Genomic DNA, 47,624 nt, shown 5'->3' on the forward strand with positions numbered 1-47,624 from the left:
CCCGCGACCCGACGGGGGCCGAGCACCTCCGCACCCGCGACCCGACGGGGGCCGAGCACCTCCGCACCCGCGACCCGACGGGGGCCGAGCACCTCCGCACCCGCGACCCGACGGGGGCCGAGCACCTCCTCATCCGCGACCCGACGGGGGCCGAGCGCGCCGTTCCCCGCGCCCCTGACGGGCGCGATCCTGCCGGCGCCGGCGAGCGAAACCCCCCGCCCGGCAGGGCTAGCACCTCCTCACCCGCGGCCCGCGGAGGGCCGAGCGCGCAGATACTCACCCAGCTGCGGGCAGTCGTGCCGCTGGGGCGGCACGGGTGGGCGCAGCGGCACCCGGCCAACACCGGCAAGAGAAACCCCGGCCCGACGGGACCGCGAGAAACCTCGACTGCCGCCCGGCGGGGGCCGAAGGCGCCGTTCCCCGCGCCCCTGACGGGCGCGATCCTGCCGGCGCCGGTGAGCGAAACCCCCGGCCGGTGGGGTTCAGTCCGCTGTCAGGACGAAGGAGGCCTGGGACTTCGGGAAGCCGGGGGCCGCGGCTTCCAGGAGGTACGTGCCGGACCCCGCCGAGCCCGCGGCGGGCGTCGCGCACTGGGGAGCGCTCGGCTTGCGGTCCCACTTCAGGGTGTAGGTGATGCCGCTGCCCGCAGGGACCCGGTACCACCGCGTGGCCGTCGTCCTCGGACAGTCCGCCGACGACCAGTAACTGTCGTCCGCACTCGCCGGCGTGATCGTCAACACCGCCTTCTTCGGCCCGAGATCGATCTTGCAGTCGCTGGACGACTTGTTCTTCGCGGTGAGTTCGAAGGTCGGCGTCTGCTCGGGCGAGTAGGAGTTGTGCAGGCTCTTCAGCCCCAACGACACGGCGGAGGCGGTGCAGTTGGGCAGCGTGGAGGTGCCGGGCAGCGAGGCGACCGTACCGCCGGAGCCCGAGGTGACGTCCCCCGAACCCGACGAGGACCCCGAGGACCCGCCGGAACCGGCCGCGGCTCCGCCCCCCGACCCGTCCGAACTCCCGCCGCCGGAACCGGAACTGGAACCGGCACTCGAACCGCCGCCCGAGCCGGACGACGCGCCGCCGCCCCCGCTGGACTCGTCCCGCCCGCCGGGCGCCTGGCTGATCGCAGGCCCGCTGCCGGACGGCCCCGGAGTGATCGTGGACGCGGGATTCTTGCCGTCCGCCCCGTCGGAGCCCTTCTTGCCGCCGCCGCCACCGGACGTCACGATCCAGGTGATCAGCAGCGCCAGCACGGCGACCACGGACACCATGACGACCCTCCGTCGCCAGTAGATGGAGGAGGGAAGCGGCCCGACCGGATTGCGCAGAGATCCCACGGCGCAAACTGTACGAGAGATCGATGCACTTCCTCGCCCCACCCGCCGCTCAAACGTCAACTTTTCCGGATCATCATTCCGGCAACTCCCTTCGGCACACCGCTTCTTCGTGAAACGGGCGCGCGGGACGGCCCCGAAGAGCCGTCGGGCCTCGCCGGGAAGCACGTCCACCCCAGCCGTGGCCGGACGTGGCAGGATCGGAAGGGACATGACTGAGAAGCTCCACGCCCCCGTGATCGCCTGGTTCGACGCCCATGCCCGTGACCTCCCCTGGCGCCGCCCGGAGGCGGGCCCGTGGGGGGTGATGGTCAGCGAGTTCATGCTGCAGCAGACCCCGGTCAGCCGGGTGCTGCCCGTCTACGAGCAGTGGCTGGCCCGTTGGCCGCGCCCCGCCGACCTCGCCGCCGAGGCGCCCGGCGAGGCGGTGCGCGCCTGGGGCCGGCTCGGCTACCCGCGCCGCGCCCTGCGCCTGCACGGCGCCGCCGTCGCCATAACGGAACGGCACGGCGGCGACGTACCGACCGACCACGCGCAGCTGCTCGCCCTGCCGGGCATCGGCGAGTACACCGCCGCGGCCGTGGCGTCCTTCGCGTACGGGCAGCGGCATGCCGTGCTCGACACCAACGTGCGCCGGGTCTTCGCGCGGGCGGTGACCGGTGTGCAGTACCCGCCGAACGCCACCACCGCCGCCGAGCGCAGGCTCGCCCGCGAACTGCTGCCCGAGGACGAGCCGACCGCCGCCCGCTGGGCCGCCGCCTCCATGGAACTGGGCGCGCTGGTGTGCACGGCGAAGAACGAGACGTGTGGGCGGTGCCCGATCGCCGGGGAGTGCGCCTGGCGGCTGGCCGGCAAGCCGGCGCACGAGGGACCGCCCCGGCGCGGTCAGACGTACGCCGGTACCGACCGGCAGGTGCGCGGCAAGCTGCTGGCGGTGCTGCGCGACGCGCACGCGCCCGTGACGCAGACGGTGCTCGACCGGGTGTGGCACGAGCCGGTGCAGCGGGCCCGCGCGCTGGACGGGCTGGTCTCGGACGGGCTGGTGGAGCCGCTCGCGGGCGGTCTGTACCGGCTTCCGCTGGGCTGACGTACAGCCACATCACAGCAGAGGGGCCGTGTTACGGCCCCGCCTGCCCGGCACATACCCCCATAGTCGTACATAACCCTGCGCCCGCTTACCCCGAACCTACTTCCGTTACACAACCGACGGACAGCCGAGTGCTAGCCGAAGGCTGCTCCGCACAGCCCCGTGACAACAGGTCCGTAGCTTCGTTTCTGTGCCCGCCACGACCGCGGGACGGCAGGAACTCAGGCACAGGGCCGGGGAAAACGGGGAACGGGAGGCGGTTGATCATGGCGCAGGGCGAGGTGCTCGAATTCGAGGAGTACGTCCGCACGCGGCAGGACGCGCTGCTGCGCAGCGCCCGCCGGCTCGTCCCCGACCCCACCGACGCCCAGGACCTGCTCCAGACCGCGCTCGTGCGGACGTACGGCCGCTGGGAGACCATCGAGGACAAGCGGCTCGCGGACGCCTACCTGCGCCGAGTCATGATCAACACGCGGACCGAGTGGTGGCGGGCCCGGAAGCTGGAGGAGGTCCCCACCGAGCAGCTTCCCGACGCGTGCGTGGAGGACTCCACCGAGCAGCACGCGGACCGCGCGCTCCTCATGGACATCATGAAGGTGCTGGCACCGAAGCAGCGCAGTGTCGTGGTGCTGCGACACTGGGAGCAGATGTCCACGGAGGAGACGGCCGCCGCCCTCGGCATGTCGGCCGGAACGGTCAAGAGCACGCTGCACCGGGCGCTCGCCCGGCTCCGCGAGGAGCTGGAGTCACGCGACCTCGACGCACGCGCGCTGGAGCGTGAGGAGCGGGAGCGTTGCGCGGCCTGACCGGCACAGGGCCCAGCAGGGGCCCGGCGAGTGCACAGGCGGTGAGCACGGCGGCGGCCGTGCTCACCGCCCTCGCCCTTTTCGCCGCCGCCTGCGGTACCGGCGGCACCGGCGCCCGTGACGAGGGCCCGGCGCACGCCGACTCGGCGCGGAAGGCCCCGGCCGCCGCCGTCCCCTCGCCCAACCCGTCGCAGACCTACGCGAAGGTCGACGCGGTGGCCCTGGTGAAGGCCGACCCGGCGGTCTCGGCCACCGTGAAACGGGACCTCAAGCCGTGCGCGGGCGACCAGTACCCGGTCGACGTCACCTACGGCGATCTGACCGGCGGCCCGACCGAGGACATCGTCGTGAACGTGCTGACCTGCGGAGACGCGGTCGGGGTGGGGGCGTACGTGTACCGCGGGGAGGGCGGCGGGTACAAGAATGTGTTCAAGGCCGAGGAGTCCCCGGTCTACGCGGAGATCGACCGCGGCGACCTGAGCGTCACCAAACAGGTGTACGAGAAGGGCGACCCGGTGTCGAGCCCGTCCGGTGAGAACGTGATCACCTACGGCTGGACCGGGGGCCGCTTCGTCCAACAGGACTTCCACCACACCGACTACGGCAACGCGACCGGCAGCGGCGGTGCCACACCGGGCCCCTCGACCGCCGGCTGACCCCCACCCCCACCACACGAGAGAGCAGGGATGGCAGACCAGACCCACGTCCTGTTCGTCGAGGACGACGACGTCATCCGCGAGGCCACCCAGCTCGCCCTGGAGCGGGACGGCTTCGCGGTCACCGCCATGCCCGACGGGCTGTCCGGCCTGGAGGCGTTCCGCGCCGACCGGCCCGACATCGCCCTGCTTGACGTGATGGTGCCGGGCCTGGACGGGGTGAGTCTGTGCCGGCGCATCCGTGACGAGTCCACGGTGCCGGTGATCATGCTGTCGGCGCGCGCCGACTCCATCGACGTGGTGCTGGGTCTGGAGGCGGGCGCCGACGACTACGTCACCAAGCCGTTCGACGGCGCGGTCCTGGTGGCCCGGATCCGTGCCGTGCTGCGGCGCTTCGGGCACGCGAACGGCGGCGACCGGCCGCACGGGGACGCGGCCGAGGCGGCCGGCGGCCCGCTGACCTTCGGCGAGCTGGAGATCGACACCGAGGGCATGGAGGTGCGCCGGGCCGGACAGCCGGTGGCGCTCACCCCGACCGAGATGCGGCTGCTCCTGGAGTTCTCCTCGGCGCCGGGGACCGTGCTCTCGCGGGACAAGCTGCTGGAACGCGTCTGGGACTACGGCTGGGGCGGGGACACCCGCGTCGTCGACGTCCATGTGCAGCGGCTGCGTACGAAGATCGGCCAGGACCGGATCGAGACGGTCCGCGGTTTCGGTTACAAGCTGAAGGCCTGAGCGGGGCGGTCATGCGGGGGCTCATCAGATCCATCAGGAGATCCGTCCAGCGGTCCGTCGGGCACCGGGGACCGGGGCTGCGCACCGGGCTGCGGTGGAAGCTGAGCGCGGCGATCGCGCTGGTCGGCGCGCTCGTCGCGGTCGCGCTGAGCCTGGTGGTGCACAACGCGGCCCGGGTCTCGATGCTGGACAACGCGCGCGACCTGGCCAACGAACGGCTGCAGATCGCCCAGCGCAACTACGAGCTGTACGGACGGGCGAACTTCCCGGACGTGAAGGTCAACGACCCCGAGCTGCCGCCGGCCCTGCGGGAGCGGGTCGACGCGGGCCGCCGGGCGACCGACGTCATCGACCCGGGCGGCGGCGCGCCGGACATCTGGGCGGCGGTGCAGGCCAAGGACGGGCGGGTGCTGTCCCTGCACGGCACCTTCCCGAACCGGAGCAGCGATGTGCTCAAGGACCTCGACCAGGCCCTCGTCATCGGCTCCATCGCGGTCGTCCTCGGCGGCAGCGCGCTCGGCGTGCTGATCGGCGGGCAGCTCTCGCGGCGGCTGCGCAAGGCGGCGGCTGCGGCCAACCAGGTCGCCCAGGGCGAGCCGGACGTACGGGTACGGGAGGCGATCGGCGGCGTCGTGCGCGACGAGACCGACGACCTGGCCCGTGCGGTGGACGCCATGGCGGACGCGTTGCAGCAGCGCCTGGAGGCCGAGCGGCGGGTCACGGCCGACATCGCCCACGAACTGCGCACGCCGGTGACGGGCCTGCTCACGGCCGCCGAACTGCTGCCGCCGGGCCGGCCGACCGAGCTGGTCCTGGACCGGGCCAAGGCCATGCGCACCCTGGTCGAGGACGTCCTGGAGGTGGCCCGGCTCGACAGCGCCTCCGAACGCGCCGAGCTGCAGGACATCATGCTGGGCGAGTTCGTCGCCCGCCGGGTGGCCGCGAAGGACCCGGCGATCGAGGTGCGGGTGGTCCACGAGTCGGAGGTCACCACCGATCCGCGCCGCCTGGAGCGGGTGCTGTTCAACCTGCTCGCCAACGCGGCCCGGCACGGCAGGCCGCCCATCGAGGTGACCGTCGAGGGCCGGGTGATCCGGGTCCGCGACCACGGCCCCGGCTTCCCCGAGAAACTCCTCGCGGAGGGCCCGAGCCGCTTCCGCACCGGCAGCGAGGACCGCGCGGGCCAGGGACACGGCCTGGGCCTGACCATCGCGGCCGGCCAGGCGCGCGTCCTGGGCGCCCGGCTGACGTTCCGCAACATCCGTCCGGCCGGCTCGCCCGCGCACCTCCCGGCGGAGGGCGCGGTGGCCGTGCTCTGGCTGCCCGAGCACGCCCCGACGGCCACCGGCAGCTACCCGATGCTGCCGGGCCCGGCCCAGTCGGCCCGCTGACCCGCCGGGGTCCTGCCGCGGTACCGGCCCGGCACCGACAAAGCCGGGTGGCCCCGGGGACATCCGTCCCCGGGGCCACCCGTACGCGTCGCGAGGACGCCGCTCGCCTCGCTCAGACCGCTTCGACGACCGGAAGCGGTGCCGCCTCGCCGGAGCCCGCCTTCTGGGGGCCGCCGCGCAGCGGCACCTCCTTGACGAACACCGCCGCCGCCACGACCGCCACCGCGATCACCGCGCCGAGCAGGAACGCCGAGTGCGTGCCCGCCGACACCGCGTGCTGGTACGCCTCGCGCACCGCGGCCGGCAGCTTCGCCAGGCTCGCCGCGTCCAGCGAGGCCGACTGCTCGGTGACCTTGGAGCCCAGTCCGCCGGCCCGTGCGGCCATCTCGTCCTTGACCCGGTCGTTGAAGATCGCGCCCATGATGGCGACACCGAAGGAGGAGCCGAGGGTACGGAACAGGGTGGTGGACGAGGACGCGACGCCCATGTCCTTCATCTCCACGCTGTTCTGCGCGACCAGCATGGTGATCTGCATCAGGCAGCCCATGCCGAGGCCGACGACGGCCATGTACACGCCCGAGACGAACCGGGTGGTGTCGGTGTCCATGGTGGACAGCAGGTACAGCCCGATGGCCAGCAGCACACCGCCCAGCAGGGGGAAGATCTTGTAGCGGCCGGTGCTGGTGGTGACCCGGCCAGCGACCAGCGAGGTCACCAGCATCGCGCCGAGCATCGGAAGCAGCAGCAGACCGGAGTTGGTCGCGGAGGCGCCCTGCACGGCCTGCTGGTACAGCGGCAGGAAGAGCGTGGCGCCGAACATCACGAAGCCCACGATGAAGCCGATGACCGACATCAGGGTGAAGTTGAGGCTGCGGAAGATGTGCAGCGGCAGGACGGGCTCGGCGGCCCTGGTCTGCCAGAAGACGAACCCGATGAGTGCGACGACACCGATGGCGATCAGTTCCATGATCCGCGCGGACGTCCAGGCGTACTCGGAGCCGCCCCAGGTGGTGACCAGCACGATCGCGGTGATGCCGAGGGTGAGCAGGCCGGCGCCGAGGTAGTCGATGCGCGCCGTGCCGCGCTTCTTCGGCAGGTGCAGGACGGCGGTGACGGCGGCCAGCGCGACCACGCCGAGCGGCAGGTTGATGTAGAAGGCCCAGCGCCAGCCCCAGTTGTCGGTGATGGTGCCGCCGACCAGCGGGCCGCCGATCATCGCGAGCGCCATGACACCGGCCATCATGCCCTGGTACTTGCCTCGCTCACGGGGCGGCACGAGGTCGCCGATGATGGCCATGACGCCGACCATGAGGCCACCGGCCCCGAGCCCCTGAACGGCCCGGAACCCGATCAGCTCGCCCATGTTCTGGGCCATGCCGCTGAGCGCGGAGCCGACCAGGAAGATGACTATGGAGGTCAGGAAGGCGCCCTTGCGCCCGTACATGTCGCCGAGCTTGCCCCAGATGGGGGTGGCCGCCGCGGTGGCGAGGGTGTACGCGGTGACGACCCACGAGAGGTGTTCGAGGCCCCCGAGGTCTCCCACGATCGTCGGCATCGCCGTACCGACGATCATGTTGTCGAGCATCGCGAGCATCATCGCGATCATCAGCGCGAGGATCACGACCCGCACGCTCTTGGGCTGTTTCGCCGACGCATCCGCCGCGACCGGTGCCCCTGGTGACTCCTGGCCGGTCCCGGCCGCCTGGATGTCCGCCATCTCTCCCACTCCCCCTGACGGCAGCTACTTACTTGCCGCCCGGCTAGTTCAGTACACTGTGAAAGGTAGACCTGTCACTAGCCGGTCGTCAAGTAAGTTACCGGACCGGGCGTCGGCAACCGGCAGGGCGAGTTTTCGCGGGAGTGCGAGGAGTAAGAGGATGGGCGTCACCATGGACGGCACCAAGCAGCAGCGGCGGGGCAACACCCGTCAGCGCATCCAGGACGTGGCGCTGGAACTCTTCGCCGAGCAGGGGTACGAGAAGACCTCCCTGCGCGAGATCGCCGAGCGCCTCGACGTCACCAAGGCGGCTCTGTACTACCACTTCAAGACCAAGGAAGAGATCCTCGTCAGCGTCTTCGAGGACCTGACACGGCCGATCCAGGACCTGATCGAGTGGGGCGAGGGCCAGCCGCACACGCTGGAGATCAAGCTGGAGATCGTACGGCGGTACAGCCGGGCGCTCGCCGAGGCCGGACCGCTGTTCCGCTTCATGCAGGAGAACCAGGCGACCGTCCGCGAGCTGCGGATCGGCGACACCTTCAAGGACCGGATGCGCGACCTGCGGGGCATCTTCGTCGACCCGGACGCGCCCCTGACCGACCAGGTCCGCTGCATCAGCGCGATGTTCACGCTGCACGCGGGCATGTTCGTCATGCAGGACCTGGAGGGCGACCCCGAGAAGAAGCAGGACGCCGTCCTGGAGGTCGCCCTGGACCTGGTGACCCAGGCCCATCAGGGCTCCGGCCCCGCCGTCTAGGCGATCACGCCGTTCGGACGGTCACGCCGCTCAGACGGTCACGCCCTTGGCGCGCAGGAAGACGACCGGGTTGATCGCGGAGCCGTAGTTCGGGGTCGTACGGATCTCGAAGTGCAGGTGCGGCCCGGTGGAGTTGCCGGTGTTGCCGGAGAGCGCGATGTGCTGGCCGGTCCTGACGACCTGCCCGACCCGGACGTCGACCCGGGACAGGTGGGCGTACTGCGAGTACTGGCCGTTGGCGTGCTTGACGACGACGGCGTTGCCGTACGCGGGGCCGTCACCGGCGCCGTTGCCGCCGGCCTTGACGACGGTGCCGCCGTGCGCGGCGACGACCTGGGTGCCGACCGGCACCGCGAAGTCCTGGCCGCTGTGCTTGGCGGCCCACATGCCGCCGGCCTGGTCGAAGCTCGCGGAGAGGGTGTACTTCCGCACCGGGTCGATCCAGGCGGCGGCATTCGGGGCGGCGGCCGACGCGACACCCGAGCCCACCACGGCCGTGACTCCGATGCCGGCGGCCAGAACGGCGGCCCGCTTGCGGAGGGAGGACGTACGGGGGGCACGGAGAGCGACGCGCAGGGACATCGGAACCTCGTGGGGTAGGCAACAGGGAGCCCCTTCCGGCACCGGCCGAGACCGGGAGCCGCCGAACGGGGCATCTCTTGGTAACCCGAAAGCCGCACCGCACTCAAACGTCACCGTCTACGACGTCGGCTAGTACGCGGTGACGGAGTTGACCCTTTCTTGACAGAGGGGTTCCCGTTGCGCAACCCGGGCTCGCCACTCGTTCACACCTGGGTGACATGGGAAGAAATATCCCTTTTGCGGCTGCTTTCGGGCCCACTATCCCGGCTAGTAACGGGCATTTCGCCCGTGCGCTATGTCACCGGCGGCGGCCTCTCGCGGACGCCCGGATGTGACCCGCACCTCGCACCGCCTACCCGCAAGTAACCCGGGGGCTTCCTTCGCGCCACCTCGTCGGTTCATCATGCCCCTGACACAGCCGTGGACGTGAGAGGACACCCCCACCGATGACCACAGGCACCTGGACCCGCCGCATGTCCGTCACCGCCGTCTCCGTGGCCGCCCTCGCCGGGATGGCCGCGCCGGCGCGGGCCGCGACGGCGAGCAGCTCCACCGCGGTCGACTACGCCACCTGGCAGCGGGACTGCCAGTCCGTGATGGACCAGGCCCTGCCCTACCTGAAGCAGCGCGTCGCCGCGGCCACGCCGGGCGAGCGGCAGGCGATCGTCTTCGACGTCGACAACACCACCCTGGAGACCGACTTCGGCTTCAGCTTCCCGCAGCCGGCCAACAAGCCGGTCCTGAACGTCGCCCGCTACGCCCAGGAGCACGGCGTCGCCCTGTTCTTCGTCACGGCCCGTCCCGGCATCATCGCCCTGCCGACCGAGTACAACCTCGAACACGACGGCTACGCCGTCTCCGGCCTCTACGTCCGCGGCTTCTTCGACCTCTTCAAGGACGTCGCCGCCTACAAGACCGCCCAGCGCGTCGACATCGAGAACAACGGCTACACGATCATCGCGAACATCGGCAACAGCGCCACCGACCTCTCCGGCGGCCACGCGGAGAAGACGTACAAGCTGCCCGACTACGACGGCCAGCTCTCCTAGCGGGCGGGCACGCGCGAGGGGCCGGTGCTTGGGAAAGCACCGGCCCCTCGCGTTCGGCGAACCCTGGAGGGTTACGCCTCCTTGCTCAGGTTCGGACCGGCTCCGCCGGCCGCCTGCTCGATCGGCGGGACGTCGGGCAGCGCCGACTTCTCCTCACCGCGGAAGGTGAAGGTCTTGGTCTCGCCCTCGCCCTCCGTGTCGACGACCACGATGTGACCGGGACGCAGCTCGCCGAAGAGGATCTTCTCCGAGAGGGTGTCCTCGATCTCGCGCTGGATCGTGCGACGCAGCGGACGCGCGCCCAGCACCGGGTCGTAGCCCTTCTTGGACAGCAGCTCCTTGGCGGACTGGGAGAGCTCGATGCCCATGTCCCGGTCCTTCAGGCGCTCGTCCACCTTGCCGACCATCAGGTCGACGATCCGCAGGATGTCCTCCTGCGTCAGCTGCGGGAAGACGACCACGTCGTCGACGCGGTTGAGGAACTCGGGCCGGAAGTGCTGCTTGAGCTCGTCCTGGACCTTGTTCTTCATGCGCTCGTAGTTGGTCTTCGTGTCACCCGAGGCCGCGAAGCCCAGGTTGAAGCCCTTGGAGATGTCCCGGGTGCCGAGGTTGGTCGTCATGATGATGACCGTGTTCTTGAAGTCCACGACCCGGCCCTGGGAGTCGGTCAGGCGACCGTCCTCAAGGATCTGCAGCAGGCTGTTGAAGATGTCCGGGTGGGCCTTCTCGACCTCGTCGAAGAGGACGACGGAGAACGGCTTGCGGCGGACCTTCTCGGTCAGCTGGCCGCCCTCCTCGTAGCCCACGTAGCCGGGGGGCGAACCGAAGAGACGCGACACCGTGTGCTTCTCGCTGAACTCCGACATGTCGAGGGAGATCAGCGCGTCCTCGTCACCGAAGAGGAACTCGGCGAGGGCCTTGGACAGCTCGGTCTTACCGACACCGGACGGGCCGGCGAAGATGAACGAGCCACCGGGGCGCTTCGGGTCCTTCAGACCGGCACGCGTACGGCGGATCGCCTTCGACAGCGCCTTGACGGCGTCGACCTGGCCGATGACCCGCTTGTGGAGCTCGTCCTCCATGCGCAGCAGACGCGAGGACTCCTCCTCGGTGAGCTTGAAGACCGGGATGCCCGTGGCGGTGGCCAGCACCTCGGCGATCAGCTCGCCGTCGACCTCGGCGACGACGTCCATGTCGCCGGCCTTCCACTCCTTCTCCCGCTTGGCCTTGGCGGCCAGGAGCTGCTTCTCCTTGTCGCGGAGGGAGGCGGCCTTCTCGAAGTCCTGCGAGTCGATCGCGGACTCCTTGTCCCGGCGGACGGCGGCGATCTTCTCGTCGAACTCGCGCAGGTCCGGCGGAGCGGTCATCCGGCGGATGCGCATCCGGGAGCCGGCCTCGTCGATGAGGTCGATCGCCTTGTCGGGCAGGAAGCGGTCCGAGATGTAGCGGTCGGCCAGGGTGGCCGCCTGGACCAGCGCCTCGTCCGTGATGGAGACCCGGTGGTGGGCCTCGTACCGGTCACGCAGACCCTTGAGGATCTCGATCGTGTGCGGCAGGGACGGCTCGGCGACCTGGATGGGCTGGAAGCGGCGCTCGAGGGCCGCGTCCTTCTCCAGGTGCTTGCGGTACTCGTCCAGGGTGGTGGCACCGATGGTCTGCAGCTCACCGCGGGCCAGCATCGGCTTCAGGATCGAAGCGGCGTCGATGGCGCCCTCGGCGGCACCCGCACCGACCAGCGTGTGCAGCTCGTCGATGAACAGGATGATGTCGCCGCGGGTGCGGATCTCCTTGAGCACCTTCTTCAGGCGCTCCTCGAAGTCACCGCGGTAGCGGGAGCCGGCGACCAGGGCGCCGAGGTCCAGGGTGTAGAGGTGCTTGTCCTTGAGGGTCTCGGGCACCTCGCCCTTGACGATGGCCTGGGCCAGGCCCTCGACGACGGCGGTCTTGCCGACGCCGGGCTCACCGATCAGGACCGGGTTGTTCTTGGTACGGCGGGACAGCACCTGCATGACCCGCTCGATCTCCTTCTCGCGCCCGATGACCGGGTCGAGCTTGGACTCACGAGCGGCCTGGGTGAGGTTCCGGCCGAACTGGTCGAGGACCAGGGACGTCGAGGGGGTGCCCTCGGCAGGGCCGCCGGCGGTGGCGGTCTCCTTGCCCTGGTATCCGGAGAGCAGCTGGATGACCTGCTGCCGCACCCGGTTGAGATCTGCGCCCAGCTTGACCAGGACCTGGGCGGCGACGCCCTCGCCCTCACGGATCAGGCCGAGCAGGATGTGCTCCGTGCCGATGTAGTTGTGGCCCAGCTGAAGGGCCTCCCGCAGCGACAGCTCCAGGACCTTCTTGGCACGGGGGGTGAAGGGGATGTGCCCGGACGGGGCCTGCTGGCCCTGGCCGATGATCTCCTCCACCTGCTGGCGGACCGCCTCGAGCGAAATCCCGAGGCTCTCAAGGGCCTTGGCGGCGACACCCTCACCCTCGTGGATCAGGCCCAGGAGGATGTGCTCGGTGCCGATGTAGTTGTGGTTGAGCATCCGGGCTTCTTCCTGAGCCAGGACGACAACCCGCCGCGCGCGGTCGGTGAACCTCTCGAACATCGTTAATCGCTCCTCAGAGCGGTCAGGCAGTGGGGGGAACTTCCCCTCTCTGTCCTTCCGCAGCTTAGTCCCGCAAGCGGGGACCGCTCATTCCAACTGCCGACACCGTCGATGGCCTCCTGACCCCGAACGCCGACATATGCTCCAACCCGATGGTGCGAGACGATGTTCCCGCAGGCCAGGCAGTTACCCCTTCCGCCAGTACGCCGATGGCGAACGCGAGGCGGCCCCGCCAGCGTGTCGCCCCCCTCCCACTAGGGATGTCTTACCCGCCCGGACCGACAGTCCATGCCGTATGCCCCTGGTCCCTCCGCTACGGGCGAACAGCCTTGCGTCCCTCCGGACCCCCGCGGCCCCTCGATTCCGGAACTCTGCGCATCCGTGGGCGCACACAGCGTAACTCGGACGGGTCCGCGGCGGTTGCGCCGGGCATGGCTGGCACGGTTCCCCTGGCCGCTTCCACGGTCCCTCACCCCTGTCGTCCGCTCGGTTCCGGTGCCGGTGGCACCGCAGGACCGGACGGGCCCGCGGCCCGGCTCCGGCACTGGTACGAGAACGATCTGGGCTGGGCGACCGTGCCCGGGGCGCCCGGAGAACCGTTGCGTCTGGTCACGGGCGTGCGTTTCGACGTGCTCGACGTGCCGGCGGCGGCGGGCGCGAAGGCGCTCAGGCATCTGGTGCCGGGCTCTCCGGTGGCGCTCCGGGGCGACCGGATGCGGCTGCTGGTGGCCGCGGGAAGCGCGCAGGAGCTGCCGGGACTGCTGGACTGGCTGGAGTGGGGCGCACTGGACCTGGACCTGCGGGCGCTGGGGGCGCAGGGCCGGATGACCGCTCCGGCACGGCCCGAGCCGGTCCCCGCCGGGGTCCGCGCCGTGGCCGAGGCCGCCGAGGCCGTCACCGAGGGCCAGGCCGGTTCATGGGAAGCCGTGCAGGGGGCCGCCGTGTGGCTGCGGCCCCCCGAGCCCGGGCGCGAGGTCGAGGCCTCGCTTCCGAGCATGCCGACGCTGTCGGCGAGGTCGGCCATGGGGGACGCGCATCGCGTCCCCGATCTCGTACGACTGGTGGACACGATGGCCACCGAGTGCCACCGGGTCCGGTTGCTGCGCGCGAGCCACGGACCTGCCGACGATCAGGCGTTGGCGTCCTCGTAGGCCTGGCGGATCGTCGCGGGGACACGGCCGCGGTCGTTGACCTCGTAGCCGTTCTCCTTGGCCCACGCGCGGATCTGCGCGGTGTCCTGGCTGCCGCCGGTCGCCGCGCGGGCCTTTCCACGTCCGCCCGACGCACGGCCACCGGTACGACGACCGCCCTTGACGTAGGGGTCGAGAAGGCCGCGCAGCTTGTCCGCATTGGCAGTCGTGAGATCGATCTCGTACGTCTTGCCGTCCAGCGCGAACGTCACGGTCTCGTCCGCCTCGCCGCCGTCGAGGTCGTCGACAAGAAGGACCTGAACCTTCTGTGCCACCGGATTTCCTTTCATCGATAACTTCAGGGCCGCGGGTGTGCGGCGCCCGCCGTTTCGCCGCCCCCTGTTATATGCAGTACTGCACTACGTCCGAAAGCAAACCGCTTTTGCGGGAAAAACACAAACCCCTGGGAGAGACCGAGGGGCCCGCTCCCACGCGGAAACATGCGCGTTTCGGACATAGGGCACCGGGGCACGGCGATGCATCCGGAATAGGGGCCGATCTCCCGGCCAACTCGGCGGCGAAGCCTCTTGTCCGCCGCGATCCCTCCGGGCGATCACAGATGCAGAAGCATCCGGCTGTTGCCCAAGGTGTTCGGTTTCACCCGTTCGAGTCCGAGGAACTCCGCGACGCCCTCGTCATAGGAGCGCAACAGCTCCGCGTAGACATCGGTGTCCACGGGCGTCTCGCCGATCTCCACGAAGCCGTGCTTGCCGAAGAACTCGACTTCGAAGGTCAGACAGAAAACGCGGCGAACACCGAGCCAACGCGCGGTCTCCAGCAACTTCTCCAGCAACTGATGACCGACGCCGGCGCCCTTGAGGCCCGGCTTCACCGCGAGAGTGCGCACTTCGGCGAGGTCTTCCCACATGACGTGCAGCGCGCCGCAGCCGACCACCTCGGCGTTGTCGTCGCGTTCGGCGACCCAGAACTCCTGGATGTCCTCGTAAAGCATCACCGTGGCTTTGTCGAGGAGGATGCGGCCGCGGACGTAGGCGTCAAGGAGTCGGCGCACCGCCGGGACATCGGCGGTGCGGGCCCGCCTGACGGTGATGGCTTTTGCGGTGACTTCGGGGCGCATCGCTGACATGAGCGGACGCTATCGCCCGCCGTGGTCCGCCATGGAGCCGGGGTTCTCCTCCTGCGGGGCTTCCCGGGCTTCGCGTTCTTCCTGCGGTTGCGGTCTATCGGGGCCCTGCACGATCCGTACGGCGTCCCGCAGGGACTGGCGCTGTTCCTCGCTCATCATCCCGAAGAAGGCGACGAGAGCGGCGGCCGGGTTGTCACTGTGGGACCACGCGTCGTTCATGAGGGCGGCGGCGTAGGCGGCCCGTGTGGAGACGGCCTCATATCGATAGGCGCGGCCTTCGGCCTCCCGCCGCACCCAGCCCTTCTGATGGAGATTGTCCAAAACGGTCATCACCGTGGTGTACGCGATGGACCGTTCCTGCTGGAGGTCTTCCAGGACTTCTCGAACGGTCACCGGGCGGTTCCACTTCCACACCCGCGTCATGACCGTGTCTTCGAGTTCTCCCAATGGGCGAGGCACAACTCAGAACAATAGTGGGAGATGCGGCCAATGGCGTACCGGACGGGCACTTTTGGTGACAAAGCCGATCAAAAAGGGCGTACGGCGCGGGGTGCGGCCGTGGTCGCGGGGCGCGTCGTCCGCCGGACAGGTGCGGTGTGCGGTCAGGCCTCGCGGCCCGGAGCGGGGACCGCCGGGCCGCTCTCTCCGCGCGCCGCGCGCGCGAGGGCGGCGTCCACGGCGGCGTCCTCCTTGGCCTTGGCGGCGCCGCCCTGCGTCTTCACGATCACCCGGACCAGGCCGGCGAAGAAGACGGCCATGACGACCGGGGGCAGGAGCGCGGAGACGTATTCCATGCGTCCAGGGTAGCCACGACGGACCGGGCGAAAGGTGCGGGGTGGGCCGGGCGCGCCGCGCGCGGCGCGAACTGCTGTTTCTCCCGCCGCCGCACCGCCGCCCCACCGGTGGCCGCGCCGGGCGTCCGCCCGGGTCAGCCGACGGCGAGCTGCTGCGCGGGCGGGGTGGGCCTGCGGCGGGGGAAGACCTCGCCCGGGGTCGGGATGGGCCGCTTCGGCGCCGCGGGCCCGGGGCCGGCGGGCTGCGGGGCGGGCCGGTCGGCGGGCCGGTCGGCGGGCTTCTTCTCCGGCTCCTCGGACGCACCGCCCGGCAGGGCCGTCAGGCGGGTCCTGCACGCCGGAACGGCCGGTGCGGGCACCGTGCGGGCTCCCTGCGCGAGCCGGGCCCGCACGTCACGCTCGGCGAGGTCCTGGCAGCGCTCCAGCAGCGCGGCGGCTCCGGGGTTCCCGCGCAGCGCCCGCAGTGCGGCGAGGTCGTCCGGCGTGGGCCGGTGACCGGCCGCCAGCGCCTCCTCCAGGAGGGTGAGATATCCGGCGACGGCCCCGGGCAGCGCCGCTCGGTAGCGGACCAGGTCGGCCACCAGGAAGGCCCGCAGCCGGGCCCCCTCACGCATCGCCTCGTCGAAGGACTCGGCGAGCCGATGACAGTCCTTGATGTCGTCGGCGGAGGCGGGACCGGGGTGAAGGGCGAGGGCGAGGGCACGGCGGAGCACACGCAGCTCCTCCGCACCGAACGCCATGCCGCCGCGGGATCCGTAGGGCGTGGGCATGGACCGAAGATACGCGTAAATCAGACAAACTCGACATAGGGGGCATGGTGTGGCGCAGCGGGGCCACTCGCCTGGCCGCCGCGTGCCACGCGCACCCCCGCCGCCTCACATCCGCGACATGTTCCGCTCGTACACCAGCCGCAGCCCCACCAGCGTCAGCCACGGCTCGTGCTCGTCGATCACCGAGGACTCCCCCAGCACCATCGGCGCCAGGCCGCCCGTGGCGATCACCGTCACGTCGTCCGGGTCCTCCGCCAGCTCCCGCGCCATCCGGCCGACCACTCCGTCGACCTGGCCGGCGAAGCCGTACACGATGCCCGCCTGCATGGCCTCCACCGTGTTCTTGCCGATCACGCTGCGCGGCCGGGCCACCTCGATCTTCCGCAGCTGGGCGCCCTTGACCCCGAGCGCCTCCACGGAGATCTCGATACCGGGGGCGATCACCCCGCCGACGTACTCCCCGCGCGCGGACACCGCGTCGAAGGTGGTGGCCGTACCGAAGTCGACGACGATCGCGGGACCGCCGTACAGCTCGACGGCGGCGACCGCGTTGATGATCCGGTCCGCGCCGACCTCCTTGGGGTTGTCGGTGAGGATCGGCACCCCGGTCTTCACCCCCGGCTCCACCAGCACCGCCGGCACGTCGCCGTAGTAGCGGCGGGTGACCTCGCGCAGCTCGTGCAGCACGGACGGCACAGTCGCGCAGATGGCGATGCCGTCGATGCCGTCGCCCAGCTCGTCGCCGAGCAGCGGGTGCATGCCCATCAGGCCCTGGAGCAGCACCGCCAGCTCGTCGGCGGTACGCCGCGCGTCCGTGGAGATGCGCCAGTGCTCGACGATGTCCTCGCCGTCGAAGAGCCCGAGGACGGTGTGCGTGTTGCCGACGTCGATCGTGAGGAGCATGAGGTCACTCCGCCGCGCGCAGATCCAGGCCGATGTCCAGGACCGGCGAGGAGTGGGTGAGGGCGCCGACGGCCAGGAAGTCCACGCCGGTGTCGGCGTACGCCCGCGCGTTGTCCAGGGTGAGCCGCCCGGACGCCTCCAGGAGCGCGCGCCCGCCGACGATCGCGACGGCCTCCTCGCACTCGCCCGGCGTGAAGTTGTCCAGCAGGATCAGGTCGGCGCCCGCGTCGACGACCTCACGGAGCTGGTGGAGGGTGTCGACCTCGACCTCGATCGCCAGCTCCGGGAATGCCTCCCGGACGGCCTTGAAGGCCGGTCCGACGCCGCCGGCGGCGACCACGTGGTTGTCCTTGACCAGGGCCGCGTCGGACAGCGACATCCGGTGGTTGACGCCACCGCCGGAGCGCACCGCGAACTTCTCCAGGGAGCGCAGCCCCGGGGTGGTCTTGCGGGTGTCGCGCACGCGCGTCCCGGTGCCCTCCAGCGCGTCCGCCCACGCGCGCGTGGCGGTCGCGATGCCGGAGAGGCGGCACAGCACGTTCAGGGCGCTGCGCTCGGCGGTGAGCAGGTCGCGGGTGCGGGTGGTGATCGACAGCAGCGGCTGCCCGGCCTCGACCCGGTCGCCGTCCTCGACGTGCCGCTCGACCTCGAACTCGTCCGTGCAGACCACGGAGACCACGGCCTCGGCGACCCGGAGGCCCGCGACGACGCCCGCCTCGCGCGCGACGAAGTCGCCGGTCGCCACGGCCTCCTCGGGGATGGTCGCGACGGTCGTCACGTCCACGCCGTTGTCCAGGTCCTCCTGGATGGCCACGTTGGCGATGTCCTCGACCTCGACGGGGTCGAGTCCGGCGGCGGCGAGCAGTTCGGCGAGCGCGGGGTCGAGGCCGCACTCCAGGTACTCCTCGTCGCCCCCGGCGCCACAGGCACAGCCGTCGCCGCAGCCGCCGCCGTCGGCGAGGGGAAGGTCGTTGGTGCTCACGTCTGTCACTGCTCCTGGGATGGCTGGTGCGGCCGGGTAGGGGGGAAGTCTGCGGTCTCGGTGGTCTGGACGGCCAGCGAGCGGTCGGGATTCAGCCGGACGACGATGTGGCGGCGCCACACGCTGTCGTCACGGTCGGCGTGGTCCAGGCGCCAGTGGCAGCCGCGGGTCTCCTGGCGGCGCAGGGCCGCCTCGACGAGCGCCCGCGCGACGCACAGGAGGTTGGTGGCCTCCCAGGTGTCGACGCCGGGTTCGGCGGTCTTGCCATTCTCGTCCAGGGCGTCGCGGGCGTCCCGGTGCAGGCGCTGGAGCTGCTCGGCGGCCCTGGTCAGGGACTCGTCGGAGCGCAGCACGCCGGCGCCCTCGGTCATGATCCGCTGGATCGCGAACCGCGCCTCGGCGGCCTGCAGCGGGTGCGCGGGCCTGCCGGGGTGCGGGACCTGGACGGGCACGCGCGCGTGCAGACGGTACTCCGCGTGCCGGGTGGTGACATCGGCGGCGATGCGCTCGGCGTAGACCAGGCCTTCGAGGAGGGAGTTGGAGGCGAGCCGGTTCGCGCCGTGCACGCCGGTGCAGGCGACCTCGCCGCACGCGTAGAGCCCGGGCACCGTCGTGCGCCCCTGCGCGTCGGTGCGCACGCCCCCGGAGGCGTAGTGCGCGGCCGGCGCGATCGGGATGGGCTCGGTGACCGGGTCGATGCCGTGCGCCCGGCAGGCGGCCAGGATCGTGGGGAAGCGGTGCTCCCACATGGCGGCGCCGAAGTGCCGGGCGTCCAGGAACATGTGCTCGGCGTCCTGCTCCTGCATGCGCCGCATGATGCCCTTGGCGACGATGTCCCGCGGGGCCAGCTCGGCCAGCTCGTGCTGCCCCACCATGAAGCGCACGCCGTCCGCGTCGACCAGGTGCGCGCCCTCCCCGCGCACCGCCTCGGAGACCAGCGGCTGCTGGCCCTCCGCGTCGGCGCCGAGGAACAGCACGGTCGGGTGGAACTGGACGAATTCGAGGTCGGAGACCTCCGCGCCGGCCCGCAGAGCGAGCGCCACGCCGTCCCCGGTGGACACCGACGGGTTGGTGGTCGCGGAGAAGACCTGGCCCATGCCGCCGGTGGCGAGGACGACCGCGGGGGCGTGCACGGCGCCCACCCCGTCGTGCTGGCCCTCGCCCATCACGTGCAGGGTCACGCCCGCCGTGCGGCCTTCGGCGTCGGTCAGCAGGTCCAGGACCAGCGCGTTCTCGATCATCCGGACGCCGCGCGCGAGGGCGGCCTCCACCAGGGCACGGGAGATCTCCGCTCCGGTGGCGTCCCCGCCCGCGTGCGCGATCCGGCGCCGGTGGTGGCCGCCCTCGCGGGTGAGGTCGATGTCGCCGTCCGGCCCGGTGTCGAAGTGCGCCCCGGTCGAGATCAGCCGCCGTACCGCGCCGGGGCCCTCGGTGACGAGGATCCGTACGGCCTCCTCGTCGCACATGCCCGCGCCCGCGACCAGGGTGTCGTCCAGGTGCTGTTCGGGGGTGTCGCCGTCGCCGAGGGCGGCCGCGACGCCGCCCTGGGCCCAGCGGGTGGAGCCGTCGTCCAGGTGCGCCTTGGTGACGACGACGGTGGTCAGTCCGGCGGCCTCGCAGCGCAGGGCGGCGGTCAGGCCGGCGACGCCGGACCCGACGACCACCACGTCCGCGTCGATGGACCATCCGGGGGCGGGTGCGTGCAGTCGTATGCCTGTGCTGGTCACGAGGCGGCTCCGGGAGCGGCGAAGGTGAGCGGGATGTTGTCGATCAGCCGGGTCGTGCCGACCCGGGCGGCGACGGCGAGGACGGCCTCTCCGGTGAAGTCGTCGTCGATCTCGGTGAAGTCGGAGGGGTCGACCAGGGCGAGGTAGTCGAGCTTGAGCGGCGGGTCGAAGTGCACGCCCTCGTCCAGGACGGCCCGTGCGGCGGCGCGGACGGCCGCGGCGGCGTTCGGCACGGCCTTGGCGACGGCGTGCGCGTCGGCGGCCGCGCGGGACTCCCCTATGGCGCTGAGCGCCTCGGCACGCGCCCGCGTGGACGGCACCTCGCGCGCCCGCGCCCGCAGCGCCTCCTGCGCCGCGTGCCGGTCACGCCCCGCGAACAGCGCGCGCGACAGCGTGAGCGCCGTGCGCCGCTCGTCGGCCGACAGGTAGCGGTTGCGGCTGGACAGCGCGAGTCCGTCGGCCTCGCGCACCGTCGGTACGCCGACGATCTCGATGCCGAAGTTCAGGTCCCGCACCATGCGCCGGATCACGGCCAGCTGCTGGGCGTCCTTCTGGCCGAAGAGGGCGGCGTCGGGCCGGGTGAGGTGGAGCAGCTTGGCGACGACGGTGAGGACGCCGTCGAAGTGCCCGGGCCGCGAGGCACCCTCCAGGAGAGTGCCCATCGGACCCGCGGTGACCCGGACCTGGGGCTGCCCGCCCGGGTAGACCTCCTCGGCCGACGGCGCGAACACGGCGTCCGCGCCCGCCTGCTCGGCGATCTTCAGGTCGGCTTCCAGGGTGCGCGGGTACCGGTCGAGGTCCTCGCCCGCCCCGAACTGCAGCGGGTTCACGAAGACCGTGACGACGACCTCGCCGTCCGGGCCCGCGATCTCGCGGGCGCCGCGGATCAGCGTGGCGTGGCCCTCGTGCAGGGCGCCCATGGTCATCACGACGGCGCGGCGGCCGTGCCGCACGCGCGCGTGCAGTTCGGCGGCGGTGCGCAGCAGTGCGGTGCTCATCGGGTGGTCCCCTCGGTGCCGTGGGTGCCGTTCGTGCCGCGGGCCAGGACACCGAGGAGGTCCTCGGCGAGTTCCGGCTTCAGCAGCCCCTGGGCGAGCGCCCGGTCGGCGGTGGCGCGGGCCATCGCCAGGTAGCCGTCGACCGCCTGCGGTGCGTGCCGGCGCAGCTCCGTGACGTGTGCGGCGACGGTGCCCGCGTCCCCGCGCGCGACCGGGCCGGTCAGCGCCGCGTCGCCGGAGCGCAGGGCGTTGTCCAGGGCGGCGCCGAGCAGCGGGCCGAGCATCCGGTCCGGGGCCTCGACACCGGCCGTGCGCAGCAGCTCCATGGACTGGGCGACCAGGGTGACCAGGTGGTTGGCGCCCAGGGCGAGGGCCGCGTGGTAGAGCGGGCGGTTCTCCTCCAGGATCCACTCCGGCTCGCCGCCCATCTCGATGACGAGCGCCTCGGCGGCCAGCCGCAGTTCCTCGGGCGCGGTCACGCCGAACGAGCAGCCCGCGAGCCGCTGCACGTCCACCGGCGTCCCGGTGAAGGTCATCGCCGGGTGCAGGGCCAGCGGCAGCGCGCCCGCGCGCAGGGCCGGGTCCAGGACCTGGGTGCCGTACCGGCCGGAGGTGTGCACGAGCAGCTGGCCCGGCCGTACCGCGCCGGTCTCGGCGAGGCCGGCCACCAGACCGGGCAGGGCGTCGTCGGGAACGGTCAGGAGCACCAGGTCGGCGCGCTGGAGGACGTCGGCGGGGGCCGTCAGCGGAACGTCGGGCAGCATCGCCTCGGCGCGCCGCCGAGAGGCGTCGGACACCCCGGAAACGGCCACCGGGCGGTGCCCGGCGAGCTGCAGGGAGGCCGCGAGCGCGGGGCCCACCCGGCCGGCGCCGACGACGCCGACGGTGAGCCGCGCGGGGCGGTCACTGAGGTCTGGCTGTTGGACTGTACTCACGCGACGGTGGCCTTCCCGTTCCAGTCCGCTCTGGGTACCGGACGATTTCTCGTCATGTTAACGCTATCGGGTTCGGGCCCAGTTGGCTGTCCACAGGCTGTGGGTGACCGGTCACACGGCCCGTCACACGGCCCGGTGCGGAAAATGCCGGTGCCGCGCGCCCCTGCCGCACGGCATCATCCACGGCATGAGCGATACGGCGACGACGCCACAGGACGAGCGACCGGACGGATCCCGGTCGGCGGAGCAGCGGATGCGGGAGCGGCGCGCGGCCGCCTACCGGAAGGCGGACCGCGTCCTCGCGCGCGAGGGCCCGCGCGCCTCCCTGCGCGAACGTCTCGCGCTGCTCGAAGCGGCACCCGACGTGTACGACCTGGACGAACCGGCCGACGTCTACGGCAACGGAGTCGTCGCGGCGCTGGAGGAACGGGTCGCGGCCCTGCTGGGCACCGAGGCCGCCGCGTTCTTCCCGACCGGGACGATGGCCCAGCAGGTGGCGCTGCGCTGCTGGGCGGCCCGTACCGGCGACCGGACGGTGGCCCTGCACGCCCTCGCCCATCCCGAGGTCCACGAACGCAACGCGTTCCGCGAGGTGGCCGGCCTGCGCACGGTCCGCGTCACGGGCGAGCCCCGGCTGCCCACCGCCCAGGAGATACGCGACTTCGAGGAACCCTTCGGGGCGCTCATGCTGGAGCTGCCGCTCCGCGAAGCCGGGTTCGTGCTGCCCACCTGGGAGGAGCTCACGGAGGTCGTGGCGGCCGCCCGGGAGCGCGACGCGGTGGTGCACTTCGACGGAGCCCGCCTGTGGGAGTGCACCGACCGCCTCGGACGGCCCCTGCACGAGATCGCGGACCTCGCGGACAGCGTCTACGTGTCGTTCTACAAGTCCCTCGGCGGCATCGGCGGCGCCGCGCTGGCCGGCCCGAAGTCGCTGGTTCAGGAGGCGAAGACCTGGCGTCACCGCTACGGCGGCATGATCTTCCAGCAGTTCCCGACGGCGCTCGCGGCGCTGATCGGCCTGGAGCGCGAACTGCCCCGCCTGCCGGAGTACGTCCGGCACGCGCGCGTGGTCGCCGAGGCCCTGCGCGAGGGGTTCGCCGAGGCGGGACTCGCCTGGACGCGCGTCCACCCCGAGGAGCCGCACACCCACCAGTTCCAGGTCTGGCTGCCCTACGAGGCCGACGTGCTGATGGAGGCGGCGCTACGGCAGGCCGAGGAGACCGGCACCTATCTGCTGGCCGGCTTCTGGGAGCCGAAGGGCCCGGCCCTGTCCATGACCGAGGTGACGGTCGCCGAGGCCGGTCTCGCCTGGACGGCGGAGGAGGTACGGGCGGCGGTCGCCGACTTCGCGGCCCGGCTGCCGTCGGCGGCCCGCTGAAAGAACCGGTCGGGGGCGCGGGGCCGGGGCTCACGCGAGCGGCCTCGCGCACCCGGCACCTCGCCTCCTCGCCTCACCCCCGGCACCTCCCCTAGCCCCGGCACACCTCGCCTCGCCCCGGCGGCTCCGTGCCGCCCCCTGGGAGGCGCGCGTCCGGCGCAGCACGGCGGCGCGCAGGCGCCCGCGCGTCGGGCGCCCCGCGAGAACCGCACGGAACCTCCGGTGGTCGCGCACCGCGCGGGCCACGCGCACGTCATGGGTGCCGGGCGCGGGCGGCGCGGGCTCTCCGTGCCGCCGGGCCCGGCAGGTGTCGAGGAAGTGCTGCTGGACGATGCTCATGCGCCCCAGCCTGCGCTCCCGCGGCACCGCCGCCGCCCCGATTGACGGCGCCCGTCAATCGGGAGAGGCGTTGTCGGTGGCGGGGTGCACGATGGGCACATGAGCGTGCGGATCGACATCGCGGGGCTCCGGCCGGAGCGGGTCGCCGTCGTGCCCTCGCCCCTGGCCGAGCTCGGCATGGCGCTGCACGCGCTGTCGGAGCCGGGGCATCACCCGGGCCTGCAGGCCTGGGTCACCGGGGTGACCGCGCGGATGGAGCCGCACCTGGCCGACCGCATGTGCGAGGCCGACTTCCTGTGGCGGACGACGTTCTCCGACCTGTTCCTGCCGTACGCGGCCGTGCCCGGCGCCGTCCCGGACGGCACGCTGGCCGGGGAGCTGGGCCAGCTCGACAAGCTGACGGACGAGCAGTTCGTCGACGCGGCCCTGGAGTTCACCTGTGTGCTCTCCTACGACACGCGGGCACCGGCGCTGCTGTCGGACCCGCTGGCGCGCCGCCGGGCGCTGGAGGTGGCCGCCTCGCGCGGGCCGCAGCAGGTCCGGTTCGCCCAGCGCCTGCTCGACGATCCGCCGAGCGTGCGGGCGTGGCTGCGCCGCTTCCTGGAGGACTGCGCCGAGGCGTTCTACGACGAGGCCTGGTCGCGGCTGCGCCACCAGCTGGCGGCCGACGCCCGGCACAAGACGGAGCTGCTGCGCCGCAAGGGGCTCGCCGGGGCGCTGGCCGCGGTCTCGCCGGTCGTGACGCTCGACGAGGCCGGTGAGCGGATCACCGTGGACAAGCTCACCGACGGCCACGCCGTGGTCGACGCGGACGGCCTGCTGCTGGTGCCCACCAGCCTGGGCCGGCCGCACCTGATGGTCCTGCACCGCCACGGCTGGCGGCCGGTGCTGCACTACCCGGTCGGCTCGCCGGAGCTGGCCGCCCCGGCGTCGGTGGAGGCGCTGACGCTGCGGATGGCGGCGCTGTCCCATCCCGTGCGGATGCGGCTGTGCCGGTACCTGGCGCGCAGCGCGTACACCACCAGCGAGCTGGCCCAGGTGCACGGTCTGTCGGCGCCCGAGGTCTCCCGGCACCTGGGCGTCCTGAAGAAGGCGGGCCTGGTCACCACGCGCCGCCGCGGCCGGTACGTCCTGCAGCAGCTGGACGTCACGGTCGTGGCCCGCCTCGGCAGCGACTTCCTGGAGGGGATACTGCGCTGACCGCGCGGGCCGGACGCCCGGCGCGCGAGCGCGAGCGCGGGGTCAGCCGTGGCCGCCGCCCGCGCGGACCAGGCCGGTCTCATAGGCGAGCACCACCACCTGGACGCGGTCGCGCAGGCCGAGCTTGGTCAGGATGCGGCCGACGTGGGTCTTCACGGTCGCCTCGGAGAGCACCAGGCGGGCGGCGATCTCACCGTTCGACAGGCCCTGCGCCACGAGCACCATGACCTCGCGCTCGCGGTCGGTGAGCCGGCTCAGCTCCTGGTGCCGGGGCTCCTTGCCGGCCGAGGGCAGCATCGGCGCGAAGCGGTCGAGCAGCCGCCGGGTGGTGGAGGGCGCGACGACGGCGTCGCCGCTGTGCACGGAGCGGATCGCGGCCAGCAGCTCGCCGGGCGGGACGTCCTTGAGCATGAAGCCGGAGGCGCCCGCCTTCAGTCCCGAGAAGGCGTATTCGTCGAGGTCGAAGGTGGTCAGGATGAGCACCTTGGGCGGGTCGGGCTCCGAGCAGATGCGGCGGGTGGTCTCCACCCCGTCCAGCTTGGGCATGCGCACGTCCATCAGGACGACGTCCACCTCGCTGGACCTCAGCACCTGGAGGGCCTCGACGCCGTCGCCCGCCTCCGCGACGACCTCCATGTCCGGCTGGGCCGCGAGCACCATCCGGAACCCGGTGCGCAGCAGCACCTGGTCGTCGACGAGCATCACGCGGATCGTCATCGGGTCCTCTTCCGTTTCCGTTCGGCGGCTTGCCGCCGGGGTTGCCCCGGGGCGTGACAGGTGTCAACCGGGGGCGTGCGTCTGTGTCAATGCGCCGGTTTGAGCGGCAGCAGAGCACTGATGCGGAATCCTCCGCCGGGACGGGGCCCCGCGTCGAGCGTGCCGCCGACCATACCGACCCGCTCGCGCATGCCGATCAGGCCGTGCCCCTGCCCGTCGGCGCCGCCCTCCTCGTACATCTCGTGCGGGGCGCCCTTGCCGTCGTCCTCCACCAGCAGGCCGAGTCCGTCGTCGAAGTAGACCAGCCGCACGCTGGCGCCCGTGTTGGGCCCGCCGTGCTTGCGGGTGTTGGTGAGCGCCTCCTGCACGATCCGGTACGCCGTCAGCTCGACGCCGCTGGGCAGCGGGCGCGGGGTGCCCTCGACCTTGAAGTCGACGGGCAGGCCGGAGCTGCGGCACTGCTCGATGAGCTCGTCGATCTGCTCGACGTCGGGCTGCGGAACGTACTCGCCGACCTCCTTGTGCTCGCCCGTGCGCAGCACGCCCAGCAGGCGGCGCATCTCGGCGAGGGCCTGGCGGCCGGTGGAGGAGATCGTCTCCAGGGCCTTCTTGGCCTGGTCGGGGGCGGCGTCGAGGACGTAGGCGGCGCCGTCGGCCTGGACCACCATCACCGACACGTTGTGCGCGACCACGTCGTGCAGCTCGCGCGCGATGCGGGCCCGCTCGGCGGCCACCGCGACCTTGGACTGCGCCTCGCGCTCCCTCTCCAGCCGGGCCGCGCGCTCCTCCAGCTGTGCGAAGTAGGCGCGGCGGGTGCGCATGGAGTCGCCGAGCACCCAGGCGAGCACGAACGGCACCGCCTGGAACACCACGATGGCCAGGTGGCCGACGAGACTCGTCCGCTCCTGCGGCCACCGGATCTGCGCCAGCGGGGCCGCGCACAGCCCCGCGTACAGGGCGAACCGGGACGACCAGCGCCGGCCGATCGCGGCGACCGTGCAGACGATCACCAGCATGGCGAAGTTGGCGACCGTCGTCTCCACGTCCAGGACCAGCTGGGCCAGGCCGGTCGCGGCGGCCAGCAGCAGCATCCGCTCGGGGAACCGGCGGCGCAGTGCGACCACGACGGCCATGACGGCGGACACGGCCAGCATGGCGGCGGTCGAACCGTGGTGCTGGAGCGCCCCGCGGAGGTTCACCACGCTCACGCAGGAAACCGCGAGCAGGACGACGGCCGAGAAGCTGTCGACCCATGTCGGGTTCCTGCGGAGGAAGTCATAGAGGCGCTGCACGTAACCCAGAGTAGGGAAGTGTGTTAGCTGCAGGGGTCAACCGGAGGGCCGATCCCTGTTCCGCACACGTACTCCGCAAGGTGGAGAAGGTGATCACCTGTGCGCCTAGTCTGGCCCGGTGACGGATGAGGCGACGCGAGAGACGGCGGACGACGCCCGGAGCTGGCGTGCGGCCACCGAGGCGGCCCTGTACGGCCCCGGCGGCTTCTACCGGCGCCCGGAGGGACCGGCCGCCCACTTCCGTACGTCGGTGCACGCGTCGCGGCTGTTCGCCGAGGCCGTGGCCCGGCTGCTGTGCCGGGTCGACGAGGCCCTGGGGCACCCCGGATCGCTGGACTTCGTGGACATGGGCGCCGGCCGCGGCGAACTGGTCGCAGGCGTGCTCGCCGCGCTGCCCGCCGACGTGGCCGCACGCACGCGTGCCTGTGCCGTCGAGGTCGCCGCCCGCCCGCCGGGCCTGCCCGACCGGATCACCTGGCTGAGCGAGCTGCCTCGCACCGTGACCGGCCTGCTCTTCGCCAACGAATGGCTGGACAACGTCCCGGTCGACGTCGCCGAGGTGGACCCGGCCGGTGCGGCCCGCCTCGTGCACGTCCGGCGCGACGGCCTCGAACTGCTCGGCGAGCGCGTCTTCGGCGCGGACGCGGACTGGCTCGCGCGGTGGTGGCCGCTGGGCGCCGAGCCGGGACTGCGCGCGGAGATCGGGCTGCCCCGGGACCGGGCGTGGGCGGAGGCCGTCGCCCGGGTGCGGGAGGGGCTCGCGGTGGCCGTGGACTACGCGCACACCGCGGCCGCGCGCCCGCCGTTCGGCACGCTCACCGGCTTTCGCGCGGGGCGCGCCACGCTGCCCGTCCCGGACGGGTCGTGCGACATCACGGCGCACGTCGCACTGGACGCCTGCGCGGCGCTCGACCCGGCGCACGACCTTCCACCAGCGCTCGTCTGCACACAGCGCGACGCCCTGCGCGCCCTGGGCCTCACCGGCGCGCGCCCCTCGCTCGCGCTCGCCTCGACCCATCCCGCCGCCTACGTGCGCGCCCTGGCGAGCGCCGGTGAGGCCGCCGAGCTGACCGCCGCCGGCGGTCTCGGCGACTTCGGCTGGCTGCTGCAGCCGGTGGGCATCGCCAACCCGCTGACCTGACACCGGCCCGGCGGGCACGCCCGGGCGCCCTACTTGTCGATGTCTCCCACCACGAAGAACATCGACCCGAGGATCGCGACCATGTCCGCCACCAGGGTCCCCGGCAGCAGTTCCGTGAGCGCCTGGATGTTGTTGAACGACGCCGAGCGCAGCTTCAGCCGGTACGGGGTCTTCTCGCCCCTGCTGACGAGGTAGTAGCCGTTGATGCCGAGCGGGTTCTCGGTCCAGGCGTAGGTGTGGCCCTCGGGCGCCTTGAGGACCTTCGGGAGCCGCTGGTTGATCGGTCCCGGCGGCAGCTCGGCGACCCGGTCCAGGCAGGCGTCGGCCAGGTCCAGGGCGACGTGGGTCTGCTCCAGGAGGCATTCGAAACGGGCCAGGCAGTCACCCTCGGACCGGGTGACCACCCGGAGGGTGTCCTGGAGCTCGCCGTAGGCCAGGTAGGGCTCGTCACGGCGCAGGTCGAAGTCGACGTCCGAGGCGCGCGCGATGGGCCCGCTCACGCCGTACGCGTGCACGGCCTCCGGCGCGAGGACGCCGACGCCCCGGGTGCGGCCGCGGAAGATCTCGTTGCCGAGCACCAGGCCGTCGAAGACGTCCATGCGGGAGCGGACGGCACAGACGGCGGCACGCGCGCGTGCGGTCCAGCCGGCCGGCAGGTCCTCCTTGAGGCCGCCGACGCGGTTGAACATGTAGTGCATGCGCCCGCCGGAGACCTCCTCCATGACGTTCTGGAGCACCTCGCGCTCGCGGAACGCGTGGAAGACCGGGGTGATCCCGCCCAGCTCCAGCGGGTAGGAGCCGAGGAACATCAGGTGGTTGAGCACCCGGTTCAGCTCGGCGAGCAGCGTGCGCGTCCACACCGCGCGGACCGGCACCTCCATGCCGAGCATCCGCTCGACGGCGAGGACCACGCCCAGCTCGTTGGAGAAGGCCGACAGCCAGTCGTGGCGGTTGGCGAGCATGATGATCTGCCGGTAGTCGCGCGCCTCGAAGAGCTTCTCCGCACCCCGGTGCATGTAGCCGATCACCGGCTCCGCGGAGACGATCCGCTCGCCGTCCAGCACGAGCTTCAGCCGCAGCACACCGTGCGTGGAGGGGTGCTGCGGGCCGATGTTGAGCACCATGTCGGTGCTCTCCGCGGCGCCGCCGATGCCGACCGTGGTCTCCGTCGTGGGAGTCATGGACCCAGTCTCTCGTACGTACGCTGACCTCATGGAGACGGGGAGCCCGGCCGGTGCCGGGGCGACGGAGACCGAGCCGGTGTGGACGGGGCTGCCGCCCGGCCTGCTGCGGATGCGACGGCTGCTGCTGGTGGTGTGGCTGGGCCTGATCAGCCTCGCGGCGGGCCTGCTGCCGGGCCTGCTCGCGGGCCCGGTGTGGGCGGCCTTCGCGCTGCTGCCGCTGGCCGTGCTGGCCTGGGGCTGGGTGATGGTCGGCCGCAACTGGCGCTCCTGGCGGTACGCCGAGCGCGCCGACGACCTGCTGATCAGCCGCGGTGTGCTGTGGCGCGAGGAGACCGTGGTGCCGTACGGGCGGATGCAGCTGGTGGAGGTGACCTCGGGGCCCGTCGAGCGGTACTTCGGCCTGGCGAGCGTGCAGCTGCACACGGCGGCAGCCGCCACCGACGCGGCGATCCCCGGCCTGGCGCCGGCCGAGGCGGAGCGGCTGCGCGACCGGCTCACCGAACTCGGCGAAGCCCGATCGGCGGGCCTGTGACCGCGCCCGGCGCCGACGGCGCCATACGCCCCGGCAAGGCGGCGGGCGAGCGGAGGCTGCACCCGGTGACGCCGTTCCGGCGGGCCTGGGCGCCGGTCGCGGTGCTCACCGGCTGGGCGGTGCACGACCCGAACCAGGCCCAGGAACAGCTGACGAAGCTGACCACGACCATGCTCCTGGCCGGACTCGCCGTCCTGGTCACCGCGGGCGCCCTGTACGGCTTCCTGTCCTGGTGGTTCACCTACTTCGCGGTCACCGACAGCGAACTGCGCATACGCACCGGCCTGTTCTTCCGGCGCACCGCGCACATCCGGCTGGAGCGGATCCAGGCCGTCGACGTGACCCAGCCGCTGCTCGCGCGCGTGGCGGGGGTCGCCAAGCTGCGCATCGACGTCGTCGGCACCGACAAGAAGGACGAGCTGGCCTTCCTGGGGCAGGGCGAGGCGCGAGCGCTGCGCGCGGAACTGCTGGCCCGCGCCGCCGGCTTCGCACCGGAGACGGCACGGGAGGTCGGCGAGGCTCCGGCCCAGGAGCTGATGCGCGTGCCCGCGGGCAAGCTCGCGCTCTCCCTCGTGCTGACGGGCGCCACCTGGGGCTCCCTGGCCGCGGCCCTGGTCGTACCGCCGGTGCTGTGGCTGGCCACCCACAGCGTGTGGACGGTCCTCGCCACCGCCCTGCCGCTGCTCGGCGCGGCGGCCACGACCAGCGTGGGCCGGTTCGTCGGGGAGTACGACTGGACGGTCGGGGAGTCGCCGGACGGGCTGCGCATCGACCACGGGCTGCTCGACCGCACCCACGAGACGGTGCCGCCCGGGCGGGTGCAGACCGTGCGGATCGTGGAGCCGCTGCTGTGGCGGCCGCTGCGCTGGGTGCGGGTGGAACTGGACGTGGCCGGGTCCTCGAACTCGGTGCTGGTGCCGGTCGCGCCGCGCGCGGTCGCCGAGTCCGTCCTCACGCGCGTGCTGCCCGGTGTGACGGTGCCGGGCGAGCTGCCGCGGCCGCCGCGGCGGGGCCGCTGGTGCGTGCCGCTGTGGTGGCGCGGATACGGGCTCGCGGTCACGGAGACGGTGTTCGCGGCCCGGCACGGGCTGCTGCGCCGGCGTCTGGCGCTGGTCCCGCACGCCAAGGTCCAGAGCGTACGGCTGACGCAGGGGCCCTGGAAGCGGCTGTGGCGGCTCGCGGACGTCCATGTGGACACGGGGGCCGACAAGACCGTGACGGCCCGTCTGCGGGACGCGGAGGCGGCCGCGGCGCTGCTGCGGGAGCAGGCCGAACGGTCCCGGACGGGCCGCGGGTCGGCGCGCCCGGACCGCTGGATGGCCTGAGCGCCGTGGTGCTCGCGGGGCGCGGGCGGCCCGGGGAACGCCTGAGCCGGGGCACCCGGCGGATGCCCCGGCTCAGGACCGGTGTTCAGGAGGCGGCGCTGCGCAGGCCGCCGATGTTGATCTGCTCGGTCTCGTCGTGCGCGGTCAGGTCGATGACCTGGCCGACGCCCCGGGTCTCCGGGTCGGCGGGCTTGAACTCGGCCTCGGACTCGGCCTTGTGGAGCGCCAGCGCCTCCTGGCCGACGACGTCCGCGAGGTCCTCGTTGTGCACGGCCTCCAGCCCCTCGCCACCGTCGCCCTTCTGCGTGCCGAAGAAGTCGAACCCGCCGGTGACCAGGGGACGCGGGATGGGCGCCGCGGGCAGCACGGCGACCGCGGTGGGCACGGTGAAGTGCCCGGAGGGCTTCACGGAGTTGACGGAGGGCGCCGGCACGCCGGGGGCGTCCTGCTCCGCCGGGGCCGGAGCGGGCTCCGCCGGCTCGTCGGTGGTGAAGGCGGCCGCGCGCGCGTGCCCGTCGACCGCCTCGGGCTGCCCCTGTTCCTCGTCCTCCGGTGCCGGCTCGCCCTTGGGCGGCTCGGGCACATCGGCCGTCCGCGCCGCACTCACGGTGCCGGCGTCGGCGTCGGTCGGGGCCGACGGGCCGTCGCCGTCGTCGAAGCGGGCCAGTGCCACCTTGGCCCGCAGGAACAGCTTGGAGCCCTCGGGCGAGAAGACCGCCGGGACCGTCTCCTCGACCTCGGTCGGCTCGACGGCCTGTGCGGCTTCCGTGGACTCCGCGGGCTCTTCGGCCTCCTCGGGGTTCCGGGGTGCCGGCAGCGCGTTCGAGGGCGCGACGGCCTCGATCTCCAGCAGGCGGCGGCCCTCCAGGGCGCTCGCGCGCTCCGTCTCGGCCGTGGCGTAGCGGCGCAGCAGGGACGCGTGCTCGTTGCGCAGGCCGGCCAGCTCGGTCCGCTTCGCGCGCAGCCGCTGCTCCAGCTTGGCGCGCAGCTCCCGCGACTCCTCGAGGTCGGTCTCCAGCTCGGCGATCCGCTCCTCGTGGCGCCACTCGTCACTCGCACGCGCGCGTGACAGGTCGGCCACCTGCTTGCCCGCCTCGCTGTCCCAGCGGCGCATGACGGCGGCACCGACGGCCGTGGTCGCCGCGGCTATCGCGGCCAGCGTGCGCAGCGCCGTCGGCTGGGAGAACAACCAGGGCCCCAGAGCGCAGACGAGCGAGACACCGGCGATCACCGAGGGAGGCAACAGCCTGTGCAGAGGCGGGGAATGACGGTGGCGTCCACGTGGCATGGCCAGAAACTTACCGCGCGTAGGCGAATCGTGGTGCCCCGGACCGTAAAAACACAGCGACAACGAAGTCTCCGTCCGGCATCGCCCCGAGCCGCGCTCAGCGGTCGCTCAGCCGTCCGCTGAGCCACTGGAGCGTCGCCGGGATCTCGCGGCGCCAGGTGTTGAAGTTGTGGCCGCCGCTGCCGAGGATGATCGACGAGATCCGGGTCATGTTCGTGGCCTGCACACTTTTGATGAATTTCAAGGTGGCCCGGTAATTGGTCTCTCCGACTTTGCTGCTGGTGACCAGCAGCGAGGTGTCCGGGGCGGGCCGGTGCCCCAGGTACCACCACAGGTCTGAACGGTTCCTGAGATCGCGGTCGCCCTGGAAGAGGTCGCCGGTCGTGGCGTCGATGGGCGCCTTGTACGACGGCGAGAGCCCGGCGCCGGCCGCGTACACGCCGGGATGGTGCATCGCGAGCTTGAGGGCGCAGTACCCGCCCGTCGAGTCGCCGACGATCCCCCAGCCGCCCGGCTTCCCCGCGGCCCGGTAGTGCGCGCGCACCGCGGCGGGCAGGTCCTCGGCGAAGAAGGTCTCGGTCTGCGGGCCGCGCGGGACGTCCACGCACTCGGTGTCCCGGGGCGGCGCGACCGTCGGCCGCAGCATCACCAGGATCGTGGGCCGCATCTTCCCCTCCCGCACCAGGTGCTGTGCCGTGCGCGGGTAGTGCAGCTTGTCGACCAGCGCCCGCGCGGTGCCGGGATAGCCGCTGAGCACCACCACCACCGGGAACGTCCGGGTGCGGTACCGCGGCTGGAAGTACTCGGGCGGCAGGTACACGTACGCGGGCGTGGCGATGCGGCTCGTACGGCCGACGATGCCGACCTGCTGGATCTGACCGGCCGTCCGGGGCAGCGAGCCGCCCATGCCGTGCACCTCGGAGGTGGAGATCAGCTGGACCGGTCCGGCGCCCGTGTGGTCGACGACGACCCCTTGGTCGGTCTCCGTGCCGAACAGGTCCGCCCAGCTCGCGTAGAAGCCGAAAGCCTGGTTGACGGCTATCCCGACGCACGCGAAGAGCGCCAGCTGGGTGGCCAGCAGCAGGCCGACACGGCCGCCGACGGCCCGCCAGCTCCGGCGTCCCAGCCGGGGCCACAGCCACACCGTGCCGACGAACAGCACCGCGGCGAACAGCACCGCCGATGCGAGGATCTTGTCACTCGTGAGTCCCATGAGGTGCTTCCTGCCTGCGCTTTCCCCCGTGGCGACCACCGCTTTGAGCGAGGCTTGCCCCGGACTTTCCTCGGCCTTTGACCCGGCTTTCCGGTGGGGAGTGAACCTCTCCCCCCGTGACACCGTCCTAGAGGGCGCAATGTCGCCGGATGCCCGAATCGGCACCGGATTCAAGGTCTCTCGCAGAACTACGGGATGCGATGTCTGTCAGGATAGATGGGGAAATGTCGGGTGGGGTTCCGGGCCGATCGAACCGGGCGCGGCGCATAGTCCGTGGTCCGCGTCCCGAGGCGGTGCCCGCTCTGGTCGGCAGGGCCTGCGCGGTCGTGGGCGTCCTGGACATCGCCGCGGGCGTCTTCCCGCGCTTCCGGCACAGCCGTATGCACGCCATGGCCGAGGTACTGCCGGGATCGCTCGGGCCGTTCGCCGCCGCGCTGTCGCTCAGTGCCGGCGTGCTGCTGCTGCTCCTCGCGCACGGCCTCAAGCGGCGCAAGCGCCGGGCGTGGCGGGCCGCGGTCGCGCTCCTGCCGGCCGGTGCGGTGTCGCAGTTCGTGTACCGGCACTCGGTCATCGGCGCGCTGATCTCGCTGGCGCTGTTCGTGCCCCTGGTGATCCACCGGGACGAGTTCCGGGCGCTGCCCGACCCGCGCAGCCGGTGGCGCGCGCTCGCCAACTTCGTCCTCATGAGCGCCGGTTCGCTCGCGCTCGGTCTGGTCGTCGTCAGCGCCCATCCCAAGCGCACCATCGGCGACCCGAGCCTGGCGGACCGCATCACCCACGTCCTGTACGGCCTGTTCGGCTTCGAGGGGCCCGTCGACTACGAGGGCTCCACCTCCTGGACGGTCGCCTTCTCGCTCGGCGCCCTCGGCCTGATCACCGCGGTCACCACCGTCTACCTCGCCTTCCGTCCCGAGCACCCCGCCGCGCGCCTCACCGAGGAGGACGAGGTCAGTCTGCGCGCCCTGCTGGAGAAGCACGGCGCCCGCGACTCCCTCGGCCACTTCGCGCTCCGCCGCGACAAGGCGGTCGTCTTCTCGCCCAGCGGCAAGGCGGCGGTCACCTACCGCGTGGTCTCCGGCGTGATGCTCGCCAGCGGCGACCCGATCGGCGACGTAGAGGCCTGGCCCGGCGCCATCGAACGCTTCATGGACGAGGCCAAGGCCCACTCCTGGACCCCCGCCGTGATGGGCTGCTCGGAGACGGGCGGCGAGGTGTGGACCCGCGAGACCGGCCTGGACGCCCTCGAACTGGGCGACGAGGCGGTGGTGGACGTGGCGGATTTCTCGCTCGCCGGACGCGCGATGCGCAACGTGCGCCAGATGGTCAAGCGCATCGAGCGGGCCGGCTACGAAACCCGGGTGCGGCGCATCCGTGACCTCGGCGAGGCCGAACTGGACCGCATCCGCCGGGCCGCGGAGGACTGGCGCGGCACCGACACCGAGCGCGGCTTCTCGATGGCGCTCGGCCGCATCGGCGACCCCACCGACGGCGACTGCCTGATCGCCACCGCCCACAGGATCGAAGGGGCGGCGGGAGAAGGCCGGGCCGACGAGGCGCCCGGCCCGTACGGCGACCTCAAGGCGATCCTGCACTTCGTGCCCTGGGGCAGCGACGGCGTCTCCCTGGACCTGATGCGCCGCGACCGGACGGCCGACCCCGGCATGAACGAGCTGCTCATCGTGGCCGCCCTCCAGGCCGCCCCGAAGCTCGGCATCACCCGGATCTCGCTCAACTTCGCGATGTTCCGCGCGGCGCTCGCGCGGGGCGAGAAGATCGGCGCGGGCCCGGTGCTGCGCGCCTGGCGCGGGCTGCTGGTGTTCCTGTCGCGCTGGTTCCAGATCGAGTCGCTGTACAAGTTCAACGCCAAGTTCCAGCCGCGCTGGGAGCCGCGCTTCGTGGTCTACCGGGCCTCCGGCGACCTTCCGCGCATCGGCCTGGCCGCCATGCAGGCCGAGGGCTTCGTCGATCTCGCCCTCCCGCTGCCCCGCTTCCTGCGCCGCGGCGCACCGGCCGCCCGCCCCTGCGCCCACGGGGCCGCCGAACAGGGCGTGCGAGCGGCCTGACCCCGTGACCGGCCCGAGCGGACGCCCCTCCCCCTCCTACCCGGGGGCGCCGCCGGGCCCGCCCCGCGGCGGTCCGGGAGGCCCGCCCGGGCCCTGGGCCTACGCTGAACGTATGAGCAACCACAGCGGACGTGGCCAGGTGACAGGGCTTCCGGCATGGGACCGGTGCGCGGTCATGGGGGTCGTGAACGTCACCCCCGACTCCTTCTCCGACGGCGGCCGCTGGTTCGACACGGCGATCGCCGTCAAGCACGGCCTCGACCTCGTGGCCGAGGGCGCGGACCTCGTCGACGTCGGCGGGGAGTCCACCCGCCCCGGCGCCACCCGTGTCGACGAGGAGGAGGAACTGCGCCGGGTCGTCCCCGTGGTGCGCGGTCTCGCCTCCGAGGGCGTCGTCGTCTCCGTGGACACCATGCGCGCCTCCGTCGCCCGGCAGGCCCTCGCCGCCGGCGCCGCCCTGGTCAACGACGTCAGCGGCGGCCTCGCCGACCCCGGCATGATCCCCGCCGTGGCCGAGTCCGGCGCCCCCTTCGTCGTCATGCACTGGCGCGGCTTCCTGGAGGGCGGCAACGTCAGGGGCGTGTACGACGACGTCGTCGCCGAGGTCGTCGACGAACTGCGGGCGCGGGTGGACGCGGTCCTGGCCGGGGGCATCTCCCCCGACCGTGTCGTCGTCGACCCCGGCCTCGGCTTCTCCAAGGACTCCGGGCACGACCTGAGCCTGCTCGCCCACCTCGGCCGGCTGCACGCGCTGGGTCACCCGGTGCTCGTCGCCGCCTCCCGCAAGCGGTTCCTCGGCCGGGTCCTGGCCGGGCCCGAGGGAGCGCCGCCGCCGGCCAGGGAGCGCGACGCGGCGACGGCCGCCGTGTCCGCGCTCGCGGCGCACGCGGGCGCGTGGGCGGTGCGTGTGCACGAGGTGCGCGCCACCGCGGACGCGGTACGGGTCGCCCGCGCGATAGAGGGGGCGCGCACCGAGGCGGTCCCGCCGGTCGCGCCCGCCTCGCAGGCCCCGGCGGCGGCCGCCCCTCAGCACCTTTCCCAGCGCGCAGAAGGAACCCGGTGAGCGCCCCCCACACCGACGTCGAGCAGGTCGAGGCGGCCAACACCGCTTTCTACGAGGCGGTGGAGCGCGCCGATTTCGAGGCCGTGTCCGGCTTCTGGCTCACCCCCGCCGACCTGGGCGTCGACGAGGAGTACCACGATCCCGCGGACACCGGCGTGGTCTCCTGCGTACACCCGGGCTGGCCGGTGCTGACCGGCCGCGGCGAGGTCCTGCGGTCGTACGCGCTGATCATGGCGAACACCGACTACATCCAGTTCTTCCTGACCGACGTGCATGTCTCCGTCACCGGCGACACCGCTCTGGTGAGCTGCACGGAGAACATCCTCAGCGGCGGCCCGGCCCCCACCGGGAGCGAGGAGCTGGGCCCGCTGGTGGGGCAGCTCGTCGTCGCCACGAACGTGTTCCGCCGCACGCCGGACGGCTGGAAGCTCTGGTCCCACCACGCCTCGCCGGTGCTGTCCGAGACCGGCGAGGAGGACGAGGACGGCGACACGCCGACCTGAGTCTTCCGGTCCCTCGCCGCGGCCCGCCTGGCGCAAGGAGTGGCTGGAATCACGAACCCGCCGGTAGCCGCGGCCACCGGCCCGTGAGCCGCCGGGTTCTCCAGGGGAAACACACGAGGAACCCTGACGACCCCGCTACCGGCCCCGCCCCGTGCGCCGGTGCTGTCGGTGCCCGCAGGTAGATTCGTCTGAGGCCGGTCGCCCGCCCGCACGCGACGCGACCTCGCCGATACCGACGATTGCAGGAGTGATTCGCGTGGATCGTGTCGCGCTGCGCGGCCTCAAGGCCCGCGGGCACCACGGTGTCTTCCCCAAGGAGCGCGAGGAGGGCCAGACCTTCCTCGTGGACCTCGTCCTGGGCCTGGACACCCGGCCTGCGGCGGCCGACGACGACCTGACGAAGACCGTGCACTACGGCGTGGTGGCCGAAGAGGTCGTCGCCGTGGTCGAGGGGGAGCCGGTGAACCTGATCGAGACGCTCGCCGAGCGGATCGCCCAGGTCTGCCTCAAGCACGAAGGGGTAAAAGAGGTCGAGGTCCAGGTCCACAAACCGGACGCGCCCATCACCGTCCCCTTCGACGACGTCACCGTCACCATCACCCGGAGCCGAGTATGACCGCATCCTCTTTGCGGGGTCCGAGCGACCCGACCGTCCAGCCGGTGCCCGCCTCCGTCGTCGAACAGGTCGACGCCGCCGACACCACCCTCTCCAACCCCAGACGGGCCGTGGTCGCCCTCGGCTCCAACCTCGGCAACCGCCTGGAGACCCTGCAGGGCGCCGTCGACGCCCTGGAGGACACCCCGGGCGTCCGCATCAAGGCCGTGTCGCCGGTGTACGAGACGGAGCCGTGGGGCGTCGATCCCGGCAGCCAGCCGACGTACTACAACGCGATCGTGGTGCTCAAGACCACCCTCCCGCCGTCCTCGCTGCTGGAGCGGGCGCACGCGGTGGAGGAGGCGTTCAACCGGGTGCGGGACGAGCACTGGGGCCCGCGCACCCTGGACGTCGACATCGTCGCCTACGCGGACGTCGTCTCCGACGATCCCCGGCTCACCCTCCCGCACCCGCGCGCCCACGAACGGGCCTTCGTCCTCGCGCCCTGGTACGACGTCGACCCCGAGGCCCGGGTACCCGGCCGCGGCACGGTCGCCGACCTGCTGGCGGCCGTCACCCGGCACGGCGTGGAAGCACGTGCCGACCTGGAACTCCGACTGCCCGAGTAGTCGTTAAGGTCGACACGACCACATCGCTGCGGGGGAGCTGAAGGAAGACAGTGAAAGAGCTGCGGATCAGGGTGCTGGCCGGCGTGTTCGTCGTGGCCGCGGTGCTGTCCTGGGCGGGGGCCCGTCTGTGGAACGGGGTGGGGACCCTGCCCAGCGTGCCGGTGGCGGCCCCGATCGTCCTCGCCCTGATCGCCGTGGTGCTGCTCGCCACGGCACTCTCCCTGCGCGGCCGCCTCCGGGCCCAGCGCGAGCGCCGCCCCGGCGCCAAGGGCGTCGACCCCCTGATGGCCGCCCGTGCGGTCGTCTTCGGCCAGGCCAGCGCCCTGGTCGCGGCCCTCGTCGCCGGCATGTACGGCGGCACGGGCCTGTTCCTGCTGGAACTCCTCGACCTCCCCGCCCGCCGCGACCAGGCCCTCTACGCGGCCTTCTCGGTGGTCGCGGGCATCGGCGTCATAGCGGCGGCGATGTTCCTGGAGCGGGTCTGCCGGCTCCCTGAGGACGACGACAACCACCCCGGCGGGGCCGAGCCGGTCGCCTGACCCCCGCCGTCCGGCCCGTCAGCGCGCCAGTATCAGGCTCATCGCCTCGGCGCGCGTGGTCGCGTCCCGGAGCTGGCCGCGGACCGCGGACGTCGTCGTCTTGGCACCCGGCTTGCGGATCCCCCGCACCGACATGCACATGTGCTCCGCCTCCACGACGACGATCACACCGCGGGCCTCCAGGATCCTCATCAGGGAGTCGGCGATCTGCGTGGTGAGCCGCTCCTGCACCTGGAGGCGGCGGGCGAACACCTCGACCAGGCGCGCCAGCTTCGACAGCCCCGTGATCTTGCCGGTCTCCGCCGGGATGTAGCCGACGTGGGCCACACCGTGGAACGGCAGCATGTGGTGCTCGCACAGGCTGACGATCTCGATGTCCTTCACCAGGACCATCTCGTCGTGGCCGAGGTCGAACGTCGTCGTCAGGACCTCCTCGGGCTGCTGGTGGTTGCCCGCCAGCAGCTCGCGGTACGCCCGCGCCACCCGCGCCGGAGTCTCCCGCAGCCCTTCCCGGTCGGGGTCCTCGCCCACCGCGATCAGGAGTTCGCGTACGGCGTTCTCGGCGCGCTTCTCGTCGAATTCGCCGATGGTGCCCTCGCCGTCCAGGGTCACGGGGTCGGTCATCTGGGGTGCCTCGTTCCTTGAGGTGGCGCCTGTGGGTCACGCGCCGCATATGCGCGCCATGCGGGCATACCGAAAAGCCGCGCCCCCCAGGCTAGATCCTGGGGGGCGCGGCATCCATTCCGAGCCGGGGAAGACCGGTGTGAGTCAGCTCTCGGGACGGTCCTCCGGGGCCTTCTCGACCGCCGGGGCGGACTCGGCCGCCGTGGACTTCGCGGTGCTGATCGCCGGCGTCGAGCCGTTCGCCCCGTTGGTCAGTGCGAGCTCCTTGGGGGAGAGCACCGGCGGGCGGGTGGACGGCGTACGGCGGGAGGAACCGGTCCACGCGGGACGCGCGGGCCGCTTGTGGATCGCCGTGAAGATCTCGGCGATCTCCTCCTTGCCCAGGGTCTCCTTCTCCAGGAGCTGGAGCACCAGGTTGTCGAGGACGTCGCGGTTCTCGACCAGGATCTCCCAGGCCTCGTTGTGCGCGTTCTCGATGAGCTTCTTGACTTCCTCGTCCACCAGGGCGGCGACCTCTTCCGAGTAGTCGCGCTGGTGGGACATCTCACGGCCGAGGAAGGGCTCGGTGTTGTCGCCGCCGAACTTGATCGCGCCGAGACGCTCGGTCATGCCGTACTGCGTGACCATCGCGCGGGCGGTGGCCGTGGCCTTCTCGATGTCGTTGGCGGCGCCGGTGGTCGGGTCGTGGAAGACCAGTTCCTCGGCCGCACGGCCGCCCAGCATGTACGCGAGCTGGTCGAGCATCTCGTTGCGCGTGGTCGAGTACTTGTCCTCGTCCGGCAGGACCATCGTGTAGCCGAGGGCACGGCCGCGGGACAAGATCGTGATCTTGTGGACCGGGTCGGAGTTCGGGGAGGCCGCCGCGACCAGGGCGTGTCCGCCCTCGTGGTACGCGGTGATCTTCTTCTCCTTGTCCGACATGATCCGGGTCCGCTTCTGCGGGCCCGCGACCACCCGGTCGATCGCCTCGTCGAGCATCTGGTTGTCGATGAGCTTGCGATCGCTGCGGGCCGTGAGCAGCGCCGCCTCGTTCAGCACGTTCGACAGGTCCGCGCCGGTGAAGCCCGGCGTACGGCGGGCGACCGCCGCGAGGTCGACGTCGGGCGCGACCGGCTTGCCCTTCTGGTGGACCTTGAGGATCTCCAGACGGCCCTGCAGGTCCGGCGGGTCGACCGCGATCTGGCGGTCGAAGCGGCCGGGGCGCAGCAGCGCCGGGTCGAGGATGTCGGGCCGGTTCGTCGCGGCGATGAGGATCACGCCGCCCTTGACGTCAAAGCCGTCCATCTCGACGAGCAGCTGGTTCAGGGTCTGCTCGCGCTCGTCGTGACCGCCGCCGAGGCCTGCGCCACGGTGCCGGCCGACCGCGTCGATCTCGTCGACGAAGACGATCGCCGGGGCGTTCGCCTTGGCCTGCTCGAAGAGGTCGCGGACCCGGGAGGCACCGACACCGACGAACATCTCGACGAAGTCGGAACCGGAGATCGAGTAGAAGGGCACCCCGGCCTCGCCGGCGACGGCACGCGCGAGCAGCGTCTTGCCGGTACCGGGACGGCCGTAGAGGAGCACGCCCTTGGGGATCTTGGCGCCGACCGCCTGGAACTTGGCCGGCTCCTGGAGGAATTCCTTGATCTCGTGGAGCTCCTCGACGGCCTCGTCACAGCCCGCGACGTCCGAGAACGTCGTCTTCGGGGTGTCCTTGGTGATGAGCTTCGCCTTGGACTTGCCGAAGTTCATGACCCGGGAGCCGCCGCCCTGCATCTGATTCATCAGGAACAGGAAGACGACCACGATGAGAACGAAGGGGAGCAGGGAGAGCAGGACACCGACAAAAGCGTTCTGCTTGGTCGGCGAGACGGTGTAACCGTCGGGGATCTGCTTGTCCTGGTACTTGGTCTGCAGCGTGTTGGCGATGGTCACGCCCTGGTCGCCGATGTAGCTCGCCTGGATCTTCGAGCTGCCGGAGACCTTCTGACCGTCCTTGAGCGTGACCTTGATGGTCTGCTCGTCACCGGTGGTCAGCTTGGCCGATTCCACCTTGTTGTCGTTGATCGCCGCCACGACCTGGCCGGTGTCCACCGTCTTGTAGCCGCCGGACGAGCCGACGACCTGCATCAACACGACCACGGCAAGGACGGCCAGCACGATCCACATGACCGGCCCACGGAAGTATCGCTTCACGTCCATCCATACGGAGCGAGACGCCCCGTCCCTCCTGCCATAGTGAGTTTGATAAGACAGTTCTTCTGACGGTACCCCAGCTTTGTCACCCAAAGCCGCACGGAGCGGCTCGGACGGCTGTCAAGCCCGTCTCTGCATGCTCCAACGCCGCGAAACCCGCTGGGGTTCCCGATCGTCCGACGCAAGTGGCCCCTCCGGCGTATCGGCCGGGGATTCAGCCGCCGTAGACGTGGGGCGCGAGCGTACCGACGAACGGGAGATTGCGGTACTTCTCGGCATAGTCGAGGCCGTATCCCACGACGAACTCGTTGGGGATGTCGAACCCGACCCACTCGACGTCGATGGCGACCTTGGCCGCGTCCGGCTTGCGCAGCAGGGTGCAGATCTTCAGGGTCTCGGGCTCGCGGGAGCCGAGATTGTTGATCAGCCAGGACAGGGTCAGCCCGGAGTCGATGATGTCCTCGACGATCAGGACGTGCCTGCCCTTGATGTCGGTGTCGAGGTCCTTGAGGATCCGCACCACACCGGAGGACTGGGTGCCCGCGCCGTAGGAGGACACGGCCATCCAGTCCATCGTGACGGGGGTGGACAGCGCCCGGGCGAGGTCCGCCATGACCATCACGGCGCCCTTGAGCACACCGACGATCAGCAGGTCCTTGCCCGCGTACTCCGCGTCGATCTTCGCGGCCAGCTCCGCCAGCTTCGCGTCGATCTCTTCCTTGGTGATGAGTACCCGTTGAAGGTCGGCACCCATGTCTTTCGCGTCCACCCGCATCACTTTCGGTCGTCCCACCGGCGGAGCCCGGACCCCGGAGGGTGCGGATTCAGCCTTGCCGGATAACCAGTCTGCCACCCTGCCGCTGGGCCACGACCTTGCCCGGGAGATTGATCACTCCCTGCCCGCGCCAGCCGGTGATCAGCCGGTCCACTTCCTCGATGTGCCGGGCGAAGAGCGAACCGGCGGGCGCGCCCGCCGCGATGGCCGCGCGGCGCAGGATCCGGCGGCGGACGGCGGGCGGCAGGGCGTAGAGCTTGGCGCACTCCAGCAGACCCGCCGCGTCCCGTACGGAGGCCTCGGCCTGGCTGGCCCAGGTGTCGAGGGCGTCGGCGTCGTCGCGGGAGAGCTGGGCGGTGCGCGCGAGGGCCTCGACGACACCCTTGCCCAGCGCCTTCTCCAGGGCGGGCAGGCCCTCGTGGCGGAGCCGGGAGCGGGTGTAGGCGGGATCCGTGTTGTGCGGGTCGTCCCAGACCTGGAGGGACTGCACCATGCAGGCCTTGCGGGCGGTCTGCCGGTCGAGCTGGAGGAACGGGCGCCGGTAACGGCCGCCGGCCCCCGAGACCGCGGCCATTCCGGACAGGGAGCGGATGCCCGAACCGCGGGCGAGGCCGAGCAGGACGGTTTCCGCCTGGTCGTCCCTGGTGTGGCCGAGCAGGACCGCGGTGGCGCCGTGGCGTTCGGCGGCGGCGTCCAGGGCCGCGTAGCGGGCGTCGCGGGCGGCGGCTTCGGGCCCGCCGTCGCGGCCGACGGTCACCGTGATCGACTCGACCGGATCGAGTCCGAGTCCGCGGAGCCGGACCACGACTTCTTCGGCCCGCAGGTCGGAGCCGGGCTGCAGGCCGTGGTCGACGGTGATACCGCCCGCGCGGACGCCGAGTTTGGGGGCCTCGAAGGCGAGGGCGGAGGCGAGCGCCATCGAGTCGGCGCCGCCGGAGCAGGCCACGAGGACGAGCGGGGAGGGGGGCCGCTCGTTCGGCGACTGTTCCGGGATGTCTCCGACGGGGCGCGTGCGGCGCGCGACGATGCGCCCACCGGCGTGTTCGCTGGTGCGGCCGTGGCAGCTGGTGTCGTTGAGGATGTCGTGGAGGACGCGGCGGACCGCCAGGCGTATCGCCGCGACCGCAGGATGGGGACCCATGTCCGGTTCCCTTCATGAAGTTTTCGGGGGGTGAACCCGAGATCGGTCACTCAGAGTGTGTCGATGGTGACAGAAACGGGCCGTTCCCCGAGCATCGCACGCCTACCCATCGCTCACGGTCCCTCGGACGGGTGATTGAAGGGGCGTTCTCCTGCCGCGGGCGGGACCGGATTCACCACGCCCGCGTCGGTTCACGACTCGGCCTTGCGATGCACCCGCGCGACCCAGTCCGTCGGTTTGGCGATCTCGGACTTGGTCGGCAGGGTGTTCGGGGAGGTCCACACCCGGTTGAAGCCGTCCATGCCGACCTGTTCGACGACGGCCCGCACGAACCGCTCGCCGTCCCGGTACTGCCGGAGCTTGGCGTCCAGGCCGAGCAGTTTGCGCAGGGTCATGTCCAGCCGGGAGGCGCCCTTGGCCCGCCGCTGCTGGAACTTCTCGCGGATCTCGGCGACGGTCGGCACGACCGACGGCCCGACCCCGTCCATGACGAAGTCGGCGTGGCCCTCCAGGAGCGACATGACGGCGGTGAGGCGGCCGAGGATCTCGCGCTGGGCGGGGGTCTGCACCAGTTCGACGAACGACCGTCCGCCGTCGTCCTCCTCGGTCTCGGGCCGGCCCCCGGCGAGCGACTGGGCGGCGTCCCGGACGCGTTCGAGGACGGTCATCGGGTCGACGTCGGTCTCCGAGAGGAACGCCTGGATCTCGCCCTCCAGATGGGCGCGCAGCCAGGGCACCGCGGAGAACTGGGTGCGGTGCGTCTCCTCGTGCAGGCACACCCACAGCCGGAAGTCGTGCGGGGCCACGTCGAGTTCGCGCTCCACGTGGACGATGTTCGGGGCGACCAGCAGCAGCCGTCCGCCGCCGTGCTCGCCAGCGGGCAGGTCGCGGGAGGCAGGGGCGAAGGTCTCGTACTGGCCGAGCACCCGGGACGACAGGAACGACAGCAGCATGCCGAGTTCCACGCCGGTGACCTTGCCGCCGACCGCGCCGAGGACGGCGCCGCCGGGACCGGCGGTCCGCCGCTCCTGCATCTTGTCCAGCAGCGGCTTGAGGAGTTCACGGAAACCGGCGACGTTGGCCTTCACCCAGCCCGGGCGGTCCACCACCAGGACGGGGGTGTCGTGGATGTCGTCGTTCCCCATACGAGTGAAGCCCCGGACGTGTTCCTCCGAGGCTTTCGCGTGCCGCCGCAGCTCCGCGACGATGGCCCGGGCCTCGTCGCGGCTCACCTCGGGGCCCGGCCGCACGAGCCGGGTCGCGGTCGCCACCGCGAGATTCCAGTCGACCATCCCAGATGAGGCAGCGCCACCGATGCTCGTCATGCGTCAACCGTACGTTAGGGCTCCCACTTGGGGCAGGCCGTGGAGGCTGGCGAGGTCGGCGTGACTCGTGTGCCCCGGTACGGTTCGGGACGCGCGCGGGCGGGTCGCGGGCGCCCCGCGCGCGTGTGACCCCGGTGTCCCACGCGCGCGGGGGACACCGGGGTCACAGCCCTGCCAGCGCCGACGCCGTCCGGTCCAGTGCCTCCTGGGCGTCCAGCGGGCTCGTGGTGTCCGCGGCGAGGAATGCGAACGCCAGCAGCCGCCCGTCCTTGTCGACGACCGTGCCCGCCAGGGTGTTGACCCCCGTCAGGGTGCCGGTCTTCGCGCGTACGACGCCGGCCGCGCCGTCCGTGTAGCGGGTGCTCAGGGTCCCCGTGAACCCGGCCACCGGCAGGCCGGTGAGGACCGGGCGCAGACCGGGCCGGCCGGCGTCGGCGGCCTTGACGAGCAGGGCGGTGAGCAGGTTCGCCGTCAGCCGGTCGTCGCGGTCGAGGCCGCTGCCGTCGTGGAAGGAGGCGCCGGTCATCGGCAGGCCGAGTCCGGCCAGCCGGGCGCGGATCGCGTCCGCTCCCCCGGCGAAGCTCGCCGGTCCGCCGCCCGCCAGGGCCGTCTGACGGGCCAGGGCCTCGGCGATGTCGTTGTCGCTGTTGGTCAGCATGCGCTCGACGATCGCGGACAGCGGGGGCGAGGCGACGGTGGCGAGGGTCTCGGCGCGACTGCTCGCCTTGGAGGTGCCGGGCGACGAGGTCTTGATGCCGGCGTCCGTCAGGAAACCGGCGAACTTGCGTGCCGCGTCGGCCGCCGGGTCGCTCACCCGGGCCACCGGTCCGCTGAAGGAGCCGTCGGTGCGGCCCTCGTCGGCCATCAGCGGGCTCACGCGCGCGAGGTTGTCGTTGACCCCGATGGGGTGGAGGTCGGGGCCGCTGTAGAGGGTGGTGTCGTACGAGAGCGTGATCTGCCGGATGCCCCGCGCGGTCAGTGACGTCGCCGTCCGGGCGGCGAGCGTGCGCAGGCTCGCCCAGCCGTCCGCGTGCGCGCGGGCGGTCAGGGTCGGGTCGCCGCCGCCGATCAGGACGGCCTCCCTGGTGCCGGGTTCGAGGGCCACGCGCGTGGTGATGCGATGGTCGGGACCGAGGGCGGACAGGGCCGAGACCGCGGTGGCGATCTTGGTGGTGGAGGCGGGGGTGAGGGCCGTGTCGGCGCCAGCGCCGTACAGGCGCCGGCCGGTGGCCACGTCCACGACCACGGCGGTGCGGGTGCCACCGAGCGCCGGGGCGTCCAGGAGGGGCCCCAGGAGGTCCGTGACGGCCGTTCCGGAGATTCCCGCGGGCTCTCCGCTCGGTGCCGACTTCACGACGTTCGTGGCCGCGCCCAGGCCCGTCAGGACGGCTCCGGCGCTGGGCGCGGGGGCGGGCTCGCCCACGGCGGTGGCGGAATCGTGATCTGCGCCACCCGTCCGTTCCCCGGCGGCGGCGCGGTCGCGCTCGGCCGTACGCTGACCGTTGGCGTCCCAGGGGCCCGCCACGGTCACCGCGCCGGCGGCCAGCGCGAGTCCCGCCGTGGCGGCGCCCGCGGTGTACTGCCAGGTCCGCAGAGTGCGGGGCCGAGGGGCGCGGGCCGGGTCGCCGGGCCGGGTCCCGCTCGCCCGCCGGATGCGCGCCAGCCGCGGTCCGACCGCCTGCGTCAACCGCTCGACCTGCGGTTTCGTGACGGTCACGACACGTGCCAGACCAGGTCGCACGGCATTCGCGATCTTCCGCAGACGCGGTTTCGCGGACTGCCAAGGCCTCAGCTCTGGCACGACCACCAACCCCTTTCGCGATCACACACCAGCGTGAGGGACACTTAACCACCAGAACTATGTGTTGATCATGGAGGAGCCACCGGTGGAGTTCGACGTCACGATCGAGATCCCGAAGGGTTCGCGGAACAAGTACGAGGTGGACCACGAGACCGGTCGGATCCGCCTGGACCGTCGTCTCTTCACCTCGACCGCCTACCCGACCGACTACGGCTTCGTCGAGAACACTCTCGGCGAGGACGGCGACCCGCTGGACGCGCTGGTCATTCTTGACGAGCCGACCTTCCCGGGCTGCCTCATCAAGTGCCGCGCGATCGGCATGTTCCGGATGACGGACGAGGCCGGCGGCGACGACAAGCTGCTCTGCGTCCCCGCGACCGACCCGCGCGTGGAGCACCTGCGCGACATCCACCACGTGTCGGAGTTCGACCGCCTGGAGATCCAGCACTTCTTCGAGGTCTACAAGGACCTGGAGCCCGGCAAGTCCGTCGAGGGCGCCAACTGGGTGGGCCGCACCGACGCCGAGATCGAGATCGAGCGGTCGTACAAGCGCTTCAAGGAGCAGGGCGGTCACTGACCGTTCCGCGGCCGGAGAACGGGCCGCCCCCGGGCGTGGGGGCCCGTCTCCGTGGGCGCATGCCCCGCCGCCCGGCGGCCGCCCCCCCGCGGCGCGGGGGTTTGT

The 47,624-nt window shown here is 72.1% G+C and carries 45 protein-coding genes; 20 read left to right on the forward strand and 25 right to left on the reverse strand.

Annotated features, from left to right (window positions below; genetic code table 11):
- Positions 1 to 482: 482 nt before the first annotated feature.
- Positions 483 to 1,334 carry a hypothetical protein gene (locus ACIRQ9_RS36635; RefSeq protein WP_404183869.1) on the reverse strand — a complete coding sequence of 284 codons (852 nt, stop codon included), beginning with the start codon at positions 1,332 to 1,334 and terminating at the stop codon, positions 483 to 485.
- Positions 1,335 to 1,542: 208 nt separating this feature from the next.
- Between ACIRQ9_RS36635 and ACIRQ9_RS36640 the strand changes: the two genes are divergently transcribed.
- The 5 genes from ACIRQ9_RS36640 to cseC all read left to right on the forward strand — a co-directional run bounded on the left by ACIRQ9_RS36640 (position 1,543) and on the right by cseC (position 6,006).
- Positions 1,543 to 2,418 carry an A/G-specific adenine glycosylase gene (locus tag ACIRQ9_RS36640; protein ID WP_404183871.1) on the forward strand — a complete coding sequence of 292 codons (876 nt, stop codon included), beginning with the start codon at positions 1,543 to 1,545 and terminating at the stop codon, positions 2,416 to 2,418.
- A gap of 266 nt (positions 2,419 to 2,684) precedes the next feature.
- Positions 2,685 to 3,224 carry a SigE family RNA polymerase sigma factor gene (locus ACIRQ9_RS36645; RefSeq protein ID WP_093499987.1) on the forward strand — a complete coding sequence of 180 codons (540 nt, stop codon included), beginning with the start codon at positions 2,685 to 2,687 and terminating at the stop codon, positions 3,222 to 3,224.
- Complete coding sequence (locus ACIRQ9_RS36650; protein ID WP_404183874.1) at positions 3,212 to 3,880, forward strand: hypothetical protein; 669 nt, start codon at positions 3,212 to 3,214, stop codon at positions 3,878 to 3,880. Before ACIRQ9_RS36645 ends, ACIRQ9_RS36650 begins: the two co-directional genes overlap by 13 nt.
- A gap of 30 nt (positions 3,881 to 3,910) precedes the next feature.
- A complete protein-coding gene (gene cseB / locus ACIRQ9_RS36655) occupies positions 3,911 to 4,615 on the forward strand; it encodes a two-component system response regulator CseB (protein ID WP_404183877.1) in 705 nt (234 codons plus the stop codon).
- Positions 4,616 to 4,626: 11 nt separating this feature from the next.
- Positions 4,627 to 6,006 carry a two-component system sensor histidine kinase CseC gene (gene cseC, locus ACIRQ9_RS36660; RefSeq protein ID WP_404183879.1) on the forward strand — a complete coding sequence of 460 codons (1,380 nt, stop codon included), beginning with the start codon at positions 4,627 to 4,629 and terminating at the stop codon, positions 6,004 to 6,006.
- A 112-nt stretch (positions 6,007 to 6,118) separates the two neighbouring features.
- Here cseC and ACIRQ9_RS36665 read toward each other — a convergent pair whose 3' ends face one another.
- Positions 6,119 to 7,723, reverse strand: coding sequence for an MDR family MFS transporter (locus ACIRQ9_RS36665; protein ID WP_404183882.1), 1,605 nt, complete (start codon positions 7,721 to 7,723; stop codon positions 6,119 to 6,121).
- Between the two features lie 160 nt (positions 7,724 to 7,883).
- Between ACIRQ9_RS36665 and ACIRQ9_RS36670 the strand changes: the two genes are divergently transcribed.
- Complete coding sequence (locus ACIRQ9_RS36670; RefSeq protein ID WP_351317768.1) at positions 7,884 to 8,483, forward strand: TetR/AcrR family transcriptional regulator; 600 nt, start codon at positions 7,884 to 7,886, stop codon at positions 8,481 to 8,483.
- A gap of 30 nt (positions 8,484 to 8,513) precedes the next feature.
- Here ACIRQ9_RS36670 and ACIRQ9_RS36675 read toward each other — a convergent pair whose 3' ends face one another.
- Positions 8,514 to 9,065 (reverse strand): M23 family metallopeptidase, encoded by a 552-nt coding sequence (locus ACIRQ9_RS36675; RefSeq protein ID WP_404183885.1) that lies wholly within the window; start codon positions 9,063 to 9,065, stop codon positions 8,514 to 8,516.
- Between the two features lie 446 nt (positions 9,066 to 9,511).
- Here ACIRQ9_RS36675 and ACIRQ9_RS36680 point away from each other — a divergent pair, with 446 nt between their 5' ends.
- A complete protein-coding gene (locus tag ACIRQ9_RS36680) occupies positions 9,512 to 10,114 on the forward strand; it encodes an HAD family acid phosphatase (protein WP_404183888.1) in 603 nt (200 codons plus the stop codon).
- A gap of 71 nt (positions 10,115 to 10,185) precedes the next feature.
- Here the strand turns inward: ACIRQ9_RS36680 and ACIRQ9_RS36685 are convergent, their stop codons facing one another.
- Positions 10,186 to 12,711 carry an ATP-dependent Clp protease ATP-binding subunit gene (locus ACIRQ9_RS36685; RefSeq protein ID WP_351317762.1) on the reverse strand — a complete coding sequence of 842 codons (2,526 nt, stop codon included), beginning with the start codon at positions 12,709 to 12,711 and terminating at the stop codon, positions 10,186 to 10,188.
- A gap of 431 nt (positions 12,712 to 13,142) precedes the next feature.
- Here ACIRQ9_RS36685 and ACIRQ9_RS36690 point away from each other — a divergent pair, with 431 nt between their 5' ends.
- Entirely contained in the window at positions 13,143 to 13,862 is a 720-nt protein-coding gene (locus ACIRQ9_RS36690; protein ID WP_404183891.1) for an SCO3374 family protein, read from the forward strand.
- On the opposite strand, the gene ACIRQ9_RS36695 is transcribed toward ACIRQ9_RS36690, so the two are convergent.
- The 10 genes from ACIRQ9_RS36695 to ACIRQ9_RS36740 all read right to left on the reverse strand — a co-directional run bounded on the left by ACIRQ9_RS36695 (position 13,841) and on the right by ACIRQ9_RS36740 (position 22,097).
- The gene (locus ACIRQ9_RS36695) at positions 13,841 to 14,176 is read right to left on the reverse strand and encodes an Lsr2 family protein (protein ID WP_404183894.1); all 336 of its coding nucleotides are present in this window, start codon (positions 14,174 to 14,176) and stop codon (positions 13,841 to 13,843) included. The two genes, ACIRQ9_RS36690 and ACIRQ9_RS36695, sit on opposite strands and share 22 nt — an antisense overlap.
- Before the next feature lie 278 nt (positions 14,177 to 14,454).
- A complete protein-coding gene (locus ACIRQ9_RS36700; RefSeq protein WP_351317757.1) occupies positions 14,455 to 14,988 on the reverse strand; it encodes an amino-acid N-acetyltransferase in 534 nt (177 codons plus the stop codon).
- A gap of 9 nt (positions 14,989 to 14,997) precedes the next feature.
- On the reverse strand, positions 14,998 to 15,411 hold the full coding sequence (locus ACIRQ9_RS36705; RefSeq protein WP_404183898.1) for a BlaI/MecI/CopY family transcriptional regulator: 414 nt from the start codon (positions 15,409 to 15,411) through the stop codon (positions 14,998 to 15,000).
- Positions 15,412 to 15,590: 179 nt separating this feature from the next.
- Complete coding sequence (locus ACIRQ9_RS36710; protein ID WP_404183901.1) at positions 15,591 to 15,782, reverse strand: hypothetical protein; 192 nt, start codon at positions 15,780 to 15,782, stop codon at positions 15,591 to 15,593.
- A gap of 134 nt (positions 15,783 to 15,916) precedes the next feature.
- Entirely contained in the window at positions 15,917 to 16,522 is a 606-nt protein-coding gene (locus tag ACIRQ9_RS36715; protein WP_404183976.1) for a hypothetical protein, read from the reverse strand.
- 135 nt (positions 16,523 to 16,657) lie between these two features.
- Positions 16,658 to 17,455, reverse strand: a complete 798-nt coding sequence (locus ACIRQ9_RS36720) for a type III pantothenate kinase (protein ID WP_404183904.1) — start codon at positions 17,453 to 17,455, stop codon at positions 16,658 to 16,660.
- A 4-nt stretch (positions 17,456 to 17,459) separates the two neighbouring features.
- Positions 17,460 to 18,437, reverse strand: a complete 978-nt coding sequence (nadC, locus tag ACIRQ9_RS36725) for a carboxylating nicotinate-nucleotide diphosphorylase (RefSeq protein ID WP_404183907.1) — start codon at positions 18,435 to 18,437, stop codon at positions 17,460 to 17,462.
- Positions 18,438 to 18,442: 5 nt separating this feature from the next.
- A complete protein-coding gene (locus ACIRQ9_RS36730) occupies positions 18,443 to 20,164 on the reverse strand; it encodes an L-aspartate oxidase (RefSeq protein ID WP_404183910.1) in 1,722 nt (573 codons plus the stop codon).
- Positions 20,161 to 21,162: a pantoate--beta-alanine ligase gene (gene panC / locus ACIRQ9_RS36735; RefSeq protein ID WP_404183913.1), complete on the reverse strand. Its 1,002-nt coding sequence runs from the start codon at positions 21,160 to 21,162 to the stop codon at positions 20,161 to 20,163. Before panC ends, ACIRQ9_RS36730 begins: the two co-directional genes overlap by 4 nt.
- Positions 21,159 to 22,097 (reverse strand): Rossmann-like and DUF2520 domain-containing protein, encoded by a 939-nt coding sequence (locus ACIRQ9_RS36740; protein ID WP_404183916.1) that lies wholly within the window; start codon positions 22,095 to 22,097, stop codon positions 21,159 to 21,161. Before ACIRQ9_RS36740 ends, panC begins: the two co-directional genes overlap by 4 nt.
- A gap of 187 nt (positions 22,098 to 22,284) precedes the next feature.
- Between ACIRQ9_RS36740 and ACIRQ9_RS36745 the strand changes: the two genes are divergently transcribed.
- On the forward strand, positions 22,285 to 23,475 hold the full coding sequence (locus tag ACIRQ9_RS36745; protein ID WP_404183919.1) for a threonine aldolase family protein: 1,191 nt from the start codon (positions 22,285 to 22,287) through the stop codon (positions 23,473 to 23,475).
- Positions 23,476 to 23,913: 438 nt separating this feature from the next.
- Complete coding sequence (locus ACIRQ9_RS36750; RefSeq protein ID WP_404183922.1) at positions 23,914 to 25,014, forward strand: DUF5937 family protein; 1,101 nt, start codon at positions 23,914 to 23,916, stop codon at positions 25,012 to 25,014.
- 42 nt (positions 25,015 to 25,056) lie between these two features.
- On the opposite strand, the gene ACIRQ9_RS36755 is transcribed toward ACIRQ9_RS36750, so the two are convergent.
- Both ACIRQ9_RS36755 and ACIRQ9_RS36760 read right to left on the reverse strand, forming a co-directional pair.
- A complete protein-coding gene (locus ACIRQ9_RS36755; RefSeq protein WP_404183925.1) occupies positions 25,057 to 25,731 on the reverse strand; it encodes a response regulator in 675 nt (224 codons plus the stop codon).
- An 86-nt stretch (positions 25,732 to 25,817) separates the two neighbouring features.
- Positions 25,818 to 27,023 carry a sensor histidine kinase gene (locus ACIRQ9_RS36760; RefSeq protein WP_404183928.1) on the reverse strand — a complete coding sequence of 402 codons (1,206 nt, stop codon included), beginning with the start codon at positions 27,021 to 27,023 and terminating at the stop codon, positions 25,818 to 25,820.
- A 118-nt stretch (positions 27,024 to 27,141) separates the two neighbouring features.
- Between ACIRQ9_RS36760 and ACIRQ9_RS36765 the strand changes: the two genes are divergently transcribed.
- Positions 27,142 to 28,164: an SAM-dependent methyltransferase gene (locus ACIRQ9_RS36765; RefSeq protein ID WP_404183931.1), complete on the forward strand. Its 1,023-nt coding sequence runs from the start codon at positions 27,142 to 27,144 to the stop codon at positions 28,162 to 28,164.
- A gap of 29 nt (positions 28,165 to 28,193) precedes the next feature.
- Here ACIRQ9_RS36765 and ACIRQ9_RS36770 read toward each other — a convergent pair whose 3' ends face one another.
- Entirely contained in the window at positions 28,194 to 29,345 is a 1,152-nt protein-coding gene (locus ACIRQ9_RS36770) for an NADH-quinone oxidoreductase subunit D (protein WP_404183934.1), read from the reverse strand.
- A gap of 31 nt (positions 29,346 to 29,376) precedes the next feature.
- Here ACIRQ9_RS36770 and ACIRQ9_RS36775 point away from each other — a divergent pair, with 31 nt between their 5' ends.
- Positions 29,377 to 29,880: a PH domain-containing protein gene (locus ACIRQ9_RS36775; RefSeq protein ID WP_404183937.1), complete on the forward strand. Its 504-nt coding sequence runs from the start codon at positions 29,377 to 29,379 to the stop codon at positions 29,878 to 29,880.
- Entirely contained in the window at positions 29,877 to 31,205 is a 1,329-nt protein-coding gene (locus tag ACIRQ9_RS36780; RefSeq protein ID WP_404183940.1) for a PH domain-containing protein, read from the forward strand. Before ACIRQ9_RS36775 ends, ACIRQ9_RS36780 begins: the two co-directional genes overlap by 4 nt.
- An 85-nt stretch (positions 31,206 to 31,290) precedes the next feature.
- Here ACIRQ9_RS36780 and ACIRQ9_RS36785 read toward each other — a convergent pair whose 3' ends face one another.
- Positions 31,291 to 32,493, reverse strand: coding sequence for a hypothetical protein (locus tag ACIRQ9_RS36785; RefSeq protein WP_404183943.1), 1,203 nt, complete (start codon positions 32,491 to 32,493; stop codon positions 31,291 to 31,293).
- A gap of 97 nt (positions 32,494 to 32,590) precedes the next feature.
- Entirely contained in the window at positions 32,591 to 33,706 is a 1,116-nt protein-coding gene (locus tag ACIRQ9_RS36790; RefSeq protein ID WP_404183946.1) for an alpha/beta hydrolase, read from the reverse strand.
- A 224-nt stretch (positions 33,707 to 33,930) separates the two neighbouring features.
- Here ACIRQ9_RS36790 and ACIRQ9_RS36795 point away from each other — a divergent pair, with 224 nt between their 5' ends.
- The 6 genes from ACIRQ9_RS36795 to ACIRQ9_RS36820 all read left to right on the forward strand — a co-directional run bounded on the left by ACIRQ9_RS36795 (position 33,931) and on the right by ACIRQ9_RS36820 (position 39,098).
- Positions 33,931 to 35,769 (forward strand): phosphatidylglycerol lysyltransferase domain-containing protein, encoded by a 1,839-nt coding sequence (locus tag ACIRQ9_RS36795; protein ID WP_404183949.1) that lies wholly within the window; start codon positions 33,931 to 33,933, stop codon positions 35,767 to 35,769.
- A 112-nt stretch (positions 35,770 to 35,881) separates the two neighbouring features.
- Positions 35,882 to 36,832: a dihydropteroate synthase gene (gene folP / locus ACIRQ9_RS36800; protein ID WP_404183952.1), complete on the forward strand. Its 951-nt coding sequence runs from the start codon at positions 35,882 to 35,884 to the stop codon at positions 36,830 to 36,832.
- Positions 36,829 to 37,335, forward strand: coding sequence for a nuclear transport factor 2 family protein (locus ACIRQ9_RS36805; protein WP_404183955.1), 507 nt, complete (start codon positions 36,829 to 36,831; stop codon positions 37,333 to 37,335). The genes folP and ACIRQ9_RS36805 overlap by 4 nt, the downstream gene beginning before the upstream one ends.
- A 256-nt stretch (positions 37,336 to 37,591) precedes the next feature.
- Positions 37,592 to 37,951 carry a dihydroneopterin aldolase gene (folB, locus tag ACIRQ9_RS36810; protein ID WP_404183958.1) on the forward strand — a complete coding sequence of 120 codons (360 nt, stop codon included), beginning with the start codon at positions 37,592 to 37,594 and terminating at the stop codon, positions 37,949 to 37,951.
- Positions 37,948 to 38,559, forward strand: coding sequence for a 2-amino-4-hydroxy-6-hydroxymethyldihydropteridine diphosphokinase (gene folK, locus ACIRQ9_RS36815; protein WP_404183961.1), 612 nt, complete (start codon positions 37,948 to 37,950; stop codon positions 38,557 to 38,559). The genes folB and folK overlap by 4 nt, the downstream gene beginning before the upstream one ends.
- Positions 38,560 to 38,609: 50 nt before the next feature.
- Positions 38,610 to 39,098, forward strand: a complete 489-nt coding sequence (locus tag ACIRQ9_RS36820) for a DUF3180 domain-containing protein (protein ID WP_404183964.1) — start codon at positions 38,610 to 38,612, stop codon at positions 39,096 to 39,098.
- An 18-nt stretch (positions 39,099 to 39,116) separates the two neighbouring features.
- On the opposite strand, the gene folE is transcribed toward ACIRQ9_RS36820, so the two are convergent.
- The 6 genes from folE to dacB form a co-directional block, all read right to left on the reverse strand.
- A complete protein-coding gene (gene folE / locus ACIRQ9_RS36825) occupies positions 39,117 to 39,722 on the reverse strand; it encodes a GTP cyclohydrolase I FolE (protein WP_362575957.1) in 606 nt (201 codons plus the stop codon).
- A 144-nt stretch (positions 39,723 to 39,866) separates the two neighbouring features.
- Positions 39,867 to 41,906 carry an ATP-dependent zinc metalloprotease FtsH gene (gene ftsH / locus ACIRQ9_RS36830; protein WP_404183967.1) on the reverse strand — a complete coding sequence of 680 codons (2,040 nt, stop codon included), beginning with the start codon at positions 41,904 to 41,906 and terminating at the stop codon, positions 39,867 to 39,869.
- A 208-nt stretch (positions 41,907 to 42,114) separates the two neighbouring features.
- Complete coding sequence (gene hpt / locus ACIRQ9_RS36835; protein WP_351747268.1) at positions 42,115 to 42,675, reverse strand: hypoxanthine phosphoribosyltransferase; 561 nt, start codon at positions 42,673 to 42,675, stop codon at positions 42,115 to 42,117.
- A 49-nt stretch (positions 42,676 to 42,724) separates the two neighbouring features.
- The gene (tilS, locus tag ACIRQ9_RS36840; protein WP_404183970.1) at positions 42,725 to 43,816 is read right to left on the reverse strand and encodes a tRNA lysidine(34) synthetase TilS; all 1,092 of its coding nucleotides are present in this window, start codon (positions 43,814 to 43,816) and stop codon (positions 42,725 to 42,727) included.
- A 191-nt stretch (positions 43,817 to 44,007) separates the two neighbouring features.
- Complete coding sequence (locus ACIRQ9_RS36845; RefSeq protein WP_404183973.1) at positions 44,008 to 45,141, reverse strand: zinc-dependent metalloprotease; 1,134 nt, start codon at positions 45,139 to 45,141, stop codon at positions 44,008 to 44,010.
- A 163-nt stretch (positions 45,142 to 45,304) separates the two neighbouring features.
- Positions 45,305 to 46,903 (reverse strand): D-alanyl-D-alanine carboxypeptidase/D-alanyl-D-alanine-endopeptidase, encoded by a 1,599-nt coding sequence (dacB, locus tag ACIRQ9_RS36850; protein WP_404183980.1) that lies wholly within the window; start codon positions 46,901 to 46,903, stop codon positions 45,305 to 45,307.
- A 124-nt stretch (positions 46,904 to 47,027) separates the two neighbouring features.
- On the opposite strand from dacB, the gene ACIRQ9_RS36855 reads away from it, so the two are divergent.
- Entirely contained in the window at positions 47,028 to 47,519 is a 492-nt protein-coding gene (locus ACIRQ9_RS36855; RefSeq protein ID WP_010044289.1) for an inorganic diphosphatase, read from the forward strand.
- Positions 47,520 to 47,624: the final 105 nt, after the last annotated feature.

Source organism: Streptomyces sp. NPDC101237, assembly GCF_044767465.1.
Lineage (GTDB): Bacteria > Actinomycetota > Actinomycetes > Streptomycetales > Streptomycetaceae > Streptomyces > Streptomyces gramineus.

Bases quoted from the DNA above. Each gene is read 5' to 3' on its own strand.
- ACIRQ9_RS36715 (WP_404183976.1), bottom strand. From the start codon at position 16,522: ATGGCGTTCGGTGCGGAGGAGCTGCGTGTGCTCCGCCGTGCCCTCGCC.
- ACIRQ9_RS36690 (WP_404183891.1), top strand. From the start codon at position 13,143: ATGGCTGGCACGGTTCCCCTGGCCGCTTCCACGGTCCCTCACCCCTGT.
- ACIRQ9_RS36665 (WP_404183882.1), bottom strand. From the start codon at position 7,723: ATGGCGGACATCCAGGCGGCCGGGACCGGCCAGGAGTCACCAGGGGCA.
- ACIRQ9_RS36720 (WP_404183904.1), bottom strand. From the start codon at position 17,455: ATGCTCCTCACGATCGACGTCGGCAACACGCACACCGTCCTCGGGCTC.
- ACIRQ9_RS36750 (WP_404183922.1), top strand. From the start codon at position 23,914: ATGAGCGTGCGGATCGACATCGCGGGGCTCCGGCCGGAGCGGGTCGCC.
- cseC (WP_404183879.1), top strand. From the start codon at position 4,627: ATGCGGGGGCTCATCAGATCCATCAGGAGATCCGTCCAGCGGTCCGTC.
- ACIRQ9_RS36680 (WP_404183888.1), top strand. From the start codon at position 9,512: ATGACCACAGGCACCTGGACCCGCCGCATGTCCGTCACCGCCGTCTCC.
- ACIRQ9_RS36785 (WP_404183943.1), bottom strand. From the start codon at position 32,493: ATGCCACGTGGACGCCACCGTCATTCCCCGCCTCTGCACAGGCTGTTG.
- ACIRQ9_RS36790 (WP_404183946.1), bottom strand. From the start codon at position 33,706: ATGGGACTCACGAGTGACAAGATCCTCGCATCGGCGGTGCTGTTCGCC.
- ACIRQ9_RS36685 (WP_351317762.1), bottom strand. From the start codon at position 12,711: ATGTTCGAGAGGTTCACCGACCGCGCGCGGCGGGTTGTCGTCCTGGCT.
- tilS (WP_404183970.1), bottom strand. From the start codon at position 43,816: ATGGGTCCCCATCCTGCGGTCGCGGCGATACGCCTGGCGGTCCGCCGC.
- panC (WP_404183913.1), bottom strand. From the start codon at position 21,162: ATGAGCACCGCACTGCTGCGCACCGCCGCCGAACTGCACGCGCGCGTG.
- folK (WP_404183961.1), top strand. From the start codon at position 37,948: ATGACCGCATCCTCTTTGCGGGGTCCGAGCGACCCGACCGTCCAGCCG.
- ACIRQ9_RS36670 (WP_351317768.1), top strand. From the start codon at position 7,884: ATGGGCGTCACCATGGACGGCACCAAGCAGCAGCGGCGGGGCAACACC.
- cseB (WP_404183877.1), top strand. From the start codon at position 3,911: ATGGCAGACCAGACCCACGTCCTGTTCGTCGAGGACGACGACGTCATC.
- ACIRQ9_RS36645 (WP_093499987.1), top strand. From the start codon at position 2,685: ATGGCGCAGGGCGAGGTGCTCGAATTCGAGGAGTACGTCCGCACGCGG.
- ACIRQ9_RS36795 (WP_404183949.1), top strand. From the start codon at position 33,931: ATGTCGGGTGGGGTTCCGGGCCGATCGAACCGGGCGCGGCGCATAGTC.
- ACIRQ9_RS36775 (WP_404183937.1), top strand. From the start codon at position 29,377: ATGGAGACGGGGAGCCCGGCCGGTGCCGGGGCGACGGAGACCGAGCCG.
- ACIRQ9_RS36640 (WP_404183871.1), top strand. From the start codon at position 1,543: ATGACTGAGAAGCTCCACGCCCCCGTGATCGCCTGGTTCGACGCCCAT.
- ACIRQ9_RS36845 (WP_404183973.1), bottom strand. From the start codon at position 45,141: ATGACGAGCATCGGTGGCGCTGCCTCATCTGGGATGGTCGACTGGAAT.
- ACIRQ9_RS36700 (WP_351317757.1), bottom strand. From the start codon at position 14,988: ATGTCAGCGATGCGCCCCGAAGTCACCGCAAAAGCCATCACCGTCAGG.
- ACIRQ9_RS36770 (WP_404183934.1), bottom strand. From the start codon at position 29,345: ATGACTCCCACGACGGAGACCACGGTCGGCATCGGCGGCGCCGCGGAG.
- ACIRQ9_RS36710 (WP_404183901.1), bottom strand. From the start codon at position 15,782: ATGGAATACGTCTCCGCGCTCCTGCCCCCGGTCGTCATGGCCGTCTTC.
- ACIRQ9_RS36675 (WP_404183885.1), bottom strand. From the start codon at position 9,065: ATGTCCCTGCGCGTCGCTCTCCGTGCCCCCCGTACGTCCTCCCTCCGC.
- ACIRQ9_RS36705 (WP_404183898.1), bottom strand. From the start codon at position 15,411: ATGACGCGGGTGTGGAAGTGGAACCGCCCGGTGACCGTTCGAGAAGTC.
- folP (WP_404183952.1), top strand. From the start codon at position 35,882: ATGAGCAACCACAGCGGACGTGGCCAGGTGACAGGGCTTCCGGCATGG.
- folE (WP_362575957.1), bottom strand. From the start codon at position 39,722: ATGACCGACCCCGTGACCCTGGACGGCGAGGGCACCATCGGCGAATTC.
- hpt (WP_351747268.1), bottom strand. From the start codon at position 42,675: ATGCGGGTGGACGCGAAAGACATGGGTGCCGACCTTCAACGGGTACTC.
- ACIRQ9_RS36745 (WP_404183919.1), top strand. From the start codon at position 22,285: ATGAGCGATACGGCGACGACGCCACAGGACGAGCGACCGGACGGATCC.
- ACIRQ9_RS36755 (WP_404183925.1), bottom strand. From the start codon at position 25,731: ATGACGATCCGCGTGATGCTCGTCGACGACCAGGTGCTGCTGCGCACC.
- ftsH (WP_404183967.1), bottom strand. From the start codon at position 41,906: ATGGACGTGAAGCGATACTTCCGTGGGCCGGTCATGTGGATCGTGCTG.